The sequence below is a fragment of the Nostoc sp. FACHB-190 genome (assembly GCF_014696905.1).
GTDB lineage: Bacteria > Cyanobacteriota > Cyanobacteriia > Cyanobacteriales > Nostocaceae > Nostoc_B.
This window is the reverse complement of record NZ_JACJQW010000035.1, coordinates 1-57,671: the sequence shown is the minus strand read 5'-3', so window position 1 is coordinate 57,671 and position 57,671 is coordinate 1. Positions and strand designations below refer to the sequence as shown.

47 protein-coding genes (1 of these 47 running past the window's edge) are annotated in these 57,671 nt (G+C 41.6%); 21 read left to right on the top strand and 26 right to left on the bottom strand.

Going from position 1 to position 57,671, the window contains the following annotated elements:
• The 7 genes from tilS to H6G28_RS28050 form a co-directional block, all read right to left on the bottom strand.
• Positions 1 to 66: the start of a tRNA lysidine(34) synthetase TilS gene (gene tilS, locus H6G28_RS28080; RefSeq protein ID WP_190675905.1), read on the bottom strand. 915 nt of this gene lie to the left of the window's left edge; the window shows 66 of its 981 coding nt (coding positions 1–66); its start codon is at positions 64 to 66; its stop codon lies off the left edge, out of view.
• Positions 67 to 412: 346 nt separating this feature from the next.
• Entirely contained in the window at positions 413 to 1,468 is a 1,056-nt protein-coding gene (ccsB, locus tag H6G28_RS28075) for a c-type cytochrome biogenesis protein CcsB (RefSeq protein ID WP_190675902.1), read from the bottom strand.
• A 198-nt stretch (positions 1,469 to 1,666) separates the two neighbouring features.
• Positions 1,667 to 3,838 (bottom strand): GumC family protein, encoded by a 2,172-nt coding sequence (locus H6G28_RS28070; RefSeq protein WP_190675900.1) that lies wholly within the window; start codon positions 3,836 to 3,838, stop codon positions 1,667 to 1,669.
• 66 nt (positions 3,839 to 3,904) lie between these two features.
• Positions 3,905 to 5,314 carry a polysaccharide biosynthesis/export family protein gene (locus H6G28_RS28065; protein WP_190593035.1) on the bottom strand — a complete coding sequence of 470 codons (1,410 nt, stop codon included), beginning with the start codon at positions 5,312 to 5,314 and terminating at the stop codon, positions 3,905 to 3,907.
• A gap of 360 nt (positions 5,315 to 5,674) precedes the next feature.
• Positions 5,675 to 6,412 carry a cyanoexosortase B system-associated protein gene (locus H6G28_RS28060; protein WP_190593034.1) on the bottom strand — a complete coding sequence of 246 codons (738 nt, stop codon included), beginning with the start codon at positions 6,410 to 6,412 and terminating at the stop codon, positions 5,675 to 5,677.
• 74 nt (positions 6,413 to 6,486) lie between these two features.
• Positions 6,487 to 7,386 carry a cyanoexosortase B gene (crtB, locus tag H6G28_RS28055; protein ID WP_190593033.1) on the bottom strand — a complete coding sequence of 300 codons (900 nt, stop codon included), beginning with the start codon at positions 7,384 to 7,386 and terminating at the stop codon, positions 6,487 to 6,489.
• Positions 7,387 to 7,666: 280 nt separating this feature from the next.
• The gene (locus H6G28_RS28050) at positions 7,667 to 8,836 is read right to left on the bottom strand and encodes a DegT/DnrJ/EryC1/StrS family aminotransferase (protein ID WP_190675898.1); all 1,170 of its coding nucleotides are present in this window, start codon (positions 8,834 to 8,836) and stop codon (positions 7,667 to 7,669) included.
• 667 nt (positions 8,837 to 9,503) lie between these two features.
• Here H6G28_RS28050 and H6G28_RS28045 point away from each other — a divergent pair.
• Together H6G28_RS28045 and H6G28_RS28040 are read left to right on the top strand one after the other, a co-directional pair.
• A complete protein-coding gene (locus H6G28_RS28045) occupies positions 9,504 to 11,057 on the top strand; it encodes a GAF domain-containing sensor histidine kinase (RefSeq protein ID WP_190593031.1) in 1,554 nt (517 codons plus the stop codon).
• Positions 11,058 to 11,431: 374 nt separating this feature from the next.
• Positions 11,432 to 12,856, top strand: a complete 1,425-nt coding sequence (locus tag H6G28_RS28040) for an IctB family putative bicarbonate transporter (protein WP_190675896.1) — start codon at positions 11,432 to 11,434, stop codon at positions 12,854 to 12,856.
• A 298-nt stretch (positions 12,857 to 13,154) separates the two neighbouring features.
• Here H6G28_RS28040 and H6G28_RS28035 read toward each other — a convergent pair whose 3' ends face one another.
• Together H6G28_RS28035 and smpB are read right to left on the bottom strand one after the other, a co-directional pair.
• A complete protein-coding gene (locus tag H6G28_RS28035) occupies positions 13,155 to 13,433 on the bottom strand; it encodes a WGxxGxxG family protein (protein WP_190593048.1) in 279 nt (92 codons plus the stop codon).
• A gap of 248 nt (positions 13,434 to 13,681) precedes the next feature.
• Positions 13,682 to 14,149, bottom strand: a complete 468-nt coding sequence (gene smpB / locus H6G28_RS28030) for an SsrA-binding protein SmpB (RefSeq protein ID WP_190593029.1) — start codon at positions 14,147 to 14,149, stop codon at positions 13,682 to 13,684.
• A gap of 477 nt (positions 14,150 to 14,626) precedes the next feature.
• Here smpB and H6G28_RS28025 point away from each other — a divergent pair, with 477 nt between their 5' ends.
• On the top strand, positions 14,627 to 15,310 hold the full coding sequence (locus H6G28_RS28025; RefSeq protein ID WP_190675894.1) for a response regulator transcription factor: 684 nt from the start codon (positions 14,627 to 14,629) through the stop codon (positions 15,308 to 15,310).
• A 120-nt stretch (positions 15,311 to 15,430) separates the two neighbouring features.
• Here H6G28_RS28025 and H6G28_RS28020 read toward each other — a convergent pair whose 3' ends face one another.
• From H6G28_RS28020 to murC, 4 genes are all read right to left on the bottom strand, one after another.
• Complete coding sequence (locus H6G28_RS28020) at positions 15,431 to 15,916, bottom strand: low molecular weight protein-tyrosine-phosphatase (RefSeq protein ID WP_190675892.1); 486 nt, start codon at positions 15,914 to 15,916, stop codon at positions 15,431 to 15,433.
• A gap of 95 nt (positions 15,917 to 16,011) precedes the next feature.
• Positions 16,012 to 16,359 carry a YbaB/EbfC family nucleoid-associated protein gene (locus H6G28_RS28015; RefSeq protein ID WP_190593026.1) on the bottom strand — a complete coding sequence of 116 codons (348 nt, stop codon included), beginning with the start codon at positions 16,357 to 16,359 and terminating at the stop codon, positions 16,012 to 16,014.
• 213 nt (positions 16,360 to 16,572) lie between these two features.
• The gene (gene murB / locus H6G28_RS28010; RefSeq protein WP_190593025.1) at positions 16,573 to 17,622 is read right to left on the bottom strand and encodes a UDP-N-acetylmuramate dehydrogenase; all 1,050 of its coding nucleotides are present in this window, start codon (positions 17,620 to 17,622) and stop codon (positions 16,573 to 16,575) included.
• Positions 17,623 to 17,711: 89 nt separating this feature from the next.
• Positions 17,712 to 19,172: a UDP-N-acetylmuramate--L-alanine ligase gene (gene murC / locus H6G28_RS28005; protein WP_190675890.1), complete on the bottom strand. Its 1,461-nt coding sequence runs from the start codon at positions 19,170 to 19,172 to the stop codon at positions 17,712 to 17,714.
• Between the two features lie 397 nt (positions 19,173 to 19,569).
• Between murC and nadD the strand changes: the two genes are divergently transcribed.
• Both nadD and H6G28_RS27995 read left to right on the top strand, forming a co-directional pair.
• A complete protein-coding gene (gene nadD, locus H6G28_RS28000) occupies positions 19,570 to 20,193 on the top strand; it encodes a nicotinate (nicotinamide) nucleotide adenylyltransferase (RefSeq protein WP_190593023.1) in 624 nt (207 codons plus the stop codon).
• Positions 20,194 to 20,309: 116 nt separating this feature from the next.
• The gene (locus tag H6G28_RS27995; protein ID WP_190593022.1) at positions 20,310 to 21,323 is read left to right on the top strand and encodes a type I glyceraldehyde-3-phosphate dehydrogenase; all 1,014 of its coding nucleotides are present in this window, start codon (positions 20,310 to 20,312) and stop codon (positions 21,321 to 21,323) included.
• A gap of 69 nt (positions 21,324 to 21,392) precedes the next feature.
• Here H6G28_RS27995 and thiL read toward each other — a convergent pair whose 3' ends face one another.
• Entirely contained in the window at positions 21,393 to 22,397 is a 1,005-nt protein-coding gene (gene thiL / locus H6G28_RS27990; protein ID WP_190675888.1) for a thiamine-phosphate kinase, read from the bottom strand.
• 141 nt (positions 22,398 to 22,538) lie between these two features.
• Between thiL and H6G28_RS27985 the strand changes: the two genes are divergently transcribed.
• Positions 22,539 to 23,108, top strand: coding sequence for a Uma2 family endonuclease (locus H6G28_RS27985; RefSeq protein WP_190675886.1), 570 nt, complete (start codon positions 22,539 to 22,541; stop codon positions 23,106 to 23,108).
• Positions 23,109 to 23,151: 43 nt separating this feature from the next.
• On the opposite strand, the gene H6G28_RS27980 is transcribed toward H6G28_RS27985, so the two are convergent.
• Entirely contained in the window at positions 23,152 to 24,258 is a 1,107-nt protein-coding gene (locus H6G28_RS27980) for a peptidylprolyl isomerase (RefSeq protein ID WP_190593019.1), read from the bottom strand.
• 408 nt (positions 24,259 to 24,666) lie between these two features.
• Between H6G28_RS27980 and efp the strand changes: the two genes are divergently transcribed.
• The 3 genes from efp (at position 24,667) to H6G28_RS27965 (ending at position 26,370) form a co-directional block, all read left to right on the top strand.
• Complete coding sequence (gene efp / locus H6G28_RS27975) at positions 24,667 to 25,224, top strand: elongation factor P (RefSeq protein ID WP_190593018.1); 558 nt, start codon at positions 24,667 to 24,669, stop codon at positions 25,222 to 25,224.
• A 214-nt stretch (positions 25,225 to 25,438) separates the two neighbouring features.
• A complete protein-coding gene (gene accB, locus H6G28_RS27970; RefSeq protein ID WP_190593017.1) occupies positions 25,439 to 25,960 on the top strand; it encodes an acetyl-CoA carboxylase biotin carboxyl carrier protein in 522 nt (173 codons plus the stop codon).
• Between the two features lie 62 nt (positions 25,961 to 26,022).
• Positions 26,023 to 26,370 (top strand): ArsR/SmtB family transcription factor, encoded by a 348-nt coding sequence (locus H6G28_RS27965; RefSeq protein WP_062289993.1) that lies wholly within the window; start codon positions 26,023 to 26,025, stop codon positions 26,368 to 26,370.
• A 49-nt stretch (positions 26,371 to 26,419) separates the two neighbouring features.
• On the opposite strand, the gene H6G28_RS27960 is transcribed toward H6G28_RS27965, so the two are convergent.
• Together H6G28_RS27960 and proS are read right to left on the bottom strand one after the other, a co-directional pair.
• Positions 26,420 to 27,040 carry a GerMN domain-containing protein gene (locus tag H6G28_RS27960; RefSeq protein WP_190593016.1) on the bottom strand — a complete coding sequence of 207 codons (621 nt, stop codon included), beginning with the start codon at positions 27,038 to 27,040 and terminating at the stop codon, positions 26,420 to 26,422.
• Between the two features lie 563 nt (positions 27,041 to 27,603).
• Positions 27,604 to 29,418: a proline--tRNA ligase gene (gene proS, locus H6G28_RS27955; RefSeq protein ID WP_190675884.1), complete on the bottom strand. Its 1,815-nt coding sequence runs from the start codon at positions 29,416 to 29,418 to the stop codon at positions 27,604 to 27,606.
• A 184-nt stretch (positions 29,419 to 29,602) separates the two neighbouring features.
• Here proS and H6G28_RS27950 point away from each other — a divergent pair, with 184 nt between their 5' ends.
• Positions 29,603 to 30,994 carry a lysophospholipid acyltransferase family protein gene (locus H6G28_RS27950; RefSeq protein ID WP_190675882.1) on the top strand — a complete coding sequence of 464 codons (1,392 nt, stop codon included), beginning with the start codon at positions 29,603 to 29,605 and terminating at the stop codon, positions 30,992 to 30,994.
• 152 nt (positions 30,995 to 31,146) lie between these two features.
• Here the strand turns inward: H6G28_RS27950 and H6G28_RS27945 are convergent, their stop codons facing one another.
• The 4 genes from H6G28_RS27945 to H6G28_RS27930 form a co-directional block, all read right to left on the bottom strand.
• Positions 31,147 to 31,848: a hypothetical protein gene (locus H6G28_RS27945; RefSeq protein WP_190675880.1), complete on the bottom strand. Its 702-nt coding sequence runs from the start codon at positions 31,846 to 31,848 to the stop codon at positions 31,147 to 31,149.
• Between the two features lie 23 nt (positions 31,849 to 31,871).
• Positions 31,872 to 32,450 carry a Uma2 family endonuclease gene (locus H6G28_RS27940; protein WP_190675878.1) on the bottom strand — a complete coding sequence of 193 codons (579 nt, stop codon included), beginning with the start codon at positions 32,448 to 32,450 and terminating at the stop codon, positions 31,872 to 31,874.
• A 36-nt stretch (positions 32,451 to 32,486) separates the two neighbouring features.
• Positions 32,487 to 33,698: a HEAT repeat domain-containing protein gene (locus H6G28_RS27935; RefSeq protein WP_190675876.1), complete on the bottom strand. Its 1,212-nt coding sequence runs from the start codon at positions 33,696 to 33,698 to the stop codon at positions 32,487 to 32,489.
• Between the two features lie 151 nt (positions 33,699 to 33,849).
• Entirely contained in the window at positions 33,850 to 34,272 is a 423-nt protein-coding gene (locus H6G28_RS27930) for a QcrA and Rieske domain-containing protein (protein WP_190675874.1), read from the bottom strand.
• A gap of 545 nt (positions 34,273 to 34,817) precedes the next feature.
• Here H6G28_RS27930 and H6G28_RS27925 point away from each other — a divergent pair.
• The 10 genes from H6G28_RS27925 to H6G28_RS27880 all read left to right on the top strand — a co-directional run bounded on the left by H6G28_RS27925 (position 34,818) and on the right by H6G28_RS27880 (position 48,432).
• Positions 34,818 to 36,443 (top strand): ferredoxin--nitrite reductase, encoded by a 1,626-nt coding sequence (locus tag H6G28_RS27925; protein WP_190675872.1) that lies wholly within the window; start codon positions 34,818 to 34,820, stop codon positions 36,441 to 36,443.
• 146 nt (positions 36,444 to 36,589) lie between these two features.
• Complete coding sequence (locus H6G28_RS27920; protein WP_190675869.1) at positions 36,590 to 37,903, top strand: CmpA/NrtA family ABC transporter substrate-binding protein; 1,314 nt, start codon at positions 36,590 to 36,592, stop codon at positions 37,901 to 37,903.
• Positions 37,904 to 37,965: 62 nt separating this feature from the next.
• The gene (gene ntrB / locus H6G28_RS27915; RefSeq protein ID WP_190675867.1) at positions 37,966 to 38,805 is read left to right on the top strand and encodes a nitrate ABC transporter permease; all 840 of its coding nucleotides are present in this window, start codon (positions 37,966 to 37,968) and stop codon (positions 38,803 to 38,805) included.
• Between the two features lie 77 nt (positions 38,806 to 38,882).
• Positions 38,883 to 40,871 (top strand): ABC transporter ATP-binding/substrate-binding protein, encoded by a 1,989-nt coding sequence (locus H6G28_RS27910; protein WP_190675865.1) that lies wholly within the window; start codon positions 38,883 to 38,885, stop codon positions 40,869 to 40,871.
• 84 nt (positions 40,872 to 40,955) lie between these two features.
• Positions 40,956 to 41,786: a nitrate ABC transporter ATP-binding protein gene (locus H6G28_RS27905; RefSeq protein WP_190675863.1), complete on the top strand. Its 831-nt coding sequence runs from the start codon at positions 40,956 to 40,958 to the stop codon at positions 41,784 to 41,786.
• A gap of 370 nt (positions 41,787 to 42,156) precedes the next feature.
• The gene (locus H6G28_RS27900) at positions 42,157 to 44,409 is read left to right on the top strand and encodes a molybdopterin oxidoreductase family protein (RefSeq protein ID WP_190675861.1); all 2,253 of its coding nucleotides are present in this window, start codon (positions 42,157 to 42,159) and stop codon (positions 44,407 to 44,409) included.
• Between the two features lie 203 nt (positions 44,410 to 44,612).
• Positions 44,613 to 45,071: a phosphate-starvation-inducible PsiE family protein gene (locus tag H6G28_RS27895; RefSeq protein ID WP_190675859.1), complete on the top strand. Its 459-nt coding sequence runs from the start codon at positions 44,613 to 44,615 to the stop codon at positions 45,069 to 45,071.
• A 182-nt stretch (positions 45,072 to 45,253) separates the two neighbouring features.
• Positions 45,254 to 45,706 (top strand): nitrate reductase associated protein, encoded by a 453-nt coding sequence (locus H6G28_RS27890; RefSeq protein ID WP_190675857.1) that lies wholly within the window; start codon positions 45,254 to 45,256, stop codon positions 45,704 to 45,706.
• Positions 45,707 to 45,989: 283 nt separating this feature from the next.
• Positions 45,990 to 46,589, top strand: coding sequence for a DJ-1/PfpI family protein (locus H6G28_RS27885; RefSeq protein ID WP_190675855.1), 600 nt, complete (start codon positions 45,990 to 45,992; stop codon positions 46,587 to 46,589).
• A 466-nt stretch (positions 46,590 to 47,055) separates the two neighbouring features.
• Positions 47,056 to 48,432, top strand: coding sequence for a PrsW family glutamic-type intramembrane protease (locus H6G28_RS27880; protein ID WP_190593002.1), 1,377 nt, complete (start codon positions 47,056 to 47,058; stop codon positions 48,430 to 48,432).
• 231 nt (positions 48,433 to 48,663) lie between these two features.
• Here H6G28_RS27880 and H6G28_RS27875 read toward each other — a convergent pair whose 3' ends face one another.
• The 4 genes from H6G28_RS27875 to H6G28_RS27860 form a co-directional block, all read right to left on the bottom strand.
• Positions 48,664 to 49,311 (bottom strand): hypothetical protein, encoded by a 648-nt coding sequence (locus H6G28_RS27875; protein ID WP_190593001.1) that lies wholly within the window; start codon positions 49,309 to 49,311, stop codon positions 48,664 to 48,666.
• 174 nt (positions 49,312 to 49,485) lie between these two features.
• The gene (locus H6G28_RS27870) at positions 49,486 to 51,063 is read right to left on the bottom strand and encodes a CHAT domain-containing protein (protein ID WP_190675853.1); all 1,578 of its coding nucleotides are present in this window, start codon (positions 51,061 to 51,063) and stop codon (positions 49,486 to 49,488) included.
• Between the two features lie 166 nt (positions 51,064 to 51,229).
• On the bottom strand, positions 51,230 to 53,413 hold the full coding sequence (locus tag H6G28_RS27865; RefSeq protein WP_190675851.1) for a protein phosphatase 2C domain-containing protein: 2,184 nt from the start codon (positions 53,411 to 53,413) through the stop codon (positions 51,230 to 51,232).
• A gap of 979 nt (positions 53,414 to 54,392) precedes the next feature.
• Entirely contained in the window at positions 54,393 to 54,749 is a 357-nt protein-coding gene (locus H6G28_RS27860) for an NAD(P)H-quinone oxidoreductase subunit M (RefSeq protein ID WP_190592998.1), read from the bottom strand.
• Between the two features lie 916 nt (positions 54,750 to 55,665).
• Between H6G28_RS27860 and H6G28_RS27855 the strand changes: the two genes are divergently transcribed.
• Positions 55,666 to 55,947 carry an Npun_R1517 family heterocyst differentiation transcriptional regulator gene (locus tag H6G28_RS27855; protein ID WP_062289935.1) on the top strand — a complete coding sequence of 94 codons (282 nt, stop codon included), beginning with the start codon at positions 55,666 to 55,668 and terminating at the stop codon, positions 55,945 to 55,947.
• A gap of 682 nt (positions 55,948 to 56,629) precedes the next feature.
• Here the strand turns inward: H6G28_RS27855 and H6G28_RS27850 are convergent.
• A complete protein-coding gene (locus H6G28_RS27850; protein ID WP_190592997.1) occupies positions 56,630 to 57,325 on the bottom strand; it encodes a response regulator transcription factor in 696 nt (231 codons plus the stop codon).
• Between the last annotated feature and the right edge of the window lie 346 nt (positions 57,326 to 57,671).

Genomic DNA, 57,671 nt, shown 5'->3' with positions numbered 1-57,671 from the left:
ATGTTTAAATAAATGACGCGATTTGATAGTGCGATGAATTTTGGCGTGTAAAGGAGTCCATACCATTTTGAATTATTAACCGCAGATGCACGCGGACGGACGCAGATAATTGATAATTTTATCCGCGTGCATCTGTCTTGAAAAGTTTGCTCAAGTCGGCAGAGCCGCCCACGCAACTTTTCGCTGCGTACATCTGCGGTTTCAAAACATAGAATCTATTCACAAAATATCAAATATATAGCGGTAGTCAGAGATGTTAGGACAATTTTAAAGCTTGAATACAAGGAATGGTAAGACTTTTTCTCCTGCCTGATTGGTGAGCGAACTTGTACTGAGCGCAGTCGAAGTAGCCAAACCACTGCCTTCTGCTATAATTTCACCCCTCTCCACTTATGAAGAGGGGCTAAAGCTATTAAAAAAACCAACCGTACGAATGTAAACCTTTGCCTAAAAGATTCACACCCAGATAACAAATCCAAACGACAACAAAGCCACTGGCGGCTAAAATTGCGGGGCGACGACCTTGCCAACCACGGGTAATTCTAGCGTGGAGGTAAGCTGCAAAAACTAACCAAGTAATTAACGCCCAAGTTTCTTTCGGGTCCCAACTCCAGTAAGAACCCCAAGCTTCATTCGCCCAAACTCCGCCAGCGATAATCCCAATTGTCAGCAGGGGAAAGCCTAAGCCAATGATGCGATAGCTAATATTATCTAGGGTGTCGGCAAGACTGAGACGCTGGGGTGAAAGAACTGCGGCGGGTTCTGTAGCTTCTGATGGTGCAGTTGTGACCAAGTTTAAAACGGCGGTGTTACCGTTGTTAGTATTGGTTTCAAACCGACGAGCAGAACCGTTATTTTCAGCTAGATTTGTTGCTGGTTGAGTAACTAATTCACCGGCTTTGTGTAGGCGATAACCATTACTGCGGTAGCCACCAGTACCAACAGAACTACCTTGTAACTCGATTTTTTGACCGCGTGTTACAACCAGAAAAGCGATCGCTAATATTGAACCTACCATTAATGCAGAGTAGCTCAACATCATCACACTAACGTGCATCATCAGCCAGTTAGACTTTAATGCAGGCACTAATGGTTCTGCTGCTTGCATTGTTGAGGGTAAAGTCAGGGCAGCAAAGGCAGTTATCCCCATTGCCACAGGTGTAGTAAAAACCCCCACTAAGCGGCTACGGGTGCCATTTTCCGCAATTAAATGAACTGCTGTAATTCCCCAAGTCAAAAAAAACAGTGATTCATACAAGTTACTCAGGGGAAAATAACCTGCTTCTATCCATCTTGCGCCTAAAAGGGTGGCGATACACAAATTAGCGATCGCCATTCCAGCTGTTCCTAAAGCGCCCAATGCTGGTAGCTTGGGAAAAGCTGCACCTCCCCAGTAAACCAACATGGTGAGGAATAACACCGCAAAGGAGGCATTATCTAGCCAGTTCTGGAGTCCAACCAGATTCATACAGTATTCTCCACCGTTATTGCTTAAAGTTGCGATTCTAACTATTTTGATCCTAACTTGAGTTTAATTAGAGACTCAGCGTAGATAGAATAAATTAATGTCGTAATTATTAATCAGCTCGCATAATCAAGATTACGAATTTCTGTGTCTCAATCTCCGTTCTTCACTTCGATTGGCTCTGTGACATCAGCGTATTACTTACCCTACGGAAACTTGGTCAACTTCTTCCACAATTGCTGATTCTGATGCAGAGGTTGGTAATGGTTCTTTCGTTTCTGGTAAAGCAACTTCAATATCAGCACCATTGATAATCACACCCAGTAGCCCCAATTCAGCTTCTTGTAATTGATCGATCGCTTCACCTAACAAACTTTCTTGTGTATAGTTCGGTCGGGCGACCATGACTATACCATCGCTATAGGGTTGAATCAACAAAGGATCATTGGAATAACTTAAAGGACTAGTATCTAAAATCACTAAATCATAACGCTCACGGGCATCTTCCATCAGCCGCCGCATTTCGCTAGATTCGATGATAGCTGGAGATTGACGAACAGGGCCAGGACTAGGAATAATGTATAAATTTTCTATATCTGGTACTAAGCGAATACAATCACTCAAGCTGGCATAGTAACGCAAAGGTTCAATAGTCGCGTCGGGGTCGAGATTAACTTTTAGGGATGCAGCCCGCGAAGGCGATCGCAAATCAGTTTCAATAATCAAAGTACGTTTCCCCGCACGAGCGCAAGCCACACCCAAATTGTAAGCACTTACTGTTTTGCCTTCTTGAGCGCCAGTACTAGCAATGAGGAGTATTTTTACATCTTTACCACCCAAACGGCGTAAATTACTGCGGAATTTTTCATAAAACTCTAAATAGGGCGAATCGGGTGAAAATACTACTGGTACTGTGTCTGGAGGTAAATTCTCCACTGACATTAAAGGTATTTCGCCAAGTAACACCACCTCTCGTTGTTTGAGGCTGTCGCGGATATCTTCTTGAGTTTTGAATGTCCCTTCTAAAGCACCCAGTAAAAATATCACACCACCACCCACCAACAAGCCCAAGAAACCACCAACCCCTAGAGTAGCTGGTACGCTTTTGGCTTTCGTGGGTTCGGGAATAATCAATGGTGAGCGGGCAATAGTTAAGCTACTAACAGTTTCTGCCTCGGCGGTTTTAGAATCAGTAAGTTTGGCTTGCATTTGGTCATAAACCGCTTTTTTCAAGGCAACTTCCTGTTCTAAGCGCGATCGCTCTAATTGTTTGTTGGGTATTAAAGAATACTCCTGCCTGAGTCTGACTTCCTCGCGGATTTGCTGTGCCAACTGTTGTTGTAGAGTATCGCGTTGGGTTTGCAAAGTCACCATTTGATTCGCTAACCCTTGTCTGGCTGGGTCTAAATTACTTTGAGCGCGAATCCCGGAAATATTTCCCGCCAACGGTGCAGCCGCACCACCGCCACCAATCACTTCATTAGCACGTTGTTGAATTAGTTGTTCAGTGGCTTCTTTTTGGCGATACAACTGAATCATCGTTGGATGTTCCGGGCGTAAATCTTTCCGCAGCAAAGCGATTTGCGATTCTGTTTGATATAGCTGTGTTCGCAAATTGGTCAAAATTGGGTCAGCACTCAAAGCTGAGGAAACATAAGCTTGATTGACATCTAAACCTAACTTGGTGCGTAAACTGAGAATTTGAGCGTCAATCCCTGCAATATTTAATTGAATTTGTCGCTGTTGATTTTGACTGTTAGTAATTGCTGCTAATAAACTACCATTTTCTGCTGATAATATTGCTGGACGCTCCCGGCGATCGTATTGTTCTAATCTTTTCTCCGCCGTTTGTAATTCTGCTTTCGCCTGGGGTATGCGTTCTTCAATTTTTTGAATAATTGCTCTTAATCGCCCTGTATTAATCTCGCCACTCAGCTTGATCATTGCTTGCATCAATTCCTGAAGCACTTCTTGAGCGCGTTTCGGATCAGTATCTTTATATTTCAGATCAATCACTGTCGATACAGCTTCTCCCGCCTTAGCAGCTTTTTCGGGTAACTTCAAAGCCACATTTGTACCAAGAGTTTTGGGCTTAACATTAACCTTGGTTGCAACTGCTTCAATAATTTGATCTGACAGTAAAGCCCCCTCACTTAAGTCTTGTCCTTGCTGCTGAATTTCATTTCCCGTCAGCGAAAATGAAACCGGTGGACGATTATAAGTCAGTGCTGCATTTGCTATGTAACTTATTGGTGGATCTGGTTGTACCGCCACCACCGTTGACCCGACAACCACTAGCCCAAAACCAGCTAGTCCAATCCACTTGTACTTCTCGAAGGCAATTAGATAGCGTTTAACAATTGGTGGGGTCATAGCAGAGACACATAGAAATAAGCGAGAGAATGGTGGTCAAGAATGATTTACCAAGCCAGAGATGTTTTAATTTGAGCCACCGCCAAAAAATTGGAAGAAGCGGATAAAACTTTGAACATCAAAGAACGGCCGAGTAATTGTACTAAAGATATTGGTGATTCTCGTAATCAAGTTGCGACCAACAACAATAACATCATTATCTTGTAACGGGACATTTTGAGATATATCACCAGAAAGTGCTTTTTTGGCATCAAGCCTTTGCGTAACTGCGCGGCCCCGTTCTGGGTCGAATCGAATTAAAGCAATATCTCGAAGGTTTGCTGTATCTAAATTAATTCCCCCCAAAGCATCTACAAAAGTACTGCCATTTGGTAGGGTTTGTGTCACCAGTCCTCCAGCAGCGTAGTTTAACAACCGGACACGAATTTGTGGTACAGCTAAAGATGAACGAGCAATTAAATTGCGATCATAACCATCATCATTACCCACCTCCCGACGGGGGATAATCACTGCATCGCCATCTTGCAAGCGTAAATTCGGCACGGAAGCACCATTTTGCAATGCAGCATACAAATCAATATTTTGCGAAATCACAGAACCATCCATTAATGTCCGCCGTACTTGCACTTGACGCAGATCAGCACCCATTGTAGAACCACCAGCTATCAGTAAAGCATCAGCAACTCTTGGGGTTGCTGAGGTGACAGAATAAATACCTGGGCGAAAAACTTCACCACTAATCGTAATTTGTACAGGTCTTGTGGCAGATAGAGATACAGAAATCATCGGATCAACCATAACCCGACTTAAACTTAAGCGAATTTTTTCTTGAGCTTCTGCTAAACTCAAACCTTGTATAGATAATATTCCCACTTGTGGTACAACAATATTGCCTTCAGGACTAATTGGAGCTTGAAAACTCAAATCCGGGCGTAGAACCTTCAAAGACAAAACCACTACAGGATTAATAACATAACGATTGAATGACAAGCGAATTTTTTCTTGAGCTTCTTGTAAAGTCAAATTTTGTAGTGTTACAGTGCCGAGCAAGGGTGCGGCAATATTACCTTCTGGATTAATAGAAGCTTCAAAACTTAAATCTGGGAAGCGTTGAACTATCACACTAATAGAATCTCCCGGCCCCAAGCGATAAGCACCAGAAGGACGTTGAAACGTCACATTAATTACATCTCCCGGCCCTAAAAGGTAACGGTTGAGTTGGGGAGAAGCCGCGCCACTTTCATTGGGAAATGTACTATCAGCATTTGGAGGCGGTGCGGGAGGTTGTAGTGGTGATTCTTCTTGGGCAGGATTTTCGGGTGGTAGTACAGGTAATTGCCCTGGTGATGTTGTGGGAGATGGTAAAGATTGAGCCACAACAGGTTGAACAGAATTTGTCAGCCAAACACCTGCCTGAAAACTCACAAAACATAAAGTGCTAAATGCACGTACATAAGGATGGGAAACTATAAGCATCGGTGCGGTCAAACTGTATTGAGAATTAATTCTACCGAGTCGTTATTTTAGGTTGAAAGTAACTTGTATATTTGTTTTGAGTTGCAGAATTGATTATAGATAAGAGGCAAATTTTTAACTTGCCACTCTGGGAAATTGATGGATCAAAGATAACAGGTTTTCCACATTCTTTAGTTAAGTTCACATAGTTACAACCCAAAATACTTCTCAACTGGCTATAGCAATCCTAAATGATTGATTAACATCTCTCGGACTTGAAAGTGCTGAGTGCTGAGTGCTGAGTAAAAATGCTAGTCCCACTTTCATGCTTGGCTATGAAACAAGTTTCATCGGGACTGCCTTGTCTCTTTTGTTCATGTATCATCTAGGATTACTAGATAAAGCATTTGCCATTAATCTAGTTTGCACCGTTTCACCCAAAGATTGAGCTAGTGACTTGGTAGTTTCTATGTTACCCAAAGGCTCAATCGGTATCATTATACTCACTGCTACCCAGGGATTTCGGCGTTTCTGCAACTGTGCCAATTGATCTTTAACAAACCAGTGCAAAGGTGATGGGTTGCCACCATTGGGGAAAGCATACCACTGTAAAACAGCAAAGGTATCTTGTTGCGTGGAAACGCGGAAAAATCTCGCTTTTACCAACGCATCAGCAGTAGAACTAGCATTTTGGGACGGTTTCACTGAAAATTCCAGAGAACGTTCTTGGGCTATATCCCATTTTCCCCAGCGCAACCTACCCCAGCCGTTAATCTCCGTCCATTCCACTTCCGGTTGATCCTTCGGGCCGTTTTGTGGCAGTAATAGCAAAATCACCTGAGTGGGTGGACTTGCTTGTTTGAGAACTTGCAACGACCATTTATGTTCGCCTACTTGTTGTTCGGCTTGTTGAGTTGTTTCCCAGCCAGGAATGGTTAATCCGGTTTTACGTATTTTTTTTAATTCCTTGAGGGTGGTGACAGGTGGCGGCTGTTTCCATTCCCAGCGCCCTTTTAAGTAGCTGGGAACTGCGCCCATTGCCAAGAGCAGCAGCAACAATACCAGAGGTATTATATAAGTCACCTGTTTTTCTTTGAGAACCTTGGAAAAGGAAATCATCAGTAAAATTTGCAAGATTTACGCAAGATTTTACTGAATAATTGGTACTCTGAGTTCAGTAAAAGTAGCATTTATTAGTTCTGCTCTTCTATTGGTTCTGCAATTTCTGGATCTGCTAACAAATTGTTGTTCATCCAGTTCAGTAATGGTACGAGTAATAACAGCATACAAGCAGAATACAGATCACCGCCCCAACTATCATGCAACCATTTAAATGCGGCTTCGTTACCTGTGCCGTGAAAGTAACTGAGGAAGGTGTTCCGAATAATATTGGCGGTAACGCTAATGGCTACAGAAATACACATAAACCAAACACTAATGCGTCGGGAAACCAAAGCACCAGTCCAATACAGCAGCATTAAGCTGACGTAGAGAGTTGTAAACAACATTTTTAGCCCTGCACAATAGGGCGCTACTTCCACAATGCGTCCACCAACGTAAATATTGATTTCATCAACGGTGACTTGCATCCCAATTTGATTGAGTATGAATCCGGCTGTGCCAGCGATAAAGCTTTGTAGGGGTAAGGTGTAGGGAACTAATAAATAAGGTACAAAAGTGGGGGTTGCTAAAAATATCAATACCAACGGAAAGCCTTGTAAGCGCACACCTGCCACACCTTTAAACCACAGGCACAATCCTGTCAGAATAATTGGCAAAGATAGGTTAACCCAATCAGCAATTCCGCTTAGATAAAATACGCCGCCGATTAACAGTAAAAAAGCACCCAAGGGATGAGTGCTATCTGGTAAGCGTTGCCATTGTTTGCGGTTTAACCAACTCAAATAAGCAGCAAATGGCAGACCGATTATTCCATGACTAAAATATTCGTGTTCGATGCTGATAGTTTTGTGTAGCCAACCATCTAGCCAATGAAGCAACAAGGGTGTGTATAGTAATGCTAAAACACCTAAAATTGCGATGCTCAGTATTTGTTGAGTGCTTCTAATTTGAATGTGTTGCGGAAGTGCCATGATTTTAAAGTATTGAAGAATTCAGAACTCAGGAGTCAAAAGAGCATGAGATGATAAATTTAGTCTCTAGGATGAATTTCATTATGCCCACAGACTAAAGTCTGGGGCTACACAATCGAAGTCTGCACTTCGACCCTTCGACAAGCTCAGGGCATCGCAAGCTCAGTGACCACCTGCGCGGACTAACCTCAAATCAATACTTTGGAAACCGCGCAGATGGTTATTGAGCTTGCTGAAATGTGGTCACTACCTCTGGTTGTGACTCATGAATTCTTGGTTTTTAGACGGATAACAACTGTTGTTGTTCGCCACTCATGATTGATGTAATCTCTGCCACGACTTCTTGAATTTGGCTACTGCTTAAACCCGGATACATGGGTAGAGATAATATTTGTTTGGCTAGTTTTTCAGACTGGGGGAAATCTCCTGGTTGATAGCCCAAGTAGGTAAATGCTGGTTGGAGATGGCAAGGAATTGGGTAGTGAATTCCTGTTTGAATGCCGACGGCTGAGAGTTTGTCTTGAATTTGCTGGCGGCGTTCTGGTGAGGTAGGATCATCCACTTTAATGACGTAGAGGTGATAGACGTGTCCTGCGCCGCTTTGATTTTGGATGGGGATAATGCCAGCAGATGCTAAGGGGGCTAATTGAGTATCGTACTGTTGGGCGATGGCGTTGCGATCGCTATTCCATTGTTGTAAATAAGGTAATTTTGCCAGCAACACTGCTGCTTGTAAGGTATCTAGGCGACTATTTGTCCCTGGTTCCACATGCACATATTTTTGGGCTGCACCGTAATTGCGTAAGCGCACCATTTTTTGGGCAATTTCTGGATCTTTGGTAATTAACATTCCACCATCACCAAAAGCCCCTAAATTTTTACTGGGATAAAAGCTAAAAGCGGCGGCTGTCCCCACAGAACCAGCCCGATAACCTTCGCGTTCAGCTAAGTGCGCTTGGGCGGCATCTTCAAAAATTAATAGTTTGTATGTAGCGGCAAAATCTAATAATTGTTTTGGCGATACCATCTGCCCATACAAATGTACAGGAATAATGGCTTTTGTCTGGGCGGTAACTACTTTCGCTGCTGCGGCTAAATCAATTAAGGCTGTATGGGTGTCGCAATCAACTAAAATTGGTTTTGCGCCAACCCGTAACACTCCAATTAATGTGGCAACAAAAGTATTGGCTGGCAAAATTACTTCATCGCCCACACCAATATTACAAGCTTGTAAACCAAGAGCGATCGCATCTGTTCCAGAGGCTACACCCACACCATATTCTGAATTAGATGCTGCGGCAAAAGCTGTCTCAAAATCTGCCAATGCCTTACCTAAAACAAAATCTCCCCGATTTAATACACTATTAATTGCTTGTTCTAATTGATTTTGAATTGGTTGATGTTGTAAATTTAAATCAACAAAAGGGACTCTCACAACCATTTTATTCATTGATAATTGCGCCTCAAACTTTAGGTGTAAAACTTGCTCGAAAATCTGTGTAAACTGATTGTTTAACCATAAACTTTAAACAAATCAGATTTGTAAAACATAAGTAAACCTTTGATAAAATTTACTCTTGAATATAATTTTTTCTGCCATAAAATCCATGAATAACAAACATAAAAGCCTGATACTAATTTTGGTTACTGACGAATTTATATTGCTGGAAAAATAGATTTTTATCATTTGTTAAATACTAGAATAATCTGTATTTTCTGCTCACAAACATCAAAATACTCCCTTAAATACGATTAAGTTAATTTAACAGTATTTATACGTAAAAAATATTTGAGATATAAACAATGTTTGCGTAAGTACGGCAGAAAACCTCATTTTTGCCCTATGTATACAATTACTACAGAGAAAATACTTTTATACCAATCTTAGAATTATATTACCCAAGTCAAGTTAAAAACTAACGTTGTCTGATATCAAAACCTTGAGTAATCGTGACATCCTCTTATTTATCCGTAATTTCCACAGTTATATAAAATTTCTATGCAATTATTGTTTGTCGAGGGCAAAATTGGGGAATGCTTAACAATAGGAAATCATAACCCGGCAACAGTGGTTATATATATTACAATATCGACGAATTATCAAGGTAGCGGTGGCAATGGTAGAGCCTGAAAATAACTTATTTGCTCTTAAGGATGGTTGGGCTTCTCAAGAAACAAGAGAACAACAGCGCCTCACCGTGCTGTCAGAACTTGGTTTGCGACAACCCGAAACAATACCAGTTTTTGAGGAAGCTACTCAAACGGCTGCCCATTTTTTGGAAGCACCAATTTCCATATTGGGATTTGTAGATCAGGAACGTCACTGGTTTAAGTCAGCAGTAGGTTTATCCAGACTGGGATTAATGAATCATTTGGCGCAAAACCGTCAGTTATTGCGCCGAGAATCTTTCTGTACCCAAGTCGTGGAAACTTGCAGAGAACTAGTCATTAACGACACTCATAAATATAGTAGTAATACTATTGTTACTAGTAAATTAGTACAAGAATATGGCATTCGCGCCTACTTGGGAGTGCCATTAATTGATTCTTCCGGTCATTGTTTGGGTGCCTTAGCCGTGATGGATTTGGTACCGCGCGAATTTAAAAACCGAGATATTGAATTTCTGCAAATCATTGCTCGTTGGAGCATGAGTGAGTTTGAACGCAACCGACTTTTGCAAAGTAGACCAGAAAAAAGCAATCAAAAGAATGGGTCTACTTTATTCATCAATGAAGAGTCTAGCAATGGCATTAAGCTCTCATCAGCGAGTTTAGAAAAAGAATCACATTCTACTAAACAGCTAAAACTAGAACTATTAGGTCAACTTACCCAAGAGTTACGGACTCCTTTAACTTCTGTGCTGGGTATGGCTAGTGTTTTAGGTAGAGAAATTTATGGGCCTTTGACAACCAAGCAAAGAGAGTACCTCGAAATTATCCAACATAGTGGTCGTTACTTACTTTCTCTCGTTAACGAGATCACTGAATTAGGTACTGTAGAGGACAATTCCCAGAGTCTCAACCTAGCTCCAGTAGACATCGAAATGTTATGCCAACAAGCTATTAATAGCTTGGAAGAGCCAGCTAACCGTCGGGAGCAAGATATTCGCCTATCAATAGAACCAGGGCGTGGTCGCATTTGGCCTTTGGATAAAGACAAAGTGCGGCAAATTCTTTATCACATGGTGTTTAGCGTAATTCAGTTATCCGCTACAGGTAGTATTGTGCGGATTCATGTCTCTTACAAGGAAAATACCCTGAATATTACTGTTTGGGTTTCACATCCTTGGCTGGGAGATGGAATTACTGAAGTTGATCCTTATTTTCGGCTTCATCCCTTATCTTTATTGGAATTGACCAATGAAGCAGTATCATACAGTGCTTATGCCGCAAACCCAGATGAATTAGGAGGTTTGACAATAGCACTAGAACAATCACCCAACTTAAATGATTCTTACTCAGATTTATTGATCGCTAATCCTGAGATGGAATTAGTTAAGAGTAATAATGGTTTATCTCGTGAAAGCTTAGGTTTGTTGCTCAGTTGTCAGCTGGCGGAATTGCATGGTGGACAAATTTCGATTCAAGGTTCAGCAGAATCTGGACACCGTTATGTACTGTCTTTACCACTACAAACGGCTAATACGAGCGAAGCTGTTAACGAAATTTAATCACAAGCTAATTCTTTTGAATCTACCCAACTACTAATTTTTTCCCATCAATCAGCATCATCAAATCAATCAACACTCGTCTTCAGAGACATCAGAGGCTGAGATTAAAAAAATATTTCGTTATTCAAGGATAAGGAGGACAGAAGTATTGTGGAGTAAACAAATGAGATGATTTATTTGTGGGATTACCTTAAGTAAAAAGATTAAAATCTTAAATTTCGATTTCTGTCCAATTTTTAGATGTGATATTCCGATTTTCGCCCAAATGCAATATTAACTTGCGATCGCTGTTGTTCTCTGTTTATAATCACCCGCATTATCATTGAGGGCAAGTTCTGTCTGTGCAGTTCGGCTCATTAAATGCAGCGTGTCTTATGAATTTAGTCTGGCAACGATTGACTTTATCTGATTTACCACTCAAAGAATACCTGGCAACGAGCTATTTACGTCGTTGTTCGATTGGTTTGCTGAACTCCTGGCGGCAAAGTAGCATTTTGCTTCAGTGGGGAGACATAATTGCAGCTGCTTTAATCAGCTTAATTTATGTTCTTGCGCCTTTTGTATCGAGTACATTGATTGGAGTACTGCTGATAGCATGTGTAGGTTTTTGGCTGTTGTTGACTTTATCTGATGAACCAATACCAGCCAACGCACCATTAGTCACGCCGATTCACTTGTTGGTATTGCTTTATTGGGGAATTGCTGTGGTAGCTACAGCATTATCACCAGTGAAAAAGGCTGCTTTAAATGACTTGGCAACTTTAACACTATATTTGTTGCTGTTTGCTCTTTGTGCTAGGGTACTCAGGTCGCCACGACTCCGGTCTTGGATTATTACGTTATATCTACATATATCGCTAATTGTTAGTGTATATGGATTAAGGCAATGGTTTTTTGGTGCTGCCCAATTAGCTACATGGGTAGATCCAGAATCACCTTTGTCTAAAACAACTAGGGTTTATAGTTATTTGGGTAATCCTAACTTGTTGGCTGGGTATTTAATACCATCTGTAGTTTTGAGCTTAGTGGCAATTTTTGTTTGGCAAGGTTGGGTCAAAAAAGCTTTAGCATTGACAATGGTAGTTGTGAATGCGGCTTGCTTAGTTTTGACTTTTAGCCGTGGTGGCTGGATTGGCCTAGTAGTAGGAGTTTTAACAGCGATCGCATTATTAGTTTATTGGCAGAGTTTACAGCTACCTCCTTTTTGGCGTACTTGGTCACTGCCGATCATTATGGGCGGTTTGCTGGGATTATTGATACTGGCAGTCATCTTTGTTGAGCCTGTACGTTTGCGAGTTTTTAGTATTTTTGCCGATCGCCAAGATAGTAGTAACAATTATCGCCGCAATGTTTGGGATGCTGTTTTTGAAATGATCCGCGATCGGCCTATTATTGGTATTGGCCCCGGTCACAACGCTTTTAATAAAGTTTACCCACTTTATCAACGTCCTCGTTATAGTGCTTTAAGCGCCTACTCAATTCTGCTAGAGGTGGCTGTGGAAACTGGCTTTGTTGGTTTGGCTTGTTTCCTGTGGTTGATAGTAGTCACCTTCAACTCAGCATTTATGCAACTGCGGAGATTGCGCGAATCTGGAAATGTTCAAGGTTTTTGGCTAATTGGTGCTTGTGCAACTTTACTGGGAATGTTAGCCCACGGTACTGTAGATACAATTTGGTTCCGGCCGGAAGTAAATACACTTTGGTGGTTGATGGTGGCTATCATTGCAAGTTACTGGCGGCCACTACATCAAGATAGTAACCAAGCCATTAATTCATCTAATCCAGAGTCTGCTAGTTAACATTGACAGGACTTAAGCCGTAGGATGCAAAATCAAGGTTTAGGAAAAGGTGTAGGTGTTCAAAACCCTTACATCCTTAAACCCATCCTCAACAGACAACCTTTGTGCGTAATTCCTGACTGATACCATTTTGGATTTTAGATTTTAGATTTTGGATTGGGTAAGGGTTGATCGGTAAGCTTTTGAGCCATCAATCTGTCGCAATCATTTTTTAATTTGGTATGAGATAAATGGGCAAGTTTCCACTGCAAACTTGCCCATTTCTGTTGTTGATGTTGCCGCATTTTATTTTGTGGTGCTAGTCCCTGTAACTAGTAGCACCAGGGGCATTAGGATCACGATAGCGGGTAGGTTCATCGTTATGCTTTCTACCAGCTAAACCTGCTAAACCAATGAGACCTAATAATCCCAACCAACCCCAATCAAAATCATTGCGAGCGTAAGTTGTTGTTCTGGGCGCATCACCAGTAGTTGTAGTAGTGTTGTCTTGAGCTTGCACAGGCAATGTTAAAGGCATAATTGCCATACCTAATGTTAATACTCCAGCACTAACAGCTTGAGTCAAGTTGAGTTTCATGGTGAGGTTCCTTGTTGGTTCCATAGTTACTCACCACTGTATCGACTCCTAGGGAAACCAGAATCAATCTGTAGCCATAAACTAGGCTGTTTATCAACTCACGCTGAGGGTATATAAAGAAAAAGTGTGAAGTCTGAATTTTGAAGTCTGAAATATTTTCCTTATACTTTCTTGATTAAAAGTGATGAGTAAAAATACTAGCCCCTAGCCTCTAGTCTCCAGCCTCTCTCCTAACTATTAACCATTGACTAATAATTTTTCATCGCCCTTTGAATATCCCGTTGATCCTGACGACGTTTGAGGTCTTCTCGCTTGTCATGGAGTTTTTTACCTTTACCAAGGGCAATGCTGATTTTTACCCAGCCTCGCTTGAGATACATTTTTAAAGGTACTAGTGTCAAACCCTGCTGTTCTACTTTGCCAATCAACTTCCGAATTTCCTGGCGATGCAGCAATAACTTGCGTGTGCGTCGGGGTTCATGGTTAAAATATTGCCCACTCGCAGTATATGGAGAAATATGCACATTAATTAGCCATATTTCTCCATCACGAATCAAAGCATAACCATCTTGGAGATTCACCTTGCCAGCACGAATGGATTTCACCTCCGTTCCAGTCAACTGCACACCAGCTTCATAAGTTTCCAAGATTTCATACAAATAACGGGCTTGACGGTTGTCGCTAATGACTTTGTAACTTTCGCTTTTTTCACTCATTGATATTTTTATAAGTTTAAATGTGTTGCCAAAATCCTTGAGATTGGCAGGTGAATTTATAGAGGCATATTAAACCACTATAAATTAATTATTCTCGGAATATCAGTGTTATTCTATTAATCTAGCTTTTGACAACTATCAAGTAAAATGTTTTTTGCCTCACAAGTTGCTGCATTATGATTTATAAAGTCAATATGATTTACGGTATGGTGAGTTATTACTCTGAGTTAATTGCAATTTGTGAAGAATTACAAAAGTCTCTATGTCTAGCAAGCACTAGCTATACAACCTACGTTAAACTGCTTGAGTCACTCCTAATGATTTAAGATTTTCTTTATAATTTATCTATTCGGGCAGTCATTAGCTGGTAATCCTGTCATAGTATGAAACATAAGAACACTATTATTAGCTGTGTTCACTGAAAAAGCGCGTAGAAGCAAATTTCCAAATAATAAAAATGCTAGGGGTGTACTGTCCATGCCCTTGACGATCCTTGTGGTGGATGACGACCTGGGCACTCGTCTGTCTATTAGCGATTATCTTGAACTGTCTGGCTACTCGGTGATCACGGCTAATGACGGTCAAGAAGCTTTGGCAATGGTAGAAGAATACTGTCCTGATTTAATTGTCACTGATATAGTCATGCCAAGGATGAATGGTTATGAACTGGTACGCCGAGTGCGCCAACAACCAGGATTCCGTTTGTTGCCTGTAATTTTATTAACAGCACGTACCAAGACCCAAGAGAGAATTTTGGGCTATCAGTCGGGTTGTGATTTATACTTACCCAAGCCGTTTGAGTTAGAGGAATTAGCGGCGGCTATTCGCAATTTGTTGGAGCGATCGCAAATCATTCAATCACAATACCGCGTTTCTCATAAAGAAAATCTGACTAATTCAACTCCAGCAACAGCTGTAGAAGCTCAGAACTCTGTCTTTACTCACCTAGACAAACCAGAGTTTTTCTCTTCCCTGACTTCCAGAGAACAAGAAGTTTTAGAACTGCTGACTCATGGTTTGTCAAATGTGGAAATGGGTCAACAATTACACCTGAGTCCCAGAACGGTAGAAAAGTACGTTAGTAGTTTATTAAGAAAAACCGCTACCAGTAACCGAGCTGAACTGGTACGGTTTGCAATTAAACATGGTCTAGTCGAATAACTATCGAACTTACCCATTGATACAAAAAATTAAGGCTTTGGAAGAGGGTGTAGGGATACCCCTACACCCATTTTTCAAAAATAACCTTTGTGCGTAAGTTATAAACTATTTGTGCATCAATCAAGCTTGTAATTCTTGCTGCGTAATCTCCTGAAGTAGACCTTCACAAGCATCCACCAGTAAATCGATGACTTGATTAAATCCCTCCACTCCCCCGTAGTAGGGATCGGGAACTTCTTTCAGGTTATGTTGAGTGCAAGAATCACACATTAAGCGCACTTTGTGGTGATATTTGCCAGTGGGATCAAGAGCAAGAATATCATCGTAATTGTCTCGATCCATTGCCAAAATCAAATCAAACTCCTGAAAATCTGACTTGGCAAATTGTCTGGCTCGACCACGCAGTTGAATTCCTAATTTAGCAGCCGCCGCCGCACTCATCCGGCGGTCAGGCGGACTACCAATGTGATAGCTAGATGTACCAGCAGAATCACAGATAATGCTGTTACTTAATCCAGCCTGATCGATCAGATGATTCATGATGTTTTCTGCCGATGGCGAACGACAGATGTTTCCCAGGCAGACAAACAACAGTTTGTAGGGCATAGGTATTTTTTGTACTTTATCCTTTGTCCTGTGTCACTTGTCATTTGCCATTTGTACAAACTAATGACTAATGACTCATGACTAATGACTCATGACTAAAATCCAGGCAATTCCAGTCCACTGGTCAATTCTTCCATCCGTTCCCGCATTGTGGCTGTGGATTTGGTGTAAGCATCTTTCATCGCTGCTGTTACAAGGTCGGAAAGTAATTCTGCACCTTGTGCTAAAGCATCAGGAGAAATTTCTACTCGTTTGGGTTCTTGGTTGCCACTGACAATGACCTTGACCAAACCACCACCAGCTTCTCCTTGAATTTCCATTTGCTCCAATTCTTCTTGGAGTCGCTTTGCACCTTCTTGAACTTGCTGCGCTTTTTTGAAGGCTTCGGCAAGTTCTTTCATTTTGCCTAAGCCAAAGCCGAATCCTTGTCCTTTACCTGTCATAATTGATTGTCCGCGTGTGCTTTCAATAACAAATCACATTCAATTATAGATGCGGGTGGTAATTTGCCACTTTTATTACTAATAATTAATGGTGGGGAATAGGGAATAGGGTGTAGGGAATAGGGAATAAGGGCTAGGAAAGAGAAGATTAAATATCGCTGGCTATGAATCAAATTCCTCACTAGCCTCTAACCTCTAACCCCTAGCCTCTCCTTAGCCACAAGCTGCTTGAAACTCACCCATCATTTTGACTTCTGGCTCTAACAAAATCGACCAGCGTTCTTGCACTTGTTCTTGGATGTGACGAATCAGGCAGAAAATATCACTGGCTTTAGCTCCACCGCGATTCACAATAAAATTGGCATGGAGTTGAGCTACCTGTGCGCCACCGATTTGATAGCCTTTGAGTCCGGTTTGTTCAATTAACCAACCTGCTGCATAGGGTTTGGGGTTACGGAAGACGCTACCGCAACTGGGGAAGTTATAAGGTTGGGTGGAGAGTCGATGTTGTTTGTGTTGTTTAGTCACAGCTAAAACTGTGGCGGGGTCGGCTCCTGGTTGCAGTTGGAAGGTTGCTTGGGTGACGATGCGTTGGCAACGCCTCTCCGTTCGCGCAGCGTCTCCGCCAGGAGAAGGAGACTCGCTACCTTGGAGTAATGAAGTTCGATAGCTGTAACCCATTTGTTCAGGACTGAAAGTTTCGAGTGTGCCATCAGGAGATAGAACTTCGGCACTAACCAAGATATCTGCGATGCAGCTATTATGTGCGCCAGCATTCATCACGACAGCACCACCCACAGTACCAGGAATACCAACAGCCCACTCTAAACCTTGCCATCCTAGTTGTGCTGCTTCCCATGCTAGGCTGGGAATCGGTTCTCCCGCAGCAACTGTTAATAAACCTGTTTCTGGGTCAAAGTGGGTGTGGCGTAGGTGGCGTGTGGCAACCACTAGTCCAGGTAAACCGCGATCGCTTACTAGCAGGTTAGAACCTGCACCTAATGTTGTTACAGTTAAGTTATGTTCTTTTGCATAATTCAAGCTGGCTTGCAGTGCTTCTAAGTTCCGAGGCGCAACGTACCATTCTGCTGCTCCGCCAACTCTGTAAGAAGTAAACGCAGACAACGCAGCCTGAGACCTGATCATGCAATCTGTACCTGGTAAATAAATTATTTTGTTATCTGATGATTTATCTGTTTCCTGTTTCTGTGTAGGTGTAGCAGAAACTGTGCAGATGTTTCCAGCTGCCTGGGAGATTTTCATTTTGACATCAATTTTGTGAAATTTTTACATTTTTCTGCCGCAAAAATACAGCAAGGGATATGAATTAATGGTGCCGTTACTCAACGGTCTTAAGAGGTGGCTGTAGCAGCCTCACAAAGTGTAGTAATTAATTCTGGTATGACTTGATTGAGATTTCCTGCACCAAGGAACAAAGCTAAGTCGCCGGGGCGTAGCGTTTTGAGTAAAAACTCGCGCACTAGGGGTAAAGTTGGTTGATACACTACCTGGGGATGAAACTTACCAACTTCTGCTGCTAACTGTTCCCCACTGATTTGCCCTAAGTTGGGTTCCCCTGCACTGTAAATATCAGTCAAGACAACCAAATCAGCATGAGCAAAGGACTGAGAAAATTCTTCTAAAAATGTCAGTGTGCGACTGTAACGGTGGGGTTGGAAGATCGCCACCACTCTTTGTCCTGGTCTAGCCTGGAGACGCGCCGCCGCAAGGGTAGCCCGCAGTTCGCTGGGGTGATGGGCATAATCATCAATAAATGTAATACCATCAACTTCTCCACGAAACTCAAAGCGTCGTCTTGCACCTTCAAAAGTGGCAATAGCTTTGGCAATTTCACCGAATTCTAAATTTAAAATGCGACCAACAGCCACTGCGGCTAAAGCATTGCTCAGGTTATGCCGACCGAGTAAGCGTAATTTTAATACACCTAAAGCTTTACCACGTTCCCAAACTAAAGCTGTGGTGCCATCGTGACGATAGTCAATATTGGTCACGCTATAGTCAGCATTTGTATCTTGATGTAGACTGTAGCTGATTGTCGGTTTTAGGCGATCGCGTACTGTTTCACAATCAATACTGCCAATTAAGGTCTTGCAACCTTGGGCAAATTTTTGGAAAGTATCAACAACTTCATCTAATGTGTCGTAGTGGTCAGGGTGGTCTAGTTCAATATTAGTGATAATGCCAATCTCCGGCGCGTGTTTCACTAAAGAACCATCAGATTCATCTGCTTCTGCTACTAAATATTCACTCTCACCTAAGCGAGCATTACCTTCCCACGCATTGACTTCACCGCCTACCAAAATGGTGGGATCTAAACCAGCTTGTAAGAGCATGTAACCAATCATGCTACTGGTTGTAGTTTTGCCATGCGTACCTGCGACAGCAATACTCTTATAATCAGCAATCAAAGCAGCAAGTACATCTGAACGATGTAATATCGGACAGCCTAATTCTAAAGCAGCTTTATATTCTAAATTGTTAGTGTTAATTGCAGTGGAACAAATTACTTGAGGTAGTGAGGACTCAATAGCAGCTGATAATTCCTGTGAACTTAATGCTGCTGCATTCGTCATCACCTTGGGGCGAAAGAATTCAAGATTACTTGCTTCTTGCTTGCCAAAAATATGTGTACCGATAGATTCTAACTTGTGCGTAATATGATTTGGCCGAACATCTGAACCTGATACTGGCAATTGACGCTTTGCCAGTACATAAGCTAGAGCCGACATTCCTATGCCACCAATTCCAATAAAATGGAATGGTCTACCGCCGAAATCCACAGCATTATTCATTGATTACTCCTCTTACACCACACCATATTCACAAATGACACGCGTATCATAACAGGAATTTGTTTTTTACCGTAAATTTTTCTACACCTTTTTTATGCTGGTTGTCGGAGAGCTTTTCCGCTTTCGTTATGTGGATTGAGAATGATTTTACCTTTGTAGGAGGTTTTTGCTATTTCTGAACTGTTTTTAAGATTATTCTGAAAATTTCCACTGCATCGGGAAAGAAATTCTTGTAAGTAGAAATACATATTTTTAGATTCCTGACTAGTAAGGGCTACGATAATACATTCCTAGCCAAATGAGTTTTAAATTTCATCAAGCTAAGGCATGAATTGAGTACAATAATACATTGACAGTGAAATTGTGTTTCAAATGTATAAAGCCTGGGTAAGAGCAGATGCAACATCTGGCAATTTTCGGTGGCACATTTGATCCAATTCATTGGGGACACTTACTCATCGCCGAAATGGCTTTGTCTCAAGCACCCCTAGATCAAATAATTTGGGTACCATCGTTCAATCCTCCACACAAAAAAGCAGCACGATTTGAGCATCGAGCAAAGATGCTGGAAATAACTACAAGAGACAACCCAGCTTTTACTGTCTCCTTGGTGGAGTCAAATCGCTCTGGAACCTCTTACGCTATCAACACGTTGATTGACCTATCGGCTGTTTATTCAAATACTCATTGGTACTGGATTTTGGGTTTGGATACTTTCCAAACCTTACCTCGGTGGTACCGTAGACAAGAGTTAGTACAAATGTGTGACTGGTTGATTGCGCCCCGACAATTAGATGGTGATCAAGCTAAAAGCAACATTATCTGCCAGCAAGTTGAGCAACAACTACAACAGCAGTCACTTACCATTCACTGGCAATTCTTGAATATACCCTTAGTGGGAGTTTCGTCAAGTCTTATTCGCAAACTTTCTTGCCAAAATCAATCTATTAAGTATTTAGTTCCAGAGCCGGTTAGATTCTACATCACGACCAATAACCTCTATTCAGAAAAATCTGAATAAAATATATATTTTTTTTTGGATCTAACACTTTATAGTTATTAATACTCCCCCCCTTTGCGATATGATTGGGTTCAAAGATATCAACTTATAGGCATAAATACAGAGGGCAAGACACTGTGATTAGAGTCGCAATCAACGGTTTCGGGCGCATCGGGCGTAACTTTGCACGTTGTTGGCTAGGTCGGCAAAATAGCAATATCGACCTTGTAGCTGTCAATGACACATCAGATCCTAGAACAAATGCTCACCTCCTGAAGTATGACTCAATGCTTGGGAAGTTAAAGGATGTTGACATTACCGCCGATGATAACTCTATCATCGTTAACGGTAAAACCATTAAATGCGTATCTGATCGCAATCCAGAAAACTTGCCCTGGAGAGAATGGGGAATTGACCTGATTATTGAAGCAACTGGGGTATTTACTAGCAAAGAGGGAGCTTTAAAGCACGTAAATGCTGGAGCCAAAAAGGTTCTGATTACTGCTCCTGGGAAAAATGAAGATGGTACTTTCGTTATCGGCGTGAATCATCACGATTACGATCACAATGTACACCACATTATTAGTAATGCCAGCTGCACTACCAACTGTTTGGCTCCTATTGCCAAGGTGCTGAATGATAAATTCGGTATCATTAAAGGCACAATGACCACCACCCACAGCTACACCGGAGACCAGCGTTTGCTAGATGCTTCTCACCGCGATGTACGTCGGGCAAGAGCAGCAGCCATCAACATTGTTCCCACCTCTACAGGTGCAGCAAAAGCAGTGGCGCTAGTAATTCCAGAACTCAAAGGTAAGCTGAATGGTGTTGCCTTACGTGTACCAACCCCGAACGTCTCAATGGTAGATTTCGTTGTTCAGGTTGAGAAGCGTACTATTACGGAAGAAGTCAACCAAGCCCTCAAGGATGCCTCAGAAGGTTCACTCAAAGGTATTCTAGACTACAGTGAGCTTCAGTTGGTATCCTCAGACTACCAAGGTACTGATGCTTCTTCTATTGTTGATGCCAGCTTGACTTTAGTAATGGGCAGTGACTTAGTAAAAGTTATGGCTTGGTATGACAATGAGTGGGGTTATAGCCAACGTGTTCTAGATTTGGCTGAACTAGTAGCCCAGAAGTGGCAATAATTTGTCAATGGTCATTTGTCATTTGTCATTGGTCTTGGAACTCATGACAAAGGACTAAGGACAAACTCACTATTGACCAAAATGTTGAAATCCCTGACTAAGACTAAGAACTTGGTCAGGGATTTGTTGATGTTGGTCACGTAATAACACTTGTGAACCAGATGTAATAGTACCGATAATTGCTGCGTCTTGGTTGAGTTGCTGTACTAGGGCATTTGCTTGTGTGGGTGGTAAGCAAAGTACTAATTCAAAGTCTTCACCACCGTAGAGGGCGTATTCTATTGCTTGTTCTGGTTTGAGCCAATTGGTAAAGATAGCTGGAAAAGGAATTTTTTGGCGGTCGATAACTGCACCTACGTTACTGGCGCGACAAATTTGTAAAACTGCATCTGCTAAACCATCGCTACTATCCATTCCGGCTACGGGGAGTGGGGAGTGGGGAGTGAAAATTTCCCAGAGTATGGGTAAGACATCTAAACGGGGTTGAGGGCGTTGGTGAGCTTTGATAAGGGCGGTCTTTTCTGCTAGAGAGAGGTTCTGCCCTAATTGGGGACGCAAGAGCAGTTGTATGCCCGCGTGGGAGGCTCCATGAACACCTGTAACCACGATCGCCATTCCCACTTTAGCAGCAGAACGGCGGATAATGCGCTGGGGATCAACTTGACCAAAGGCGGTAATGGAGATGGTTGCAGTTGGCGATCGCACTACATCACCACCGACAATTGGGGTATGGTATTTTTGCAAGCATTCTGTCATTCCTTGGTAAAGTCGCTCTACCCAACTTACCTGTAAATCACCAGGTAGCCCCAAACCAACAGTAATACCTAAAGGAGTAGCCCCCATTGCAGCTAAATCTGATAAATTCGCGGCTGCGGCTCGCCAACCAGCATCCTCTGGGGAAGTAGTAGCATCACTGAAGTGTACGCCATCAACTAAAACATCGGTAGTTACTACTAGTGATGTTCCTGGCGGTGTTTCTAGAACTGCTGCATCGTCTCCGATAATTTCTGGGGGGCAGAAGCTTTGTAATTTTGCTAATAGTCCTTGTTCGCCAATGTCTTTAACTTTGGTCATTGGTCATTTGTCATTATTCCATAGTCAATTGTCCTTTGTTTTGTCCCTTCTCCTTGTCTTACCTACACCCTTGCACCTTTACCTCCCCTACTTTCTACTCCCTCAAGTTACGATAATGGTATAGTTTAGGAGACTGTGGGGATGGTCGCTACACCAGTAATAAAGCTCACATTTGAAGAGTATTTAACCTATGATGATGGCAGTGGTTTTCACTACGAGTTAGTGGATGGCAGGCTGGAATTAATGAACCCTCCTACAATTGAACATTTTTTAATTGTCGAATTTTTAGCTACCGTATTAAAACTAGAAATCGCACGTTTAAGTTTACCTTGGCTAACTTTTCGGGAAACTGGGACGAGAACAGGAAGAAATAAGTCTAGGTTAACTGATTTGTGTTTGGTAACACAGGAGCAAGCCAGAGATTTACTAAAGGCTTCAGCTGTGTTTGAGACAACACCATTACTGGTTGTAGAAGTAGTCAGTCCAGATTCTATCAAGCGGGACTATCGCCATAAGCGGTCTGAGTATGCGGCGGTTGGTGTGCCGGAATATTGGATTGTAGACCCTTTAGAATTAAAAGTTACTGTATTGCTGCTGGAAGAAGGATTTTACGAAGAGACAGTGTTTACGGCTGACCAGAAAATTGTATCGCAGACGTTTCCCGAATTAGCGATCGCTCCTCATCAAATATTCGCGGCGGGAAATGTGTGAAGTATGAAGTATGAAATTTAACACTTCATACTTCATACTTTATCTAGGCTGCTTGGGGTTGGACTAGATTCTCTATGCCTTGAGTCACTGTTGCAGATTCGATTTTGTCACCAGCTTTGAGTTTATCTAAAACATCTCTGCCTTCTGTGAGATAACCAAATACTGAGTAACGACCATCCAGCAAGTTACGTCCGGCGGGGGTGAGTTCTGGTTCAAACAAGAAAAAGAACACTTGCGATGAACCACCATTTACTTCGCTTTCGGGACGCGCCATTGCTAATGCACCAAAGGAAGAGAACGGTAAAACTGGCATATCCAAATAACGACCAGCATCTTCTAAGGTAATGCCATAAGTTGGTGCTTTATCTCCTTCGACTAGAATTTCTAAAGGAATTGCCCGATATTTGCCTGTTTTGGGGTCAATAAAACCTTGTTCTTTACCTGGGGGGTCGCCTGTTTGCAAGACGTAGGATTCTTCAGAGCGAGTAAATTCTAACCCGTTATAAAAACCCCTTTGGACTAAATCTACAAAGTTACCAGCCGTCACAGGTGCGCTATAACCATCTACAACAACGGTTAAATCGCCTTTATTGGTTTTAATTGCAATGGTCGCACGTCCTTTGAGTTGGGCTAAATTACTGTATTCTTCTGGGACTTCAAAGGGAAATTGCTGCACCATTGACTCTTCTAGCAAAGAAACTAAACTCAGCAATTTGTTTCGCCCTTGCAGAATTTTTTCTTTATCTTTGGATTGTGTCAATTCTTGCAGTTTAATTACGCCAGATTTTAATTCTTCAAGCCATGCTGTGGCTTGGGGTTGGCGTTCTTCGGGGACACTTGCTAAGATTTGTGAAGGCTTATCAAGCACGCGAGATGCTTTACTCAGGTCTTTGGAGACAGCACCCCAGCGTCGATTAGCTCGCAACTGAGTTGATATGTCTTCTAGACTGGCTTGCAGTTGCCTGACTGGTTCATTTTTGATTGGGAGTGCATAACGCAACAAAGCTTTGCCGTCGGTAATTGCATTGCCAGAGGGCAAGGCGGCATTACTGGAGGGAGTCCAGCCAGCTGTATTGATGCCTAAAAATATAACTACCAACAGTATTGTTACTAGGCTGGACTTTAGCCAGGATTTTATTAACTTAAACATGAGTATGGCTCAAATGCAGCATGAATATTGTTGACCGTGCCAATTTTAGATTTTAGATTTTGGATTTTGGATTATTTTGCGGTTCCAGCACCACCCTTCGTGGGCAGAACAAATCTAAAATCGTCAGTTTAAAATCTCCACACTGCATCCCAGGAGTGGATACTGTCAATCTAAAATCGCAAATCTAAAATCCAAAATTGTTTGACTGGGCGGAACCCATCAATAATCTTCCCATAGTTAGGAGTGCTGAGTGAGTTGGGAGTTGGGAGTGGAGAGTTGGGGTGCAGAGGAGAATCACAAATGACCAATGACCAAGGACGAAGGACAATTGACTCTTGACTAATTAACCAATTACTCCGCTAGAAGGGTACAATAAATGCCGATTGTCTTCCAACATTTGAAAGCTTCATGATCTCTAGTAACGACTTTCGACCCGGTGTATCAATTGTATTAGACGGGTCTGTATGGCGGGTGGTTGATTTTCTCCACGTTAAACCCGGTAAAGGTTCGGCGTTTGTCCGCACCACGCTGAAAAACGTTCAAAGTGGCAAAGTTCTTGAAAGAACTTTCCGGGCTGGGGAAACTGTGCCGCAAGCAACTTTGGAAAAAAGCACAATGCAGCATACCTATAAAGAGGGCGATGAGTTCGTCTTTATGGATATGGAAAGTTATGACGAAGGACGACTCAGTGCCGCACAAATTGGCGATCGCGTCAAATACCTCAAGGAAGGTATGGAAGTTAACGTGATTCGTTGGGACGATGTAGTTCTAGAAGTGGAATTACCTAACTCTGTGGTGCTAGAAGTTATCGAAACTGATCCTGGTGTCAAGGGTGATACAGCTACAGGTGGTACTAAACCAGCCAAAGTAGAAACTGGTGCAACTGTAATGGTTCCCTTGTTTATTTCTCAAGGAGAACGGATTCGGATTGATACTCGTGAAGATAAATATTTAGGCAGGGAATAAATTTTCTCTTAAATTTTAGAGTTAATTGTGATTTAAATCCCTATATAGGGTTTAAATCCCTGCCCTAATACCATATTGGATCTGCGATTTTAGATTTTTGGGTTGGAAATAACTGTCTGTGTTTTAGTTGTATCTATCCATCAGTCTCAATCATTTATTCAATTGGTATCACATAAAATAATCATTTTACGGACAGGTTGAGGTAATAAAAGCTGTGCCATTGGACTTTAATGAAATCCGTCAACTGCTGGTAACTATTGCACAAACAGATATTGCAGAAGTAACTCTCAAAAGTGATGACTTTGAGCTATCGGTACGTAAAGCTGGCAGCATAAACAATCACGCTGTACCGCAAGCTGGTATTGGTGGTGTGGCGACAGTAACAACGATTGCAGCCGGAGGAGTAGCACCAACGCTATCTCCAGAGCGAATTTTAGATACTGCTGGTGCAGGTGTACAGGTGACAGGAAATGCACCTTCAGCGATAGATCAAAGATTAGTAGAAGTTGCTTCGCCAATGGTAGGGACTTTTTATCGCGCCCCTGCACCAGGGGAAGCACCATTTGTGGAAGTAGGCGATCGCGTCCGTCAGGGTCAAAGTGTGTGTATCATTGAAGCTATGAAGCTAATGAACGAAATCGAAGCCGAAATATCAGGGCAAGTTATGGAAATTCTGGTTCAAAATGGAGAACCTGTAGAATATGGTCAACCTTTGATGCGAATTAACCCTGATTAAGTATTAATGTATATATGAAATGAGTGATTGTTAACCTTGTCTGTTTTTACGGATCATTCCTGATGAAACAAGCGTTGCCTGTACCGCCGGAAGTGGTGCAACAAGTAGCCGAATATTTCAGCCTGTTAAGTGAGCCGATGCGTCTACGGCTACTGCACTTACTACGGGATGAAGAAAAATGTGTACAAGAATTGGTAGAGGCAACACAAACTTCCCAGGCGAATGTCTCCAAACACCTGAAAGTAATGTGGCAAGCCGGAATCCTCAGCCGTCGCAGTGAAGGCACTTGCGCTTACTATCGGGTGGAAGACGAAATGATTTTTGAGTTGTGTAATCAGGTGTGCGATCGCATCGCTACAAGGTTAGAACAGCAAGCTCGTAACTTTCGCGTTCTGAATACAAAACTTTAGGTCAGGTGTCATTTGTCATTTGTGTTTACTAATGACCAATGACCAATGACTAAAGTGGATAATTCTTGTCAAAGCTTTCACGGGTGAGGGGTTGTTCCAACTCTACGCCTTCGCCACCTAACACATCTAAAGGTTTACCGTTGACATCAATGTAAACTTTGGCTTTGGGGTTCAGGCTGGAGGCTGTGTACACAACTTGGCCGACACGCGCCACCATTGAGGTACTACCGCCACCACTGGTAAAGCTATCAGATAAATTGACGTGGACTTCCTCACCTTCGACTTTTAGGCTTAGTAGCTTAGTACCTTTGGGAATGGTGGTTGAGTCTGTCGCGTCGCTTGGCCCTTCTAATAAAGCCTGAAAAGCTCTTTCTAAGGCTTGGTTAGGCTGAGTCGCGGCTACTTCTACTGATTTAGGCACTAAAGCAATATTTTTGTCTTTGGGTTTTAGCCAATAAACTTGAGCAGTTTTTTCGTCTTGCTGGGTGGTTGATGGCTGTGTGGGCTGTTGTTGAAGACTTTGGTTGGGGTTGGCGGGGTTAGTTGTGACAGGTGCTTTTTGGGTCTGGGTAGTTAACCAAGCTACACCACCACTAACAGCAATTACGGCTGCGGAAACGGCTGCAACTACGCCCGAAGATATGCGATTAGATTTTTGTTCATCATTCATATTAAAAACCTTCCTGACTGACTAAGGGCTGAAATAATTTTGGTGTGAAGAGCAGCCTGGTTATGGACGATACTTATAAGTTGAGAGTTTCCAGAGATTTCGTGAATAGCTCGATACGCTAAAATCAGGCGATCGCTAAATCTAAATAGTCCTGATCTAATTCTAGAATTTGTACTTTAAATCCGTCATCTACCAAATTCTATAAATCTCATTATTTCGTAAGATTTAGGAAATTATTAAGAATTAGGGAACAGGGAACAGAATTTTTATCTATAACCTGTATTGTCAAAAGTTATAAGTACATAATTAGAAGACGCATTTCGACTCCCTTCTCCTTCGGAGACGCTAACGCGAACGACTACGCTCAGGGCGAGTCGCTCAATGCTCATTAAGCTGACTACAAGAGGGTTGAGTTTCGACTTCGCTCAACTCCCACGAAGCGATGCACTGAGCTTGTCGAAGTGTGGATACTGAGCGCAGTCGAAGTATCGAAACCCGCTAATCGCAAGTTATTACATTTCACTGCAAATAACTCGCAGGAGCTTGGCGCTAAATTCGTTGGGTTAATTTTTACCTTCTATTGCTGCTGTAACCCATTGTTTTAGTGTAGTAATAACTTCATCAATGGCAATTTCTTGAGATTGACGAGTGGCTCTTTCTACTACTTCAACTTTGCCGTTAGCAATTGCACGTCCGGTAACAATTCTATAAGGTATACCGATTAAATCAGCGTCTTTAAATTTAACTCCAGCGCGTTCATCACGGTCATCTAATAATGTTTCAATTCCGGCTTGATTGAGTTCGGTGTAAAGTTTTTCGGCTATTTGCACTTGTTGGGCATCATTAATGTTAGGAATTGTGACGATCGCGTGATAAGGTGCGATCGCTACAGGCCAAATAATCCCATCTTTATCGTAAGATTGCTCAACTGCTGACTGTGCCAAGCGGGAAACACCCACACCATAGCATCCCATCACCAAGGGTTTTTCTTCTCCTTGTTCATTGGTATAAGTTGCACCCAAGGCTTGGGAATATTTTGTGCCTAATTGGAAGATATGACCAACTTCAATTCCCCTAGCACTGTTTAGAGTTTGTTCGGGGTTGTGAATGGCGCGATCGCCTGGTCTGGCTTTCCGCAAATCTACCACGCTTTCTGGTAGCTTAAATTGCTCGTTCCAATTTGCCCCGACTACGTGATAACCAGTTTCATTCGCACCAGTGACAAAGTTTTTCAAATCAACGGCTGTTTTATCCACCAACCGCACAAATTTGGCGTGAACTTGTTTATTACCTGCAATATATTCATCACTAATATCTGGTGCAATATAACCCAAAGGTAAAGGTTTCGCCGCCCAGGTTTGTTGGGTTTCTGCACTGGGTACATTTAAGGCGATGATTGCTTTTGCGCCGTAGTTAGCTGCTAACCGCGTTAATTCATTCTGTAATTTAACTTCGTTGACTTCCTGATCTCCACGAATACTTACCAATACCAACACAGTCACGCCATTATCGTAGACTGTTTGATACAAAACGTTTTTTACAACTTGAGTCGGAGAACATTTGAAGAATTTACAGAGTTTTTCAATCGTATCAGTTCCTGGGGTTTCCCGTTTTTCATAACTAGTAAACGGTGATGTTTCCGCATCCGCAGGTAAAGACACAGCTTTTTCGACGTTAGCGGCGTATTTACCATCTTCGGTGTAGAGAACTTCGTCTTCGCCAGCTTCCGCCAACACCATAAATTCCGTAGAACCAGAACCACCAATTGCACCAGAGTCAGCCTCTACAGGACGAAACGCTAAACCAGCACGTCGCAACATATTGCTGTAGGCTTGGTACATATCTTGGTAGGTTTTTTTCAAACTTTCTTCATCGACGTGGAAAGAATAACCATCTTTCATGATGAATTCTCGTCCGCGCATCAAACCAAAGCGGGGGCGAATTTCGTCACGGAACTTGGTTTGCAGTTGGTAGAGATGTAGCGGTAACTGACGATAAGAGCGAATCATATCACGCGCGATCGCTGTGATCACTTCTTCATGCGTCGGCCCTAATCCTAATTGTTGCTCACGGCGATCGATTAGGGAAAACATAATTCCCTCAGCTTTAGTATAAGTATCCCAACGTCCTGATTCCTTCCACAAATCAGCAGGCTGTAATTGGGGTAACAAACATTCTTGTGCGCCTGTGGCATTCATTTCTTCGCGCACAATTTGAGAAACCTTTTGCAACACCCGCCACATAAACGGGAGATAAGCATAAATACCGCTACCGATGCGACGAATATACCCTGCACGGAGTAATAACTTATGGCTGGGAATTTCCGCATCAGCAGGATCATCCCGGAGTGTAACGAATAACATTTGTGACAGTCGCATCGTTTAATCCCTTTCCAATTGCAAATCTTTATGTCAACTAAAGTATGAAGTATGAAGTGTGAAGTATAAAGTGCTTGGCTAATAGTCATTTGTCATTTGTTATTTTCACCCTGCATCCCAAACCTTTTTAAAATACTCAGCACTCAGCACTCAGCACTCTCTACTACTTCAGGAGAAACTTACCTTGTCAGACGTAATTTATCAAGCGCAACCACCTTTAGAATTTATTCCGCCAGCGTTTAATCCTTTATTTTTGCGAGTTGTTCACACGGTTCTACCTAGTTGGATACAATGGCAAACGTCTATTTCCCAGATAGAAGCTGACAACGTAGAAATTTTGGCGGATCTTTATCGTCAGTTTCAAGAAGGTAAGGTGCGCTTTTTGTTGGCGTTTCGTCATCCTAAAACAGATGATCCCTTTTGTTTGGTTTACTTGCTGTCTCAACTTGTGCCGAGGATAGCACGACAACAGGGTATAGCATTACAGTCTCCGATCCATGCTCATTTTATCTACGATCGCGGCATTCCTCTCTGGGCGGGTAACTATGTAGGCTGGATGGCTTCACGGTTGGGTGGAACGCCTATTCAACGGGGTAAGGCTGACTGGACGGGGTTACGTTCGGCGCGTGATTTGTTCGCCAATGGTAAATTCCCGATGGCTGCTGCGCCAGAAGGTGCAACAAATGGACTATCAGAAATTGTGAGTCCATTAGAACCCGGTATTGCTCAGTTAGGCTTTTGGTGTGCGGAAGACTTGCAAAAAGCCGGACGCTCGGAACAGGTTTTAATTGTACCAGTTGGACTTAAATATAGTTATACTGCTGCGCCTTGGAGTGCGATCGCGCAATTATTGAGTGATTTAGAAGCGGCGAGTGGTTTGCCTGTGAATGCGGGAAAAACCGATAATATTGCTTCGATGGAGTTACTTTATCCGCGATTATTAGCTTTAGCCGAACATTTATTATCTTTGATGGAGCAATTTTACACGCGGTTTTATCATCAAAAGTTAGCAGATGCTCAAGCTGTCGCGGAAATTAAAGATAGAAATGAAGCCTTAGCATTTCGATTACAAGCATTATTAAATGCTGCCTTGCAAATCTCTGAACAGTATTTTAATTTGCAAGCTAAAGGTACTTTAACAGACCGTTGTCGGAAAGTAGAACAAGCTGGTTGGAATTATATATTTAGGGAAGATTTTAAAGATATCAACGCATTATCTTCTGTGGAGATAGCTTTAGGCGATCGCATTGCGGAAGAAGCAACTGCGAGAATGTGGCACATGCGCTTAGTAGAAAGTTTTGTGGCGGTTTCTGGTAATTATATTAAAGAGAAACCTTCAGTCGAAAGATTTGCCGAAACGACTTTAATTTTATCGCAGATGATTGCCAAAATTCAAGGTGATAAATATTTTCAGCGTCCACAGTTGGGTAAGCAAAAAGTTAAGATTAATATCGGTCAACCGTTATCTATATCTGAGCATTATTCTGCATATAAAGAAAGTCGTGCAGGTGCAAAGCAAGCGGTTAGTGATTTTACAAATGATTTACAACAGGCGATGCAAAGTTTGATTTTATGAGGAGAAGATTGTTTCACGCAGAGACGCATACTTCGACTTACCTCGACTTTTCCTGACGGAGATGCTGCGCGAACGCTCGGTACTAGTCGCTCAGTAACCAGAGGCGCGGAGAGTTATTGAGTGAGTATAATCTCATTAATATAACAGGTCAATTAATAATTTTCTGGAAATGGCATCATACCGATGTGTGGATGGCTCAAGGCTAGAAGCCCATTTCCTTCCTGTAAAACAGTATGAAAACAGGACAGAATGATTGATTGAAGGGTTTCTGCATCATCTTCATTACAGTTTCCTCTAAATCCGATTGACTTTGCTCCTTGAATAAATTCATCAGTACTTATTTCTGCAAAAACTTCTTCTATGATTGCTAAAACATTTGCTATATTTTCTGGTGTTACAAACATATTTCCTAAGTAACCAGGAAGTTTATTTGCACGTTGCCAACCTAAACCACCCCATAACATTTCTGTGGCACATACACGATTAGTTATGATTAATTCTAGTTGGACTTGGCTCATTCTTTGAGAAATAATTGGAGTATTACCTAAAAATAGAGTATCAAAAATTTCTACAAATGCTTTTGGGAAAAAAATATGGGATGTTTGATGTAAATCTTCCCAGTCGAACACATCAGAATTTTTTTGTCTTTGAATCAGACAATCAGGAAAATAAATATTAGATTCATCTAATGTTCGGAAAGGTAGCTGATTCAGAATTTCCGTTCTGATTTTAAGATAGTCTTGTAGGTGATATGCAATTTGCGATCGCTCCACAGCTTGATTAAAAGCTTGAGATACATTGAGTACATCTGAAGGCTCTATTCTAAACAAGCACCAAACTGGATCAGCACTCATAATTTATTGAAATTTCAAATAAATTACACACCTGGGAAGACTTTAGATAAATCTAAAACTAAATCATGGAAGTATGGTAGATTGACTGATTCATTTGGTAGAAATATGAGTTTGCGACGATAACCAAATTGTCCGTGTGAGCTTTGATAAGGTTCGCTGTAACACTCCAAAAAATTATCTACTAAATTAAATATCCAATAATCGGGAATACCCGCTTCAGCATAGATGGATAATTTTGTTTCTTGGTCGTATTTTAAAGAAGAATCAGACACCTCAATCAGCAGTAAAATATCAGATGGGCTAGGATGAGCAGAAAGATAATCATCATCTACATTACGAACAATTACTAAATCTGGTTCAGGTTCACTGTAATCACTTATGATGATAGGCTGCTGACTTCTTATCAAAGCATTTTCATCTATAAGTTTAATCAACTCCCTGAATAAAAGAGTTCCACAAACAGAGTGTGGTGTACCTTTCGCAGCCATTTCAATAATTTCTCCTTTGATTAACTCAACGCGGTCATTTTCTGCAAAAAAGCCGAGTTCAGTTAAACGGTGATATTCAAATATTGTGAAGCGTTTAGCAGTTGAGATACTCATAAAAACTATATAAAAGTATGATTACTTTAATTGTAATCAATACTGGATGGGGAGAATTTCTGGTGAGAGTTTTTTCAGTGCAGCGATCGCGTGTAATTTTACCTGTTCGTTTGAGTCTTGTAATAAAGTAGTTAATGAGGGGATAGCTTGCTGATTGCCTAACTGTCCTAAAGATAATGCGATCGCACTTTTGATATAGGCAATTTCTTTCGCTGAATTATGTGAGTTTAATAATTCTAATAAAATTTCTGTGGCTTTTGCAGTTAACTGTGGTTTTTCAACTCGTCCTAAAACTGTGACAATTTCTTGACACAATATTTCTGATTTAGTTTGGTTTAACGCCTGCTGTAAATATTCCAAACCCGAAATTGTCCCTACCCAAACTAAAGCGCGAATAATTTCGAGTTGTAAGGTTATGGGTGTGTGGGGTGACATCAGCACGGAAAATAAATGTTGGGTAGCCTCATCACCACCAAGCCGAGAAAGGGCGATTGCTGTAGCATTACAAACATCTATATTGAAGTCATCAAGCTTGGGTTGGAGTTTGGCGACTAAATCTAATTCTCCAGTTAAATCGGGGCGGAAACTTAAACCGAGTACGGCGATGCGTCTAATTGTCGCCACCACATCATCTAAAGCTGTGATGAGTACAGGCGGTACACGTTCATCATGAAAGCTGCTGAGGGCTTCTAGGGCGGTGGCGCGGACTGCAACTTCAGTATCTTGTACTACAGTCAATAAGGGTGCAATGGTTTCTGGAGTGCGAATATAAGCCAGCGATCGCACCGCCAAAAGTCTGGTATCATCTTGCTTTAACAGTTGGGAGAGTTGGGTAATTGCTAAACTCCCCATTTGTCCTAGTGATGTAGCTGCGATCGCTTTTAATTCTTCATCATCACTAGTTTTGAGCAATTCTACCAAAGGTGCGATCGCCTCTGGATGTTGAAACTCGCCTAAAGTTCGCGCCGCATACCAATGCAATTCTTCCTCTGCTTCTTCGTCTTCTAAAATCTCAATCAGTGGTGGAATGGCAATATTTCCCAAGCGAAGTAAAACCTTGGTAATTTCCCAACGCTGCTGAAAATCGCCCATTTCTAAAACAGGCAGTGCTAATTTCAGTAAATCTTCTGAATATTGCTCATTTTCCACCACAATTAACTGTTGCAGGTATTGAATCAGCACCGGCCAATCACCAGCATCATACGCCGTCTGTGCCTGTATTAAAAGCTGGTTGGTATTGCCTTGCATAAGCTAGGGAGTGGGAGACAAGGGGGATAAGGGAGACAAGGGGGACAAGGGAGATAAGGGAGAAATATAGCAATGAACAAAGTAGTTGGGACATCAGCAGACAACAAAAGACTTTTAATTCTGTTACCTGTCACCTATCACCTGTCACCTATTAACTCTTAACTAAAACGGAATCGCCTTCAATTTTAGCGGTGTAGGTTTTTAATGGTTTTTCGGCCGGGCCTTTTTGTACTTGACCATCAGTGCCATATTCTGCACGGTGACAGGGACAGGCGAATTTTTTTGCATCGGCTTTCCAGTCTACGGTGCAGCCTTTATGAGTACAGGTAGGGTCAACAGCAACCAGATTAGCAGCTTGAGATGTACCCACTACCAGCACATTTCCAACAGGGGAATTTTTGACCAACAGTTGACCTTTTTGGTCTAGGTCTTTAGTAGTGCCGACTTTTTGCCAACTTCCAGCAGCTTCAGATGTTGGTGTATTTGTCTGGGAAGTACAGGCCGCAATAGCGACTGGTAGGTTACTAGCTATTAAACCTAAACCAACCCAATTGATAAAATCACGACGTTTCATAGTTGTGGAAATTATTTGTAATTAGATTAACAGCGATCGCTTGCTCTACGGTTAGCAGTTTCTCCAGACTTGAGCATCAACATCATACTGGTGTGAGTTAGCGACGCTTTTAGATCACTCATCTGCTCAGTGTAATGCAGAAAACGCATTTTTATGATGCAAAATTAGGAATTTTACTAATATTTTGTAGCTAATTATACGATTTTAGCAGAAATCTGACTTTAACCTTAAAAGTGTCGAAATTGTTACATAAACAATTGCCCTGTTTACTCGCTAAATCTTCCCTATGTAAAAGATGACAAATTGTCTCCCAAAGCTTACGAAGTCGCGTTCAGTTTAAACTTGAAATCAATCTCAAATTCTGAGTCAATTCATCAGTAGATAAATTATTTCAGAACGCACTTAAAACTTAAAAATTAGCAATAAATAAATATTCAATTTAAAGCCTCCAAACTCGTAGAAACAACATCCAAACTACGGGTTGATTGATATTGGCTCAAGAAACCTGAAGTTCTCACTGGATTAGTAATAATGAGAGTTAACTCATGACAGATACAGGAACCACTACCAAAACCAGCGTCAATAAATTCGAGAAATTCAAAGCAGAAAAAGACGGACTCGCCGTTAAAGCCGAAATCGCCAAATTTGCCGCCCTCGGATGGGAAGCAATGGACGAAACCGACCGAGATCATCGACTCAAATGGGTAGGCGTATTTTTCCGCCCAGTTACCCCAGGCAAATTTATGATGCGGATGCGGATGCCGAATGGTATTCTTACCAGTGACCAAATGCGAGTTTTGGCGGAAGTATTGCAGCGTTACGGTGATGATGGTAGTGCTGACATTACCACTCGGCAGAATATTCAATTGCGGGGAATCAGAATTGAAGATTTACCCGATATCTTCAATAAATTTCACGCCGTCGGTTTAACCAGTGTGCAGTCTGGGATGGACAACGTTCGCAACATCACAGGCGATCCCGTCGCTGGACTGGATGCGGATGAATTGTTTGATACACGGGATTTGGTGCAGCAAATTCAAGATATGCTCACCAACAAAGGACAAGGCAACCCAGAGTTTACCAACCTCCCCCGCAAGTTTAATATCGCCATCACAGGTGGAAGAGACAATTCAGTTCACGCCGAAATCAATGACTTAGCATTTGTTCCAGCATTTAAAGAAGGGAGTGGGGAATTGGGAGTGGGGAGTGGTGAATCTCCTACTCCCTACTCCCTACTCCCTACTCCCCAAAAAATCTTCGGGTTTAACATCCTGGTTGGTGGCTTTTTCTCCGCCAAACGCTGCGATGCTGCAATTCCTCTCAATGCTTGGGTAGCACCTGAAGATGTCGTGGCTGTATGTAGAGCCGTTTTAGAAGTGTTCCGAGACAACGGTTCACGGGCTAACCGCCTGAAATCTCGTTTGATGTGGCTGCTTGATGAATGGGGTATAGATAAGTTTCGCGCTGAAGTAGAACAGCGATTAGGTAAATCATTGTTACCTGCTGCGCCCAAAGACGAGATTGATTGGGAAAAACGCGATCATATCGGCATATACAAGCAAAAACAACCAGGATTTAACTATGTAGGCTTTCATGTTCCCGTTGGGCGGTTGTATGCCGAAGATATGTATGAAATTGCGCGACTTGCAGAAGTGTATGGTAGTGGTGAAATTCGACTAACAGTTGAACAAAACATCATCATTCCGAATGTTTCTGATGGTAGTCTGGCAACATTTTTAGCAGAACCCCTACTAACAAGATTTTCCATCAATCCGGGGACATTGGAGCGATCGCTTGTTTCCTGCACAGGCGCACAATTTTGTAACTTCGCCCTCATCGAAACCAAAAACCGCGCCCTAGCCACCATTCAAGCTTTAGAAGCAGACTTAACCTTCACCCAGCCAGTCCGCATTCACTGGACGGGTTGTCCCAACTCCTGCGGACAGCCACAAGTTGCAGATATCGGCTTAATGGGTACAAAAGCCCGCAAAAATGGCAAAGCCGTAGAAGGCGTAGACATCTATATGGGTGGCAAAGTCGGCAAAGACGCGCATTTAGGAACCTGTGCCATCAAAGGTGTACCCTGCGAAGACTTGCAACCAGTCTTACAAGACCTACTCATTAAACACTTCGGCGCAAAACTCAAACAAGAAGCCTTGGTGGAAGTATGAAGTGTGAAGTCTGAAGTCTGAAGTCTGAAGTCTGAAATTTTAGACTTCTACTTATGTTTATGCAAAACCTCTCTCAAACTCTCATTCCTCTGCGAACTCTGCGCCTTGGCGGTTCGTAACTCCTACAAATGACAAAGGACAAATAAATGACCAACCTTTCCCGCAGAAAATTTATTTTTACCACTGGTGCAGCCGCCGCCGCTTCTATTGTTGCTCATGGTTGTTCCAGCAATACAGCCTCCAATGGTGGTAACAACCCATCCGCCGCACCAGTCGCTAACGTCACCTCTGCAAATGCGCCCAAAGTTGAGACAACCAAAGCCAAACTCGGATTTATTGCCCTTACTGATTCTGCACCGCTCATTATTGCTAAAGAAAAAGGTTTATTTGCGAAATATGGGATGACAGATGTCGAAGTTATCAAGCAAAAATCTTGGCCTGTCACCCGCGATAACTTAAAAATTGGTTCGGCTGGCGGTGGTATTGATGGCGCACATATCCTCAGCCCTATGCCATATCTGATGACCATTAACGATAAAGTGCCGATGTATCTCTTGGCGCGATTAAATACAAATGGTCAGGCTATCTCCGTCGCTAATAAATTCAAAGAACTCAAAGTCAACCTGGAAAGTAAAGCACTCAAAGAAGCCGCAACTAAAGCCAAAGCTGATAAAAAATCCTTAAAAGCTGGAATTACTTTTCCCGGTGGTACTCACGATTTATGGATGCGCTATTGGTTAGCGGCTGGTGGGATTAATCCAGACCAAGATATGGTTTTAGAACCTGTACCACCACCACAAATGGTTGCCAATATGAAAGTGAATACAATTGATGCTTTTTGTGTTGGTGAACCTTGGAATGCTCAATTAGTCAGTCAAAAATTAGGTTATTCCGCCTTAGTTACAGGTGAATTATGGAAAGACCATCCAGAAAAAGCCTTTGCAATGCGCCAAGATTGGGTTGATAAAAATCCCAATGCTGCACAAGCAATATTAATGGCAATTCTTGAAGCACAACAATGGTGCGACAAGCTAGAAAACAAAGAAGAAATGTGCAAAATCTGTAGCGATCGCAAATACTTTAATGTTGCAGCCGCAGATATTATCGAGAGGGCTAAAGGTAATATTGACTTTGGCGATGGACGTACAGAAAAAGAATTTCCCTATCGGATGAAATTCTGGGCTGATAATGCTTCCTATCCTTATAAGAGTCACGATATTTGGTTTTTAACTGAAGATATTCGCTGGGGTTATTTGCCAAAAGATACCAAAGTTAAAGAAATCGTTGACCAAGTAAATAAAGAAGACCTATGGAAGAAAGCAGCGAAAGCTATTGGTGTACCTGATTCTCAAATTCCTACTAGTAGTTCTCGTGGTGTAGAAACTTTCTTTGATGGAGTGAAATTCGACCCAGAAAAACCAGAAGAATATTTGCAATCTTTGAAAATTAAGAAAGTTTAATTTCTGACTTCTCTCCCAACGATCGCAACACAATTTATTAACACTTTCGGAATCATAAAATAATGGCAGTTGTTCTAGGAAATCGCACAGTTAGAAAAAAGCCCCAAAAGGCTATTAATAAATTTATTGTCAAAAAAGTTATACCACCGTTGGTAGCACTAGCTATCTTTCTGGTGATTTGGCAATTACTTTGTTTAAATCCTGGCTTTAAATTACCTGGCCCAATAGAAACATTTACCGAAACTTTTGACCCTTTTATTATTCACCCATTTTTTGATAATGGTGAAAGCGATAAAGGTTTAGGTTGGCAAATACTCAGCAGTTTAGGCAGGGTTGGTTTGGGTTTTTCATTAGCAACAATTGTCGGCATCACATTAGGAATTTTAATTGGTGCTAATCAATTTATTTACAATGCGGTAGATCCCATATTTCAAGTGTTAAGAACTGTACCGCCACTGGCATGGCTACCAATTTCTTTAGCAGCATTTCAACAAGCTAATCCTTCAGCAATTTTCGTGATTTTTATTACGTCAATTTGGCCGATTATTATTAACACTACAGTGGGTGTACAGCAAATTCCCCAAGACTATGTGAATGTAGCTAGAGTTTTAAAACTCAAAGGGCCAAAGTATTTCTTTAAAATTGTATTTCCGGCGACTGTGCCTTATATTTTTACAGGGTTACGGATTGGGATTGGGTTATCTTGGTTAGCAATTGTGGCGGCGGAAATGTTGGTAGGTGGTGTGGGTATTGGCTCGTTTATTTGGGATGCTTACAACACGACTACAGAAACTAATTTGAGTGAGATTATTTTGGCGTTGATTTATGTTGGTTTGGTGGGGTTGATATTGGATAGATTGGTTGGTTTTATTGCTAGTAAGGTGGTGGCAGAACAGAAGTAGAAAACTGAGAGCGTTGGTTGAATCCAGAAAAAGAATTACCTCACGCAAAGGCGCAAAGACGCAAAGAGTAATTAGATATGACTACTACTTTTGTTGAAGTTGACCACGTTGATAGAATATTTGATTTACCGAATGGTGGTAAATATATTGCGCTGAAGAATATTGAGTTGAAAATCCGGCAGGGGGAGTTTGTTTCTTTAATTGGGCATTCTGGTTGCGGGAAGTCTACTTTACTGAACATTATTGCGGGTTTAGATAGAGCCAGTATTGGTGGTGTGACTTTGGAAGGAAAGGAGATTAGAGAACCTAGTCCTGACCGGATGGTGGTGTTTCAAAATTACTCGCTGCTTCCTTGGTTAAATGTGCGGGAAAATATCGCTTTGGCTGTGGATGAGGTTTATCAAAATAAGTCGAAAAGAGATCGCACCCGCATCATCGAAGAACATATCGATATGGTGGGCTTGCGTCTAGCAGCTAAGAAGCGTCCCAGTGAGTTATCTGGCGGGATGAAACAACGGGTAGCAATAGCCCGTGCTTTGGCGATTCGTCCGAAGTTGTTATTGTTAGATGAGCCTTTTGGTGCTTTAGATGCGCTCACACGGGGTAGTTTGCAAGAACAATTGATGAAAATCTGCAATGAGCATAATGTTACTTGTGTGATGGTAACTCATGATGTGGATGAAGCATTATTGTTGAGCGATCGCATCGTTATGCTCACCAATGGGCCAGAAGCGCACATTGGTCAAATTCTGGAAGTTCCTATCCCTCGCCCTCGTCAACGTTTGGAAGTCGTTAATCATCCCAGTTACTACAATCTGCGGAATGAGATGATTTACTTCCTCAATAAACAAAAGCAGGCTAAGAAACGCAAAGCCCAACAAACAGCCGCATCTGTGGCGGTATCTCCAAGAGGTTTAGAAAAAGTCAACTTAGAAATTGGCTTTCTCCCCTTAACTGACACAGCACCTTTAATCGTTGCCCAAGAAAAAGGCTTCTTTGCTGAATATGGTTTAGAAGTCACCCTCAACCGTGCAAGCAATTGGAATGAAATTGCCAAAGGTGTGGCGACAGGTAAATTAGATGCAGCCCAAATGCTTGCAGGAATGCCCTTAGCACTAACTTTAGGCGCAGGTGGTAAAACACCAATTCCGGTTGTCAACGCGCTGAATCTTTCCCGGAATGCCAATGCTATTACCTTAAGCAAAAGACTGTATAGCGAAGGTGTGAGAAATCTAAGCGACCTGAAAGCCGCAATTAACGCTGCTCCTGACAGAATTTTAACCTTGGGTGTAGTTCATCCCACATCCATGCAGAACTTAATTCTGCGTTATTGGTTAGCGGCTGGCGGGATTAATCCTGATACAGATGTTAGCTTAACTGCGATCGCACCTACAGAAATGGTCGCTCAACTCAAAGCCGGAACCATTGACGGCTACTGTGCTGGCGAACCTTGGAATTATATGGCGGTTCATGATGATGTCGGTTTTGTTGCAGCCACCGCCCTAGAAATTTGGTCAGGACAACCCAAAAAAGTATTAGGTGTGCGCGAAGACTGGGCGCAGCAATATCCCGAAACTTATCTAGCCTTAATCAAAGCCTTACTAGAAGCGTGTAAATACTGTGATGACCTCCGCAACCGAGAAGAAATTCTCAAATTAATCTGTCGTCCTGAATACCTCAACCTCAACCCAGCCTACGTCCGTCCTGGCTTCATTGACCCTTACGATCGCGGCGACGGTACTCAACCCCAATCACTCACCGCCTACAACCAGTTTTACCTCAACAAAACCAACTATCCCAACCGCACCGAAATCTTGTGGATGGTGACTCAACTAGCACGCTGGGGCTTAACACCATTCCCCAAAAACTGGCTAGAAATTATCGAAAGAGTCTGTCGCGCAGATATATTTGGTGCAGCCGCCCGTGACCTCGGCTTACTCGATACCGGCTACGACGACCCAATTCACCTATTTGACGGTAAAGTTTTTAACCCCTCAGAACCCCTAGAATACCTCAAAAGCCTAGAAATCAAACGAGACATCCGTATAGAAGAAGTATTTATTTAGTCATTAGTCATTAGTCATTCGTCCTTTGTAACTCTCCGCGCCTCTGCGCCTCTGCGTGAAAAAATAATAAATTCGGACAATATCATGCAAATAATAAACAAAACTCTCCAAAAACCACAAACCAAAGCAGATAACTTCCTCGTAATTGAAGGCGTAAGCAAAATTTACCCCACCCCCGAAGGCCCCTACACCGTCCTCGATGGCATTGACCTCAAAGTTCGTGAAGGCGAATTTGTCTGCTTAATTGGTCACTCCGGCTGTGGTAAATCCACCCTCCTCAATATGGTGTCTGGCTTCAACACACCCACCGATGGCGTTGTTATGCTGCAAGACCAACCCATCACCGAACCAGGCCCAGACCGGATGATGGTATTTCAAAACTATTGCTTACTACCTTGGCTGAGTGTATTTGAAAACGTTTATCTGGCTGTAGATTCTGTATTTCCCAAAAAGCCCCAAGCAGAAAAACGCGCCATTGTTAGAGAACACTTAGCAATGGTGGGATTGACAGAAGCCGCAGACAAGAAACCACATCAAATTTCTGGGGGGATGAAACAGCGAGTGGCGATCGCTCGCGCCCTTTCCATCCGTCCCCAAGTCTTGATTTTAGATGAACCCTTCGGTGCATTAGACGCAATCACCAAAGAAGAACTACAAGAAGAACTACTGCAAATCTGGAGTGACCATCAAGTTACCGTCTTGATGATTACTCACGACATTGATGAGGCTTTGTTCCTAGCCGACAGAGTAGTAATGATGACCAATGGCCCAGCCGCTCAAATCGGTGAAGTATTAGAAATTCCTTTCACCCGTCCCCGCAACCGCCGCCGCATTATGGAAGACCCAGAATATTACAACCTGCGGAACTATGCTCTAGATTTCCTCTATCGTCGGTTTGCTCATGATGAGGAGTAATACCATTTCACTTTAAAAATGATACAGACATGAAAGCAGCGCCTCGACTTCGCTCGGCGACCGGAATCAGAGTTGGAGAGGAAGTGATTTGTATCAGTAATTTCGTGAATTGGTATAAGACCAATTTAATTTGAAGCTGTACTAAACAAGTAACCCTCTTTTCTTCGTGTCCTTTGTGTCCTTTGCGGTTCGTTTTTTAATTCTGTGCATCTTCATACAAAATTGATATACGATGAATCTTTATTCTCACGCAAAGACGCAAAGAAGAGTGAGAGAAGAATAAATTTCGAGATAAATGGGAATATAGGGATGCTGTTGGTTCATAAACAATCAACCAGCCCATAAGCACCGATAAATTAGGTGTATCTACATGACTGAATTTACTAAAACTGTTTGTCCTTATTGTGGTGTTGGCTGTGGTTTAGAAGTGTCTCCACCAGCCCAACACGGCAAAGCAACTAACCGAGATAGTCAAGGAAATCCGACTTGGCGAGTCAGGGGTGATAAATCTCACCCATCAAGCCAGGGAATGGTATGTGTTAAAGGTGCAACGATCGCCGAATCTTTAGATAAAAATAGACTACATTACCCAATGGTGCGGGATTCTTTAGACCAAGAGTTCCGGCGAGTTAGTTGGGATGAAGCTTTTGAACTAATTACCAGCCGTATTCAAACTGTCCGCTTCACCCAAGGTTCAGAAGCTATATGTATGTATGGTTCTGGTCAATTCCAAACTGAGGACTATTACATCGCCCAAAAACTGTTAAAAGGCTGTTTAGGAACAAACAATTTTGATGCCAACTCACGCTTATGTATGTCCAGTGCGGTATCTGGATATATTCAAAGTTTTGGCGCAGATGGCCCGCCCTGTTGTTACGAAGATTTAGAGTTAACTGACTGTGCATTTTTAATTGGGACTAACACAGCCGAATGTCATCCTATTATTTTTAACCGACTAGAAAAATACCACAAAAAAAACCGCAAAGTAAAAATGGTGGTGGTTGACCCTCGCCGCACACCCACCGCCGAAGCCGCAGATTTACATTTAGCAATTCGTCCCGGTACAGATATTGATTTGTTAAATGGTATCGCCCATTTATTAATGCGTTGGAATTATATTGATGTTGGCTTTATTGATGACTGCACCAGCAATTTTTCCGCTTATGCAGAAGTCATCCGCCACTATTCCCCAGAAGTAACAGCGCGTCAATGCGGTATCAGCGTTGAAGATTTAGAAACAGCCGCCCGTTATTGGGGTCAATCTCAACGAGTGTTGTCTTTGTGGTCGATGGGTGTGAACCAATCAACTGAAGGGACAGCCAAGGTAAGGACTATCATTAACCTCCACTTGATGACAGGACAAATTGGTAAGCCAGGGGCGGGGCCGTTTTCGTTAACTGGTCAACCTAATGCAATGGGCGGTAGAGAAGCCGGGGGTTTAGCGCATTTATTACCCGGTTATCGCTCGGTGAAAAATGACCAGCATCGCACCGAAGTGGAAGATTTTTGGGGACTAAAGCGAGGTCAAATTTCTTCTGTTCCTGGTTTAACGGCTTGGGATATGATTACAGGTTTAGAAACTGGCGATGTCGGGTTACTGTGGATTGCCGCTACTAACCCAGCTGTGAGTATGCCAGATTTGGAACGGACAAAGAAAGCATTATTGCGATCGCCTTTCACCATTTACCAAGACGCATATTACCCCACCGAAACCGCCGCCTATGCTCATGTCCTGTTACCTGCTGCCCAGTGGGGTGAAAAAACAGGCGTAATGACCAACTCTGAACGCCGCGTTAGTTTATGTCAAGCATTCCGCCAACCACCAAGAGAAGCCAAAGCCGACTGGGAAATTTTCGCGGAAGTTGGACGAAGGTTAGGTTTTGCCGATAAGTTTAACTTTGCCAACTCTGCCCAAGTTTACGCCGAATTTACCCAACTCACCAAAAATCGCCCATGCGATATGTCAGGAATTAGTCATGAACAATTACAAAAACAAGGGCCAACCCACTGGCCGCATCCCGAAACGGGGAGTGGGGAATGGGGAGTGGGGAATGGGGATAAAACATCTTCTTCCCCTACACCCTACACCCTACACCCTACACCCTCCAACTCAAAAAGACTCTACACAGACCTACACTTCCACACCCCCGACGGTCGGGCGCGGTTCGGGGCTTATTACTCCAAAGGTTTAGCCGAACCACCAGACCCCGATTATCCTTTTATATTAACTACAGGACGACTTTACGGACATTGGCACACGCAAACGCGCACAGGTCGCATTGAAAAAATTCGCTCAATGCACCCGGAACCATTCATTGAAATTCATCCCCGTGATGCGGCGAAGTTGGAAATTAGTGATAATCAAGTAATCGAAGTGCGATCGCGGCGTGGTCAAGCTCATTTTCCCGCAAAAGTGACTAAGGCGATCGCACCCGGTACAGTTTTTGTGCCGATGCACTGGGGCGCACTGTGGGCAAATCAAGCCGAAGCCAACGCCCTCACCCATTCCGAAGCTTGTCCAGATTCTCTGCAACCAGAATTAAAAGCTTGTGCAGTCCAACTAGCACCAATTTCTGTGGAAGTCACCAGCAAAAATTATCAACTCCAATCGTCACAATGGTGATCTGCTTGGTATATCCTTAAACAAGAAATTGGTAATTGAGTCATTAAATCAATAGATATTAGTCAATGGTGAGGATTTACAAAACTCATCCTTAAATCTTGATTACAGCAGACATCAAGATATTATGTCGTAATTCTTGATATTGACTGACTATATATACATTATTACCAATTACTTGTTGAACTATAACCAGGATGCAGCAGATGAAAAAACTATTCAAAAACATCTTCGGAGTATTTACCGATGAAGGCTTCATGCACATTATCGAGAACGTCGAGGTAATAGTTTCTAAGGTTTTATCTGTGTTAATGGTACTAGTAATATTAGTAGCGATCGGAGATTTAGGTGCTTTTTTAATTAAAGAGTTATTTGATACTCCCTATGGTAAATTCAATACAACATTATTTAAAATATTTGGCTTGTTCTTAAATATCCTAATTGCCTTAGAAATTCTCGAAAATATCACAGCTTACCTACGAAAACACGTATTCCAAGTAGAATTAGTTATTGTTACTTCTTTAATTGCTGTTGCTCGTAAAATTATTATTCTTGACTTAGAGAAAGTTACAGGAATTGATATAATCGGCTTAGGAATTGCCATTTTAGCTTTATCTATCAGTTATTTAATCATTCGTTCTAGTAATTCCAAACAATCTCATTAAATTTGTTCATATTTAACAAGCATTTATATTAATTGAAATATTTTTTGCTCTCACATGAAGATATAACAATCATCTAGAATATATCAATTATTAATAGTTTAAAAATCTCTCTCACTTGTCCTCCTTGTCTGTTTTGTCTGTTTATCAAATAGCACTGCCACAAGTTTTTTATGATTTAAAATATGGCAACCTTTTTTAATTTTGAAGCAGATTTTGTAAATTCTCTACGTTGCATCCCAATGCAAGTGAGATATAAATTAGATACTTGCGGAATTAAACTCAAGTTCTCAGATTGGTTACAAATGACGCAAGATGAGCGTGAAGCTGTACTAGAATTACCTTGCACTACACAAACAGAGATTGACGCTTACAAAGAATATCTCCAACAACTAATTTTAGAAAAAACAGGTACACCTGTAGGACAACTACCTGTAGATGCTTATCCTGCTTGGATGGACTCTAGTACCATACCCACCAACTTACAAGAAAAAGCTCAAGAATTAGGAGTCAACTTGAGTCTAGAACAGTGGGTGGCTTTAACTCCCTTGCAAAGATTTGCCTTAATTAAACTCAGCCGTCCCAGCCATGAAAATAAAAATTTTCCCCATGCTATAGAAGAATTTCATCTGATTTAATAAATTTGTAGTTCACACTTTATATTTAGGGACGAGGTGGACAAGGTAGACAAGGTAGATTAGAACTTACGCAACTGGTATATTTTTTCTGTAGGGTGCGTGACTCAATGAGAAGATTTGAACGTAGTCATCAGATTTATAGCGTCACGCACCAACCACCAATTGTGACACTTACGTAATTCCTATAGATATAAGTTTTGTTGAGTAAATAAATTAAATCATTTATTTTTTAAAGTACCGTTAACAAATAAAAAATGACCATTGACGAAAAGGATAACAAAATATGGCAGCTAAAAAAATCTTGATGCTGGTGGGCGATTTTGTGGAAGATTATGAAGTGATGGTTCCCTTCCAGGCGTTGCAAATGGTAGGACACACTGTTCATGCTGTTTGTCCAGACAAAAAAGCTGGTGAAAAAGTCAGAACCGCAGTTCATGATTTTGAAGGCGACCAAACTTATACTGAAAAACCTGGACACAACTTTACTTTAAACGCTACTTTTGCCGAAGTAAATGTTAATACTTATGACGCGCTCGTTATACCTGGAGGACGCGCACCAGAATATATTCGTTTAAATCAACAGGTATTAGAAATTACTCGTCATTTTGCTCAAACCAATAAACCAATTGCTGCTATTTGTCATGGCTTACAGTTGTTAGCTGCGGCTGATGTGTTGCAAGGTAAAAATTGTACAGCTTATCCAGCTTGTAGTCCAGATGTGCGTGCATCTGGTGGTAATTATGTCCAAATTCCAGTTGATGAAGCGATAGTAGACGGAAATTTAGTCACCGCACCAGCTTGGCCTGCACATTCCCGTTGGTTGGCAGAGTTTCTCAAAGTACTTGGTACTAAAATTGAACATCCAGAAGTTGCCCAAGTTTAAGGATGAAATACAAAATTAGTCAAGCCTCATAACAAATCCACGCCAGTTTGCTGATGCTAGGAAACCCCTCAACCGCAACTGGCTCCCTAATTTTAATGGTGGGGGTTTCCCTGTTGTCTGTTGCCTTTTCAAAAACGAGATTGCTATAAATGCCTCAATATGTTGTCAACACTACTAAAAATTTCAACCATTACTGCACATTTTTTGGTGGTGGGCTTTGCATAACATAAAATCTATGTATTATGAGAAATATTTACCAACAAACAGGTACATAAGACACTAAAAATAGCCATAATGCTTGTCAATATGAAGTTAGATAATTTTAAATTTTGCATGAGAAAATTTTGAATTTCTGAGCAGAAACTAAAGCTATAGTGGATTTAGTAATTCTGCTGTCGGTATGGCTAAGGTTAAGTCATCCTACCAGAATATTTTATGAATTAGTTTGGGAAGACACTCTAACTCGATGACAGGCAAAAACGCAAGACATAACGCTTTTCTGCGGCTGGTGTCTGGTAATGCAGCAGCTTTTGGTTCAGAATCTCGTTACCCGCTACACGCAAGTAAAGAGATGGTAATTGGACGTGACCCCAGCTGTCAGGTTGTCTTGGATGCCATGATGTATCGAATGGTATCTCGTCGTCATGCTGCGGTTCGCCCTCTCTCTTCATCTCCAGACAATAAATTTACTTGGGTAATTTGCGATTTAAACAGTGCTAATGGTACTTATCTCAATGGTCAACGTTTTTATGGATGTCAAGAATTACAATCAGGCGATCGCATTGGTTTAGGTAGTGATGGGCCACAATTTATTTTTGAGTATGACTTGATACCTCAACCAACAATGATGACGAAACAAAACGCATCATTGCCTTCTGCTGCTAACTTTCAAAACCACACCCAAATCAAACAACCTGATTCAGTTAGCTTTACACAACTTTTTCCGATTATTTCTACTGGTAAGGATTTAACTCGTAAGGCTTACCTTGTTCCCGGAATACTTACAGTAGTTTTTGTAGTGCTGATGTTTGCTACTGTTGGTAGACCCCAGGCTAACCAAGTTATTGTGGCTAGTTACATTGGCTTTGTGGTTTACTACTTTGTTTATCAACTTTGTGGTAAGCCTAAGCCTTGGTGGGTTCTCATTGGTACGGCGCTGACTACAGCTTTAATCTTGCTGAGTCCTATCTTAGATTTATTTATCTTTATTTTTCGTGTAGTCTTGCCAGGGAACTTAGCCGCCGCTCAAGATGCTACGATTACAGAACTTTTCATCAGGATGTTCTTTGGTGCAGGGTTGATGGAAGAACTGCTTAAGGCATTGCCAATCTTAGGTGCATATTTCATTGGCAGTAAATTACCTTCACCTTGGCGCGAACATATTGGTGTGTGGGAACCTTTGGATGGTATTCTTCTCGGCACAGCTTCGGCTTTGGGTTTCACACTTTTAGAAACTCTGGGACAGTATGTACCAGATATCACTCAAAATGTGAGTCAACAGGTTGGTATTGGTGCGGCTGGTCAATTAGCCGGGTTACAATTGCTGATTCCCCGTGTTTTAGGCTCGGTTGCGGGTCACATGGCTTACAGTGGCTATCTGGGATATTTTATTGGGTTGGCTGTTCTCAAACCCAGTCAGGGTTGGCAAATTCTTTCTATCGGCTACTTAAGTGCATCTGTACTTCATGCTTTATGGAACGCGCTGGGTTCGATTAACGCTTTTTTATTGGTGGTGGTTGGAGTTTTAGCTTACGCTGTGTTGATGGCAGCAATTTTAAAGGCGAGGGCATTATCACCAACGCGATCGCAAAATTTTGCAACTCGCTTTCTCGGCCCTAAATAAATATCTCGCAAACCTAACCGATCAGGGTAGAAGTCATAAATTTGCTTTCTGCCCAGTTTTTTCTATCTCAAGATAGATTGCTTTGTTGGGAAGATTGTCTTAACTTGACTTTATTCTGGAAGTATTTTATCTAAAGTTAAGTTCATATCGAAACTTTAGCATTAGCAGCATTCACACTATCGACAGAAATTGAATCTTAGTTCATAGATAGAAAGTCTGAAAAAGTTCTGATTAAGCTTCTGTCTCTAACTTATCTATTTGTCTGAGTGCATAGTAAGCGATCGCCACACTCACTTTAGCTTGCTCGATTTCTGATAAAGTTGCCCAATCTCGATTTTTAATTTTATTCATAACTGATGTCAGGCTTTGTTTGTCGCTACTACGCATCGCATAAGCATAAGGACGAGCAAAAATTTCTATATCGTCGGTTTCCCATGCAGGTAATACTGTTTGAACACATTGCACTAGTTGTTCGCTGATTGATTGCTGCATAGCTGTCACTTCTGTGGCTTTTTGGGCGATCGCATTTAACCAGCCTGTGGGTACGCCAGCCGCAAAGGCACTATGTAAAGTTTCACAAAGACTGTCAAAAATGCTGACTTTTGTATTACATTTGTAATCAGCACAGTTTGTCACCTGAGACCATAACCCATCTAGCTTGGCGTAAAAAGATTGGGATCTAGTATGTAGTTCTTCTTCTAGGACATCTTGCATCGCAAACTGCTGTTCTAATTCATCAAAATATGCTTCAGCTTGCTCATCGGCAGGATTCCAAGGATAAGTCCCATCTTCGGGTTTTAGCAGTAGTTCGAGGAATTCTAATTCAGTTTGAGTGGGCGACGATGGGATATTGTTGGAATTGTCGAATTTGTTAATCATTGTTTTGACTCCTGATGAATTATTTAGCAGTACTGACTGCTACAAGTTGGAAATTAGAATTTCCGCAAAAATGAACCTGATTTTTATTTAGTAATTGAATCGGAAAAAATTTCATAAAGTAAGCGTGAAGCGTGAAGTATACAGTTCACAGTAATTTTTATTCTGAAAGAAGGCTTAATTTTCAATAATAAACTCCCAAGTTTCACTGCCAGAATTGCCAAACTTTAACTTAGCTCCAGGTTGTAATAGTACTTCTTCCCGGAGAATTTGTTGCCAGCCATTAGCACTCAGACACCAAGTTGTACCGTAAGTTGAGAGATCCTGTAAATAATAAGTTTGTACTGGAGTGTTACCAGTATAAGTATTACGACATAAAATTTCGGCATGACGCTTAGAAACTGATGGTTCAGGAATTATAATATCGTTGTCTTGAGTGCGACCAATGCGAGTTACACCGACACGTAAAAACCAAGTTCTACCTCCTGGGGAGAGCGATCGCAAACAAGCTCTAGAACTAGCACGATTTACATTAATAATTGAGATATCTGGTAACTCTGTAATTCCCTCATCAATGCTTTTAACAAGTTCGCCATTGAAATCTGGATGTAAATACAGAACTGGTAAAGTCCAAGCAGGTTGGTTGAACTTATACAGTGTTAACATTTCTTGGCGAGCTTCTGCCACAGCTTCATCGATGGGTTTGCGCGATCGCAAAGCCTCAGCAAAAGCTTGAATAAAACTGTGGCTTTCATGGTCAGCAATCACATCCCGCATTCCTAAAACTGCTGGTACACCATGCCGAATGAGTACTTCTGCTAAACTACTGGCGGGAATTGCTTGGTGATTGACTGCTGCTGGTTGCGCTCCCCAACAAGCATTAAAAACGGCTAATTTTAAACCACTCCGAGTTAAGACTTGCGCCAATTCTATGCCATTGAGCGTCTTATTGGGACGCAAAAATAACAATCCTCCATCTGGCCCAGGCAAGCCATGACCAGCGTAAAAAAATATATTGTAAGCTTTCGTTTCTAATTCTTGAATCAACTCTTGGGGTGTTGGTTGAATCAGCGTTTTAACCATACAAGGCGCAAACCCAGAATAATTGCGGTTGATTGGCGGCTGATTTTCCAAGATTTGTTGCAAAATTTTTGCTTCTTGTTCTAGTGCCAAGTTTTCATCATGACCTAATACCAGCAAGATATTTAAGGCCTGATCCGTGCGTAAAAATGGCAGTGGTTCAACTTCACTAGTGGTACGACTAAACAGTAAATCCTGGGAAAGCGAAATCGCTGATTGTCCGGGTTGACGCTGCATAATTTCCCAAGGTAAAGCAATCAAATCTGGGTCACGAATTTCGATTTGAAAGCGTAAACGTGTGTCCTGTCCCATCGCAATTCCACAACTGCGTTCGAGACTGCTGAGAATTGGCCCGTCAAATACCCAGCGCCACAAATACAGACCTAAGTATTGCATCAGACGACCACTATAACCAGGCATGTGACCGGAATTAGTGGTACCTAAATTCAACGCGAGTGGGTTAGCAGGTTGAGGTGCTGTGTTGGCTATAACATTTAAACCACTGTGTCCAGCAAACATTTGCTGCCACTCTTGCCAAACTTGATTCAGATCAGCAGGCCATACACAGTCACGCAGAACATAGCCACTAGGGTAGGGAGCTTTGACCACCCAAATGGCAAAGCTATCTGTGCCAGTATTGATGAGACGGGCGATCGCTAAGTTCAGGGATGGCATGGGTTCTTTAAATTAAAAGGTAGAAACCAAGGACTTGCGATAATAATTTTCCATGAGGAAAACTCTTCGCCTGGAAATTTTAAATCTAGTGATTAAATGTATTATTCCAGGCTTTTACAAGTTTATCGAGTATTTGTTGCATTTTCACCTTGGTAAATACAGGAGTTTAACTATCTGGCAATTGGGATAAGTTATTGCAACTACTGGTTTCGTTGGCTTGGAGTACAGAAATGCCTTGACGTTGCAGTTGGGCTAACTTAACACGCAGTGGTTTGTTAGGTTGAGGAGATGAGGTATTTTCAGCAGAGCAAAGTCGCAATTGAATCACAGATTCCTGAGCATTGGGTGTATCTCCCGGTTCGACTTCAACCACTTGCAGAAAACTACCACCTTCTAACTTCTGATCATCCAAAGTGATTGCTTGACTATTTGTAATTACCCAACCCGGAGCCAGGTTATTGAGCGATCGCTCATTTGTAGCAGTAGGAGTTGGCTGTACAGTAGGGCTAGGATCTGTAGTTAAGAACGGTGGTGACATAAACAGTCCACGCACCAGTAGTCCTAAAGAACCTGCGGCGATCGCAATAATCATTGGCACAATCAAATGCAGTGGCAGTTGTTGAAGAGAAGTAGATTTATGTTTGGGAATTAAAGTTTTCTGCTCAGAAATATCTTCTAGTAAAGTTGGTTGTAAAGGCTTCGGTGCAACTTTAGCGGTTGTGGTACTAGGACGTTCAACAATCACCGCTTTTAAGGTAAGTTCTGGCTCAACATATTTAACTTGATAATGAACTAAAGCGATCGTTACATTATCGTGACCATTCTTAGTGTTGGCAATTTCCAGTAATTTATCAGCAACTGTGACTAAATCTGTTTCTTCTGTCAAAATTGGTAAAATTTCTGTTTCCCAGTATTCTTCCACACGGTCAAAGTCACTTAAGCCATCAGATGTCAACAGAAACACAGCATCTTCATCCAAAATAAACCTCTGTGCTGTTGGATGTAATGCTGTACTAGAACTCATCCCTAATGCCTGAACCAAGGAACCCGAACCACTCTGTTGCACCGCTTCCCGGTAAATAGCATATCCCAAGCGTACTTCCCTAGAAGCAACATCATCGTCCAAAGTAACTTGGTAGCAACCATCCCGTGTAATCCAATAAGCGCGACTATCGCCAACATGGGTAATATACATCTCATGGGCTACTGGCAATGCCATCACCAAGGTTGTACCCATACGTTTTCTCCCCTGGCGATTTTCACTGTCATTGCGCTGGCTAATTTTATCATTAGCAACTGCCACAGCTTGCTCTAAGTCTGCCAGCAGCAGTGAGGGGTCTATATGGTTGTAAGGAACTTTGGTGAGTTGTTGAACTTGTTGCTGAATAGTATCAATTGCTAAATTAGATGCGACATTACCGCCTTCATGTCCACCAATGCCATCACAGACAATAGCCAATGCTGTAGCTTGCGGCGGTTTACTCAACATTGTGCCACTTGGGGGATAACAGGCATCTTCGTTGCGTTGGCGTTTTGGGCCAGTGTCCGTTTTGGTGATAATTTTAATTTTCGGCGATTGCAATTCCCCTAATTCTGCTAATCCCTGGTCTAAAACTGAGATTAGCACTTCCGCCGAATTGATTTCTCCGTAAATCAGATAATTACTAACTTGGTTAACAAATTCGGCAATGACTGGTTTGGTATCTGGTAATAACTGCTGCCAAAATTCTCCTAAGTCAGATAATGTTGGTGTTGCAGTGTCAACACGCAATTCTAACAAGCGAACTAACGGCCCTTCCACCCTTAACAAGTGAGCTTCCAGCAAGCTAGAAGCCACACCTTCACTCGCCAAAGGCTGCCAGAGATGGGCTAATTGCCAGAGCCAATTCAGTTGACGTATAGATGTCGCATTGCGCCACGCCGTAGTTAACTGCGGACACAATCTTAATTGAGAGTCTGTCGTCGGCTCTGTGAATAAAGGCGGTTTTTCTAAAAGTAAAATTTCTTTACGAGATCGTCCGTCTTTGAAAGACAATACTCCATACACCTGGGGTATATGTAAGCGGTAGGGAATTAATCTCAAATAAGCTCTAATTGTTTCTAAGTTGTCTGTTTCTAATCCGTGAGGGAGTAAGCCAGGCTTAGTATCTAAAACAACAGATTTATTCAGGACTAAATAGCGATCGGCTAATATTTCTCCAGGACTACCCACATTTAGAACATCACCCACAACCCAGAGATATCGTTTGGGTAGGGGTGTAGAACATCGTTGACAAAACTTATGCGTCAGGGGGTTGGCAGCCTGACAAAGTTCATTTGGGCAGTAGAGGGTTGCCGCATCATTTTCCATAGTGTTCGCACTGATTAGCGATTGGCAATTTCTTCAAAACCATAGGCAGTGAGCAGTATTAGGCTGCTCTTGTTCTTGCAAACAGACAGACATATCCCACCGGGGATCATGATTCTAGCTGGGAAACACCAGTCAATGCTAATACTTGATTGAAAGAATTTATGCAAATATCACACTCCTTGGCCAATTCTACAGCCTCATCATAACTTTTCTTGTTCTGTGACTTTCCGTTGCCAGTGCAACTAACTTTCAGTCTGTCAACAAAGCTTAACCTTTACTTATCTGTAATTGGGTGCTTTGAGTTAATTAGAGCATTAGAAAGCCATACATAATACAACTGTTTCTTTAATTTATAAGTCAATATGGTTTAGTTAAAGTTAAAAATCTCCAAATTTACCCAGAAATCTGGGTGATAAACTTCTTTGATGTGCTTTACTGAAATAGATGGGCTGCTCAGTTACAAACTGTAAATTAATTTTATTTAAGAATTGAAAAGTTAGTTGTTAAACTAGCTAAATTGCAGTTATTAATCTGCTAAAGCCAGGATACGAAAAATTTTTGTTTTATTACCCAGAATCCAAGTAATCAGAATAGTTACCAGAAGCAGAAAAAATTGTGAAATTCCTTCCACATTCTGACTTATGGCTCTTGGTTTCGGAATTCTGATGATTTTGTCTTCTATCAGACGATGTAATTTTGCTAACTGTTAAAAAAGTAAAAATTTTGATTTTCTCAGAGATGGTTTCCAAACATAGCTTGATGAATATATATCGATTATAAGATGGTATATAGCAGCAACAACTTGACATTTCTAAAGAGATAGGAGTGAGAATACACATCACTCCTATCTCTTGACTATTGAATAATCAAACTTATGCACTAACCAGAGCTGATCGGACAACTTTTATTCTGGTTGCTGAGGATGCAAAGTCTTCATTACTATTGATTTGTAGCTCTGTGCTTGCTGTACAGGTTGCTACTACTTATTGTCTACAGCCACTTGGGGAACTCCCATACTGTAATTTGTAACGCGAGCAGATAGGTTGTAGCTGATTTCGCCTTTTTGGAGGAGCGATCGCAGGTAATGCTCCAAATCTGAACCAATGCGGCGTAAGTTGTAGTCTGTCAGGTCTGCACCACTAGAAGATTCTACCAATTCGTCAAATTTACGATAAATTTTTTGTAGAGCATCTTCATTCCAATTAAATTCGTTGTCTGGGTCAACATCCAACGTTAAAACTTGATTACTGGGAACTAATTCGCCATCCCGGTCAATTTCTGCCGCAAAAATGCGGATATGCCGGGTTGTGGACTTGAGCAGCATTGGGTTGTCCATAGAATGGTGTAAAGGTTTCAGTTGATTACACTGAAATCATTGTAGACGGTTGCCCAGCCCTAAAATCTGCTCTATCCATAAGCTTTCATTAATTCATCAGTAGTTAATTATTATTCTCACCATACATCTGCCTCTTCCTATCTCATTTTTGGGTGAGATTTTTGAGTGTGGCTATAGCTAGTACTGCCAAACTCGTTTTGTGTGCAAATAAATCATTTATACCTACATACCATTACTTAAGCTGCTAATTTTTGATTTTTATACGTAAGCTTTGACTGAATTGTTGACTATGGCTGTTTCACTGCCGCATTTTTCGCTTTTACAATGCAAAAGTTTCAGGTTTTTGATGCAGATGAATTCTGACTTTTGTACTTAAAATAAGTATTCCAACAGTGTATATTTCTCTACCCCGACTCAACATTCTACTCTTAATAAATTTATTCATCAAAATCTCCTGAAATTATTGATGAAAAAAACTAACATCAAGTGTTTTCACGTAATGATGGTGAAGTTTCCTCTAGGGTTAATTAAATTGAAAAAATACAGCGATTTTACTTACGTATAATTACCAAAAAGTCAGTAAAAACTCGAACTGTTATTGACGTTAAGATGAAGTTGATGTAAAAACCTTTAAAAAGGTAGAACAACTTCTTACAGAAACTTTATTGTATAGAATCTTAAAAACTGAATAATAGTGATGGTTTACCTAAACCAGTTCTGGTGGCAGAAGATTACAACTTCAGGTGTGCAAGACTAGTGAGAAAAAACATAGGAGATAAAAATGAACCCCAGAATGAGATGAGTTGAAAATCTTAAATTACATCGGTATAGATTCAAAAAAAAAGATAAAGGATGTTTGCTGGGGATAATAGTTCCTCAATTTCATAGCTACCACGTCAAAAAATCCGCAAAACTTATGAACTCGAAAGCATTACCACGCCAAATAAATAATATTGAAGTCGGTGTTTATGAATGCGAAATTCATCTCAAATTCCGATTGATTGAGGAAAAGAGTCTCCTGGGCGATCGCGAGCAACTGCTGCAAGTACTACTAGACGCTTTAACTGAAGGTTCTGATGACTTTTTAGAAACGCTGCAAGCCTCTGTGAAAGCGCAGGAAGTTTCAGAATTTAAGGCCTCACCCCAAATGCGTCGTCAACTGATGCGTTTACGGAATGCGGCTGATAACACTCAATAGTCGGTTCTTAAACTCTCCAGCAATTGAATGGCGATAGTTGATGAATGAAGCATAATTAAGGTAATTTTTGCAGTTCGCTCATTCCCTGTGTTATGTCATATCATCATAAAGTTGGTTTTAACCTCACTACCAAGCTGCAAGCTTAAATTTGTGTTGTCTTACAAAAACTTCATCAAGCATCTAAAATTCGCTCCAATCCTGTAGCTAATTAATAATTTGATGCTTACAGTTGAGGAAGATTTATCTACCTGTAAAATTTTTCTACCCAGGGTGTCGCTTTGTCCAGAGATAGCATTGCATTCAGAATGAATCTATCTATATGTTGTTGACTATCTCAACAGTCCAAAATATCTGGCAGATATTTATTGTGATGTCTAATGTATTTGAATAATTTGGGTAGGATGGTAGGCTCAAAACTTGACACCAACTTGGAAAATGACTACGAGAGCTAGATTAAGGAAAAGCTAACCGATCAACCCTTCCAAAATCTAAAATCTCAAGTTCAAATTGGTATTACCTTTTCAGGTTGGTAAAATACTCGTTTACTACAGTATTAGGAATGTATTTTTATAGACTTTTCAACCAGGAGTTTACTGATTATCAAAGCTCCTGGTTGCCTTATGCTTAAGCGTTGAGTAGTTGTGTTGTGCATCTGAAAAATCCCAAAATTACTCCGAAAGTTTCACTTAGCCAGACCGTGTTCTAGCGCAAATCGAACTAATTCTGTACGGCTATTGGTACCAGTTTTGCTGAACAAGCGGCTCACATATTTTTCTACATTCCGAACACTTGTCTCTAAGCGACGAGCAATTTCTTTATTCATCAGCCCTTCAGCTACTAGATTTAAAACACTTTGCTCTCTTGGTGTCAAATCAATTTTGAAGGGAGCCGGAGATTGAGCGATCGCACTTCTTTGTGTTAAAAGAGCTTTGATTTGCGCGATTTGATTGGCTAATTCGGCAATATCCGGGGTTTCACTGTCTTCACCTGTAAATGCAGGCTTAACAAGACGACGAGCCAGCAAGTTTTCTACTATTGCTACTAACTCATCTGGATCAAAAGGCTTTGGTAGATATGCGTCAACACCTGCTTGATAGCCTTGAATGCGATCGCCTGTCATACCCTTCGCAGTTAAAAAGACAACAGGTAGTGTTTGAAAGCGTGGGTCTTCTCTTAATTGTTTCAGAAACTGATAGCCATCCACTTGAGGCATCATAATATCAGAAATCACTAAGTCAGGCCTATTCTGTTCCATCAAATCCCAGCCTTCACGGGCATTACTGGCAACTTGAACACTAAAGCCGCTTTCTTGTAAGTAATCCTTCACAGCTTCTCTCAATCCTGGTTCATCATCTACCAGTAACAGTTGTGCTGACATTTAACACTTCCTTAAGTCTACCTTTTTCCAATTTAGCGAAAGTTGGCAACCAATGGTCACAGAGTTAGTCATTAATAGTCTTTGTTGAACTAGCTCACAACTGATCCTGATGCTTTGCCATGACCAACGGTCTACATGATCTAGTATGTGAGTCTGCCATACAACATTATTTTATAAATTGCCCTATGCCCGGCACAATGAACTGTTTACCTAGAAAGTGTAGAGGTATGGAGAGGAGAGAGAAAAATTTTTTTAGAGAAGAGGTTGACAGTGAGGGGAAGGTTAGTTATATTGGATAAGTGCCTGAGAGAGGGGGCGCTGCAAAGCGAAGCTCGCTCGAAGGGAA

Excerpts from the sequence above, each read along its gene's own strand:
- ccsB (WP_190675902.1), bottom strand. The coding sequence starts at position 1,468 with ATGAATCTGGTTGGACTCCAGAACTGGCTAGATAATGCCTCCTTTGCG.
- H6G28_RS28070 (WP_190675900.1), bottom strand. The coding sequence starts at position 3,838 with ATGACCCCACCAATTGTTAAACGCTATCTAATTGCCTTCGAGAAGTAC.
- H6G28_RS28065 (WP_190593035.1), bottom strand. The coding sequence starts at position 5,314 with ATGCTTATAGTTTCCCATCCTTATGTACGTGCATTTAGCACTTTATGT.
- H6G28_RS28060 (WP_190593034.1), bottom strand. The coding sequence starts at position 6,412 with ATGATTTCCTTTTCCAAGGTTCTCAAAGAAAAACAGGTGACTTATATA.
- crtB (WP_190593033.1), bottom strand. The coding sequence starts at position 7,386 with ATGGCACTTCCGCAACACATTCAAATTAGAAGCACTCAACAAATACTG.
- H6G28_RS28050 (WP_190675898.1), bottom strand. The coding sequence starts at position 8,836 with ATGAATAAAATGGTTGTGAGAGTCCCTTTTGTTGATTTAAATTTACAA.
- H6G28_RS28045 (WP_190593031.1), top strand. The coding sequence starts at position 9,504 with ATGGTAGAGCCTGAAAATAACTTATTTGCTCTTAAGGATGGTTGGGCT.
- H6G28_RS28040 (WP_190675896.1), top strand. The coding sequence starts at position 11,432 with ATGAATTTAGTCTGGCAACGATTGACTTTATCTGATTTACCACTCAAA.
- H6G28_RS28035 (WP_190593048.1), bottom strand. The coding sequence starts at position 13,433 with ATGAAACTCAACTTGACTCAAGCTGTTAGTGCTGGAGTATTAACATTA.
- smpB (WP_190593029.1), bottom strand. The coding sequence starts at position 14,149 with ATGAGTGAAAAAAGCGAAAGTTACAAAGTCATTAGCGACAACCGTCAA.
- H6G28_RS28025 (WP_190675894.1), top strand. The coding sequence starts at position 14,627 with ATGCCCTTGACGATCCTTGTGGTGGATGACGACCTGGGCACTCGTCTG.
- H6G28_RS28020 (WP_190675892.1), bottom strand. The coding sequence starts at position 15,916 with ATGCCCTACAAACTGTTGTTTGTCTGCCTGGGAAACATCTGTCGTTCG.
- H6G28_RS28015 (WP_190593026.1), bottom strand. The coding sequence starts at position 16,359 with ATGACAGGTAAAGGACAAGGATTCGGCTTTGGCTTAGGCAAAATGAAA.
- murB (WP_190593025.1), bottom strand. The coding sequence starts at position 17,622 with ATGAAAATCTCCCAGGCAGCTGGAAACATCTGCACAGTTTCTGCTACA.
- murC (WP_190675890.1), bottom strand. The coding sequence starts at position 19,172 with ATGAATAATGCTGTGGATTTCGGCGGTAGACCATTCCATTTTATTGGA.
- nadD (WP_190593023.1), top strand. The coding sequence starts at position 19,570 with ATGCAACATCTGGCAATTTTCGGTGGCACATTTGATCCAATTCATTGG.
- thiL (WP_190675888.1), bottom strand. The coding sequence starts at position 22,397 with ATGACCAAAGTTAAAGACATTGGCGAACAAGGACTATTAGCAAAATTA.
- H6G28_RS27985 (WP_190675886.1), top strand. The coding sequence starts at position 22,539 with ATGGTCGCTACACCAGTAATAAAGCTCACATTTGAAGAGTATTTAACC.
- H6G28_RS27980 (WP_190593019.1), bottom strand. The coding sequence starts at position 24,258 with ATGTTTAAGTTAATAAAATCCTGGCTAAAGTCCAGCCTAGTAACAATA.
- efp (WP_190593018.1), top strand. The coding sequence starts at position 24,667 with ATGATCTCTAGTAACGACTTTCGACCCGGTGTATCAATTGTATTAGAC.
- H6G28_RS27965 (WP_062289993.1), top strand. The coding sequence starts at position 26,023 with ATGAAACAAGCGTTGCCTGTACCGCCGGAAGTGGTGCAACAAGTAGCC.
- H6G28_RS27960 (WP_190593016.1), bottom strand. The coding sequence starts at position 27,040 with ATGAATGATGAACAAAAATCTAATCGCATATCTTCGGGCGTAGTTGCA.
- proS (WP_190675884.1), bottom strand. The coding sequence starts at position 29,418 with ATGCGACTGTCACAAATGTTATTCGTTACACTCCGGGATGATCCTGCT.
- H6G28_RS27945 (WP_190675880.1), bottom strand. The coding sequence starts at position 31,848 with ATGAGTGCTGATCCAGTTTGGTGCTTGTTTAGAATAGAGCCTTCAGAT.
- H6G28_RS27940 (WP_190675878.1), bottom strand. The coding sequence starts at position 32,450 with ATGAGTATCTCAACTGCTAAACGCTTCACAATATTTGAATATCACCGT.
- H6G28_RS27935 (WP_190675876.1), bottom strand. The coding sequence starts at position 33,698 with ATGCAAGGCAATACCAACCAGCTTTTAATACAGGCACAGACGGCGTAT.
- H6G28_RS27930 (WP_190675874.1), bottom strand. The coding sequence starts at position 34,272 with ATGAAACGTCGTGATTTTATCAATTGGGTTGGTTTAGGTTTAATAGCT.
- H6G28_RS27925 (WP_190675872.1), top strand. The coding sequence starts at position 34,818 with ATGACAGATACAGGAACCACTACCAAAACCAGCGTCAATAAATTCGAG.
- H6G28_RS27920 (WP_190675869.1), top strand. The coding sequence starts at position 36,590 with ATGACCAACCTTTCCCGCAGAAAATTTATTTTTACCACTGGTGCAGCC.
- ntrB (WP_190675867.1), top strand. The coding sequence starts at position 37,966 with ATGGCAGTTGTTCTAGGAAATCGCACAGTTAGAAAAAAGCCCCAAAAG.
- H6G28_RS27910 (WP_190675865.1), top strand. The coding sequence starts at position 38,883 with ATGACTACTACTTTTGTTGAAGTTGACCACGTTGATAGAATATTTGAT.
- H6G28_RS27905 (WP_190675863.1), top strand. The coding sequence starts at position 40,956 with ATGCAAATAATAAACAAAACTCTCCAAAAACCACAAACCAAAGCAGAT.
- H6G28_RS27900 (WP_190675861.1), top strand. The coding sequence starts at position 42,157 with ATGACTGAATTTACTAAAACTGTTTGTCCTTATTGTGGTGTTGGCTGT.
- H6G28_RS27895 (WP_190675859.1), top strand. The coding sequence starts at position 44,613 with ATGAAAAAACTATTCAAAAACATCTTCGGAGTATTTACCGATGAAGGC.
- H6G28_RS27890 (WP_190675857.1), top strand. The coding sequence starts at position 45,254 with ATGGCAACCTTTTTTAATTTTGAAGCAGATTTTGTAAATTCTCTACGT.
- H6G28_RS27885 (WP_190675855.1), top strand. The coding sequence starts at position 45,990 with ATGGCAGCTAAAAAAATCTTGATGCTGGTGGGCGATTTTGTGGAAGAT.
- H6G28_RS27880 (WP_190593002.1), top strand. The coding sequence starts at position 47,056 with ATGACAGGCAAAAACGCAAGACATAACGCTTTTCTGCGGCTGGTGTCT.
- H6G28_RS27875 (WP_190593001.1), bottom strand. The coding sequence starts at position 49,311 with ATGATTAACAAATTCGACAATTCCAACAATATCCCATCGTCGCCCACT.
- H6G28_RS27870 (WP_190675853.1), bottom strand. The coding sequence starts at position 51,063 with ATGCCATCCCTGAACTTAGCGATCGCCCGTCTCATCAATACTGGCACA.
- H6G28_RS27865 (WP_190675851.1), bottom strand. The coding sequence starts at position 53,413 with ATGGAAAATGATGCGGCAACCCTCTACTGCCCAAATGAACTTTGTCAG.
- H6G28_RS27860 (WP_190592998.1), bottom strand. The coding sequence starts at position 54,749 with ATGGACAACCCAATGCTGCTCAAGTCCACAACCCGGCATATCCGCATT.
- H6G28_RS27855 (WP_062289935.1), top strand. The coding sequence starts at position 55,666 with ATGAACTCGAAAGCATTACCACGCCAAATAAATAATATTGAAGTCGGT.
- H6G28_RS27850 (WP_190592997.1), bottom strand. The coding sequence starts at position 57,325 with ATGTCAGCACAACTGTTACTGGTAGATGATGAACCAGGATTGAGAGAA.